Raw genomic sequence first — 55,795 nt, 5'->3', positions numbered from 1 at the left:
CACCTTGGTGACGACCGTGCCGCCGTTGACCGACGACCAGCCGACCGACATGACCGCGGCGCCTATCAGACCGCCGAACAGGGCGTGCGAGGAACTGGACGGCAGGCCGACCAGCCACGTCAGCAGATTCCACAGGATGGCGCCGACGAGCGCCGCGAAGATGACCTCCGTCCGCAGACCGTCCTCGTTGATGATCCCGCCGGAGATCGTCTTGGCGACCTCCACGGACAGGAACGCACCGACGAGATTGAGAACGGCGGACATGGCCACCGCGGTCTTCGGTCTGAGTGCGCCGGTGGAGATGGTGGTTGCCATCGCGTTGGCGGTGTCATGGAAACCGTTCGTGAAGTCGAACACTAGAGCTGTCGCGATCACTATCGCGAGGAGCAGCGTGATGTGTTCCATTTACCCAGGCAATCGTTCGACGGCATTGGCAGGTGGACGGTAAGCAACGTTGGTGAACAGGAGATGAACTGGATGGGGCGTCACGGTGTCGCGGCAAAGCGCTCCCAAAGGCGCGTTCCGGCCGCCCCGTAGCCCCCTCGCGCCCCGACGTCACTGTCCGTGATTCCTCGGCTCGGCCCTGTGTACGCACGCCCCGGCGGGCCGACAGGATCGCCGCGTGAGCGATCACCAGCGGGACGCGATCGAACGGGCGTGGGCGGGAGTCGTCGCCACCGCCCACAGGACGGCGGCCGACGGGCTCGTCGTCGGCACGTCGGGCAACGTCTCGGCCAGGGTCGGCGACACGATCCTGGTCACCCTGGTCCCCGAGGTCCCGCCGATCCACTACGCCGCCGCCGTGCTCGGCGGGCCGGTGCGGGTCGCGGCCTACGCGCGTTACGGAACCGACGAGCTGGCCGTGAACATGCTCGACGCACTGCGCGACCGCACCGGCTGCCTGCTCCAGAACCACGGCACCGTCACCCACGGCACCACCCTGGACGAGGCGTACGACCGGACCGCCCAGCTCGAATGGCTCTGCCGGCTCCGGCTCGCCGCGAGTTCCGTGCCCGGACGCTCCCCGAACCTGCTCTCCCCGGCCCAGCTGGACGACGTACGGGAGGCATTGAAGGGGTACGGGCAACCGCGCTGACCCCGCTCCGCCGCCGGTGGGCGGCCCGTTCCGTTTCCACCCGCCCCCGCCGTACCGCGGGGCGGGACGTCCGGATCTCGCCCACGGGCCGTTCGGTCCCTGACGCGCCACTGTCCGGTCCGTTCCGCCCTCCCGCCGTCACCCGGACGGCCCCGTCCGGGTGGCAAGGGGGTGAGCCGCCCCACCAGACTGGAGCGGTGCGCCCGGCAACAGTCACGGCAGCAGCCGTCACCACGATCCTCGGCCTCGGTGCGGCGGCGGTCGCGGCCGGCCGGTACGCCGGCGACGCCGCTCTCAGGGCGCCGTCGGGACGGCCGCTCCCCGCGGACCGGGGGCTCACCGTGCACGCCACGGCAGCCGGCCGGGTCACCCTCACCCGCTCCCTCACCTCCCTGCGGCCCGGTACGTACGGACTGGTGGGCGACGGCCTGCACGCCGTCGTCGGCCCGGTGGTCGAGCACGCCCACCACGCCCCCGACACCGTCGTCCGCAGGCTGGAACGCGTCGACCGGGGCACCCTGGAGACCGGTGTCAAGGTCCGGATCACGCCCCAGCTGCACAGCGGGAACCCCTCCTCGGCGCTCGGCCTCGACCACGAGGAGGTCGAGATTCCCGGCGAACTCGGAACCCTGCCGGCCTGGTTCGTGCCCGGTCCCCGCGACACCTGGGTCATCACCGTGCACGGTCTCGGCACCACCCGGGAACACCCCATGAACCTGATGGGGTTCCTGTACGACCTGCGCCTGCCCGTCCTCGATCTGGCCTACCGCGGGGACCCCGGCGCCCCGCGCTCCCCGGACGGCCTCGCCCACCTCGGCGAGTCCGAATGGCGCGACCTGGACGCCGCGATCCGCTTCGCCGTCCGGTACGGGGCGGAGAAGGTCATCCTGCACGGCTGGTCCACCGGCGCCTCCATGGCGCTGCACGCGGCCGTCGGCTCCGCGCTCCGGGACCGGATCAGCGGCCTTGTGCTCGACTCCCCGGTACTGGACTGGGCGGCCACGCTCCGCGCCCTGGCCACCGCCCGGGGCGTCCCGGCCGCCCTGCTGCCGCTCGCCGTCCGCGCCGCCCAGGGACAGACCGGACTGCAGGGCGCCCGCCTCCTGGACGGCTCCCTCGCGTCGTCCCTGCGCGCCCCGACGCTGATCTTCCACGGACCGGACGACACCCTGGCCCCCTGGCAGCCGTCCCGCGACCTCGCCGCCCGCCGCCCGGAACTGATCGCCCTGCGCACCGTTCCGCAGGCTCCGCATGGGGCGATGTGGAACGCCGATCCGACCCACTACGAGGAGACCCTGCGCCGCTTCCTCACGCCCCTCATGTGAGCCGATGCGCGGGATGGGGCGATTGGTTCCCGACCCCGTCCCCCATGCCGTCCACCGCGAATTCGGGTTCCGTTTGGGCTTTCGGGCCGTCAGGGGCAAGACTGCTCTTCGTGACGTCCCGTACCCCGCGCGACTCCAGGCTCCGACTTGTCCGCCCACGACCCCTCGCCACCGCTCGCAAGGCCGTGACCACCCGGCGCACCAGGCCGGCGCCCCGCCCCCCGGAGGGCACCCCGCCCCGGTCCGAACTGGCCCGCCAGGCGAGGGCCGTTCTCGCCGACGCCGTGCGGATCGCCCGCTGGGCGGCCGACGGCGCGATCCCGGGCGCCCCGCCCCCGGTCGCCCAGGCACTCGAAGGGGCCGCGACGGCCTTGGAGCTCTCCCCGGCCCAGGTGCGCTCCGGCTGGGACCGGGCCCGCCTCGCCGGCCTCGTGGAACTCCACGGCGGCACCGCGCGCCCCGGGTGGCGGCTGCGCGCCTGGGACCGCGACGACTCCGCCGTACTGCGCGGCTGGGTGGCGCTGTTCGACGCCTGGTCCCTCGTCCACCCGGCCCCCGACGGCATCGAGGTCACCGCGGTCGCCGAGACCGTCGAGGCGGTGCCCCAGGTGCTCTCCCTCCTCCAGCTCTCGGCCGGCCCGGTCGCCGTGCCCGCCCTCCTGGACCTCCTCGAACAGCGTGTCGCGGAACTCCACGAGGAGCGCTGCGAGGTGCCGTACGGGCCGTCGCCCGAGCCGGCCGGACCGGGCCCCGCCGCACATCCGGCCGCCCTGGTCGCCCGGCTCCTGGACTGGGCCCTGGAAGGACTGGCCGCCGTCGGGGCGCTCACCCTCGGCGCCGGGCACGCCACCCTCACCCCGCTCGGCAACTGGGCGGTCTGGGTCAAGCTGGAGCAGATCTGCGTCGCAGCCCAGAGCCCCGCCGGAAACATCGAGCAGTCCGCCGCCGACATGCTGCACGGCTGCGCCCGGCTCACCCCCGGCCCGGCCCGCGACGAATACCGCGCCTGGCTCGCCGCCCGGCCCGTCGGCAGCGCCGTCGCCGAACTCCTCACCGTCGCCCGCGGCGAGGACGCCCTGCTGCGCGGGCTCGCCTTCGAGGCGCTCCGGGTCGTCGGCGCACCCGCCGAGCCAGAGGTCCGCTCGGTTCTCGCCGACTCCTCACTGCGCCCCTACGCGCTGCTGTGGCTCGCCGAGTTCGAGGGCGCCGACCCCGAAGACGCCCAGGACGCCCTCAGCCGCGAGGAGGCCACCTGGCTCTGGGTCGACACCGCGGCGGCGGTCGCCGACCACGGCGAGACCGGGCTGCTGGTGCGCCACCTCGACTCGGCTGTCCAGGGCACCGTGCCCGCGCTTCTCGACGAGGTACGGGCTGTCGGCCATCCGCGTACCGTGCAGGTGCTGGTGGCACTGGCCGCCGCCCATCCGGACCCGGCCCTGGCCAAGGCGGTGCGCCGGGCCGCGTTCCAGGTGCACACCGGCGGCGTGTGACGCGGACGGCCTCCCCGTCCGCCGGGGAGGCCGCTCCTCCGGAAGGAGACCCGGGGGAGGCGCCGCTCAACGGAGGAAGCCGCCCGGAGGGGACACCGCTCGACGGAGGGCGTCGGCCACCGGGCGGACCGCTCGGCGAGCGGACCGGCCACCGGGGGCACCGCTCACCGGAAGGTGTCGCACGCCTTCATGTCGCCGCTGCGGTAGCCCGTCGTGAACCACTCCTGCCGCTGCGCGGACGAGCCGTGCGTCCAGGATTCCGGAGTGACCCGCCCCTGGAACTTCTCCTGGATCCGGTCGTCACCGACCGCCGCCGCCGCGTCGAGCCCGTCCCGGATGTCCGTCTGCGTCAGCGACGTGATCAACGGCCGCCCGGTCCGCTTGTCCGGCGTGCTCGTCGCGTGGTGCGCCCAGACCCCCGCGTAGCAGTCCGCCTGCAGCTCAACCCGGACCGAGTTGCTGTCCGCGCCGGTGCGTCCGTCCTGCGTCCGGCCCAGAGTCCCGGCCAGGTTCTGCACATGGTGTCCGTACTCGTGGGCGACGACGTACGCCTGGGAGAACGGGCCGCCGCTGGAGCCGAACTTCGTCCGCAGCTCCTCGAAGAAGCCCAGGTCCAGATAGACCTTCTGGTCGGCCGGGCAGTAGAACGGCCCGACCGCCGAGGTCGCGGAGCCGCACGCGGTGTTCACCCGGTCGGTGAACAGTGTCGTCCGCGCCTTGCTGTACCGCTCGCCCTGCCTCTGGAACTCCTGGGTCCAGAAGTCCTGCAGGCTGTTGACCACCGCGACCGTCCGGCAGTCGTCCCTGGTGTTCGCGTCCTGCCCGGTCCGGCAGGACTGCTCCACCTGCGCCGGCGAGGACGCGGTCGCCGTCGTCCCCGAATCGCCGGACGACAGCCCGAGCTGATCGGGGCGGATGCCCAGGAACAGTCCCACCACCAGCACGATGAGGCCGACGACGCCGCCCCCCACGGTGGCTGCGCCTCCCGGGATGCGGCTGCCGCGCACGTCCTGGACTTCGGACGTGTCCAGATCGGCGTCGTCGTCGAACTGCATGTGATGCCACCCTCCGCTCCGGCCGTGGTACTCCGACCGCCTCCGCAGAGTATTGGGGAGACCACCCGTGAATGACCAACGGGACCGTCCGGCGCGCTGGGCGGCACGGGCCGGGACGCGGGAGGGGCGGCCCCGGCAGGCGCGGCAAACCAGTTGCGTACCGCCAGTAGAATGAGCCGCATGGCAATTCTCCTTGTGCATTAGCGGCGTCGAGTCGTGAGTCCGTAACCACCCGTCCGCCGCCCACCACCCGCCCTGGAGTCTTACCGTGATCACCGCTTCCGGCATCGAGCTGCGTGCCGGCGCCCGCATCCTCATTGAGTCCGCTTCCTTCCGCGTCGCCAAGGGCGACCGCATCGGCCTCGTCGGCCGCAACGGAGCGGGCAAGACCACTCTCACCAAGTGCCTCGCGGGCGAGGGCGCCCCGGTCGGCGGCACCATCACCCGCTCCGGAGAGGTCGGCTACCTCCCGCAGGACCCGCGCACCGGCGACCTCGACGTGCTCGCCCGCGACCGCATCCTCTCCGCCCGCGGCCTCGACCTGATCCTGCGCAGGATGCGGGAGAACGAGGACCGGATGGCGAACGGCAAGGGCGCCACCCGCGAGAAGGCGATGAAGAAGTACGAGCGCCTGGAGACGGAGTTCCTCACCAAGGGCGGTTACGCCGCCGAGGCCGAGGCCTCCACCATCGCCGCCGCGCTCAGCCTGCCCGACCGGGTGCTCGGGCAGCCGCTCCACACGCTCTCCGGCGGTCAGCGGCGCCGCGTGGAGCTGGCTCGCATCCTGTTCTCGGACGCCGACATCCTGCTGCTCGACGAGCCGACGAACCACCTCGACGCCGACTCGATCGTCTGGCTGCGCGACTACCTCAAGAACTACCGCGGCGGCTTCATCGTGATCTCCCACGACGTCGAGCTCGTCGAGACCGTCGTCAACAAGGTCTTCTACCTCGACGCCAACCGCTCGATGATCGACGTCTACAACATGGGCTGGAAGCTCTACCAGCAGCAGCGCGAGGCCGACGAGAAGCGCCGCAGGCGCGAGCGGCAGAACGCCGAGAAGAAGGCCGCGGCCCTCAACGCGCAGGCCGACAAGATGCGCGCCAAGGCGACCAAGACCGTGGCCGCGCAGAACATGGCCAAGCGCGCCGAGCGGCTGCTGTCCGGCCTGGACGCGGTACGGGTCGCCGACAAGGTCGCCAAGCTGCGCTTCCCCGAGCCCGCGCCGTGCGGCAAGACACCTCTGATGGCGGAGGGCCTGTCCAAGTCGTACGGCTCCCTGGAGATCTTCACCGATGTGAACCTCGCCATCGACAAGGGTTCCCGGGTTGTCATCCTCGGCCTCAACGGCGCGGGCAAGACCACGCTGCTGCGGCTCCTCGGCGGCGCCGAGAAGCCCGACACCGGCCAGGTCGTCGAGGGCCACGGACTCAAGCTCGGCTACTACGCCCAGGAGCACGAGACCCTCGACCCGGAGCGCACGGTCCTGGAGAACATGCGCTCGGCAGCCCCCGACCTCGATCTCGTCGAGGTCCGCAAGGTCCTGGGCTCCTTCCTCTTCTCCGGCGACGACGTCGACAAGCCCGCGGGCGTGCTCTCCGGTGGCGAGAAGACCCGTCTCGCGCTGGCCACGCTGGTGGTGTCCTCCGCCAACGTGCTGCTCCTGGACGAGCCGACGAACAACCTCGACCCGGCCAGCCGTGAGGAGATCCTCGGCGCGCTGCGCACGTACAAGGGCGCCGTCGTCCTCGTCACGCACGACGAGGGAGCGGTCGAGGCCCTCCAGCCGGAGCGCATCATCCTGCTGCCGGACGGGATCGAGGACCTGTGGGGAGCGGACTACCAGGACCTGGTCGCGCTGGCCTGATCCGCGGTGGGCCGCCGGTGCGGCCCCGCTCCACACCGTCTGGACCATTCGGCTCATGTGTGATCCGTCATCTGTGTGAGGACGTCTCGTACCGCGTCCGCGGCGGCTCGGCCGACTGCTGCGCGGTACACCCATTTGGGGGTACGACCCCCGTGTGGCCCTGACCTGGCTGTTCCGTTCCGGACCCGGCCCCGCCCGTCTCCACAGCCCTGCGGAATGCAGGATTCCGAACATGTCGGGCCCTTTCCCCGCGCGGAATCCGGTTGCGTGGACCTTGTCGAATGGGTGGCCAGGAAGCCCCCGAGGGGTGATCATGAGAGTCCAGAGCGCACTTCCCATGAGGAGGCACGGGTGGCCGAGACTCTGAAGAAGGGCAGCCGGGTGACCGGCGCCGCGCGTGACAAGCTCGCGGCAGACCTGAAGAAGAAGTACGACTCCGGTGCGAGCATCCGGGCGTTGGCCGAAGAGACCGGCCGCTCCTACGGATTCGTCCACCGGATGCTCAGTGAGTCCGGAGTCACGCTGCGTGGACGCGGCGGGGCGACACGAGGCAAGAAGGCCACCACGGCTTGAGGGCTTCGACGGATCGGGGCAGGTCGTCCGGACCCGCCCCGGGTTCACCGGCTTCGGCGGTGGCCACCCGGTCGATGGGGTTGTCGGTCGGGTGGTTACTGTTCAGTCACTTAGCTCGACATGCTGCTCGGCAAGTCGACTGACCGATCCGGAGGCCTCATGACCTCGCTCGACTCCGTGCTCGACAAGGACGGCGTACGACTCACCGTCGACGACGCGGTCGCCACGGTGACCCTCACCAATCCGGCCAAGCGCAACGCCCAGTCTCCCGCTCTGTGGCGGGCGTTGGCGCAGGCCGGGCGGGCGCTGCCCGGCTCGGTGCGGGTCGTCGTGCTCCGTGGAGAGGGTAAGTCGTTCTCCGCGGGTCTCGACCGCAAGGCGTTCACTCCCGAGGGATTCGAGGGCGAGCCGTCCTTCCTCGACATGGCGCGCGGTACGGACGCCGAGCTCGACGCGACCATCGCCAAGTACCAGGAAGCGTTCACCTGGTGGCGCCGCAACGACATCGTGTCGATCGCGGCGGTCCAGGGGCACGCCATCGGAGCCGGCTTCCAGCTCGCCCTCGCCTGCGATCTGCGGATCGTCGCGGAGGACGTGCAGTTCGCCATGCGCGAGACCAGTCTGGGCCTGGTGCCCGACCTCACCGGTACCCACCCCCTGGTGCATCTGGTGGGATACGCCCGGGCGCTGGAGATCTGTGCCACGGGCCGCTTCGTGCACGCCGAGGAGGCCGAACGCACCGGCCTGGTCAATCTGGTGGTCCCCCTCGGCGAGCTGGACGCCGCCGCCCGCGACCTGGCCGCCGCGCTGCTGGCCGCCCCGCGCGACGCGGTGGTGGAGACCAAGGCGCTCCTGGGCGGAGCCGTGTCCCGGGGTTACGAGGAGCAGCGCACCGCCGAACGCGCCGCACAGGGCCGCCGCCTGCGCGACCTGGCGGGCATCACCGACTGATCACCGCGGCCTGCCTGCCGTACCGTCGCGAGGGCCGGGCTCTCCGCCCGCCCGGCGGTACGGCAGGCCCGCCGTCCCCGACCGCCCGCGGACCATCAGGAGCCGGTACGAGCGGTTCTCCGCGCCGCGCGCACCGCCACCGTCGTGACCGGCCTCGTCACCGAGATCCGGACCGGCGCCGGCACCGCCACCCGCTCGGCGCTCCGGGCGCCGTCCGAGGGGCCGTCCCACGCAGGCGGCCGGCCAGGAGCGCCGCGCCGCCGAACGGCCGCCCTCCATCCGGTCGTCCCCGCACGGGCCCCGGCCGCCCTCATGGTCCCGGCCCCGCGCAGCCACGGCGCGCGACCGGGCAAACACCCCTAATGTGGGCAAAAGACGTCTCATCCGCCCCTGAAGGGAAGAGTGGCGATGACCGACATCAGCCAGCGGGCCCATCCCGAGAGCCCCGACAAGGAACCGAGCGCGTTCACCAGACGTGGCGGGGGAGCCCCCGCCACCCGCGGGCGCACGACCATCGCGGACGGTGTCGTCGAGAAGATCGCGGGCATGGCGGCGCGGGACGTGGTCGGCGTCCACGCCATGGGCGGCGGGCTCTCCCGCACGTTCGGGGCGGTGCGCGACCGGGTGCCCGGTGGCGGCAGGTCCGCCACCCGCGGTGTGAAGGCGGAGGTCGGTGAGTCGCAGACCGCGCTCGACCTGGAGATCGTCGTCGAATACGGCGTGGCGATCGTCGATGTCGCCCGCGACGTGCGGGAGAACGTCATCGCGGCGGTCGAGCGGATGACCGGCCTGGAGGTCGTCGAGGTCAACATCGCGGTGAGCGACGTGAAGCTGCCCGACGAGCCGGACGAGCAGCCCGAACCACGTCTCCAGTAGTGGTCCGAGACCCGGTGGACATCCGCGGCGTGGCCGGGACCACCCGGGGCGGCCGAGGGAGTTGAGGAGCGCGCGATGAGCACGGCGATGATCGGCATGGTGGCCGGCATGGCGCTCGGATTCGCCGGGTACTTCGGTGGATTCGGGGCGTTCTTGCTGGTGGCGGCCCTGGGAGCGGTCGGCTTCGTCGTCGGCCGGTTCCTGGAGGGCGATCTGGAACCCGGTGAATTCCTCCGCGGTCGCGAGCACGGCGGCCGACGGCGGTGACGGCGATGCCGGGGGCGGGCGCGCCGGTGGCCGCCGGTGAGCGCGGAGAGACCACGATCGCCGACCGGGTCGTGGCGAAGACCGCCGCGCAGGCCGCGAAGGAGGCCATCGCCGGACCACCGGGGGAAGGCGCCTCACCGCGCGCCACGGTCACGGTGCACAGGGGCGCCGCCCGGGTGCGGATCAGTCTGGAACTCGGCTACCCCACGGACATCGGCCGCCGGTGCGCCGCTGTGCGCGGGCGTGTAGTGGAGCGGGTGAGGGCGTTGACGGGGATGGAGGTGCCGGAGGCCGCCGTACGGGTCGAGCGCCTGCGCCCGGTGGTGGGCGGCACGGCCGGGGGAAACGGGACCGGGACCGGGCCCCGCGACCTGCGGTACGGCGCCGGGGGCCCGCTCGCCGACCGCACCGGCACCGAGGAAGACGTGCCCGGACCCGGCCGGGCCGCCTCGTCCGCCTCGTCCGCCCCGTACGATCCGGGGACCGCGCGGCGCGGGCGCCGCCCCCGGGCCGGCCGCTTCTGGTCCGCGCGGCGCGTCCCGGCGACGCTGCTCGCCCTGGTGGTGCTCGGCGCCGCGGGGCCGGCGCTCTACGACATGGCGGCGGTGCGGGCGGGCCGGCCGGCGATGCGATGGCGTCGCGTACTGGCCCGCGAACTCGTGGACCGGCCGCTGCACGACGCGTGGGTGCTGACCGGTGCGGCGGTCGCCGTGGCGATCGGCCTGTGGCTGCTGCTGCTCGCCCTCACCCCCGGACTGCGCGGCCTGTTGCCGATGCGCCCGGGACGCTCCGGCGTACGGGCCGGTCTCGACCGCTCGGCGGCGGCCCTGGTCCTGCGCGACCGGGCCGTCGAGGTGTCCGGGGTGCGCTCGGCGCGGGTCCGGGTGGGCCGCGGGAAGGTGCGCGTGCGCGCGTTCTCGCACTTCCGGGACCTTGAGGACGTACGGGCCGATCTGGACACCGTCCTCGACACCGGCATCAGGGAACTGGGGCTGGCCAGGACGCCGCGCGTGAGCCTGCGCGTCCGCCGCCCCGGGAGAAAGGGGTGAACCGGTTGCTCAGGACCGTCAACCGGGTACTGCTCGGTCTGGCCGGGCTGGTGCTGATCTGCGGCGGCGGCGCGGCGCTCGCCGCCGGGCTCGATCTGTCCGTACCGTCCTGGTGGCCGTGGAACGGCGGGAACGACGTGCTGCTCGGTGCGGCCGGCCGGGATCGCCTGCGCGACGTGGGGCGGTGGTGGCCGGCGGTGATCGCGACCCTCGCCGTCGTGGTCGTCCTCGCGCTGTGGTGGCTGCTGGCCCAGGCGCGCCGCACCCGCCTCGCCGAGGTGCTGGTGGACTGCGGCGAAGGCGAGGGGGCACTGGTGCGCGGCCGGGCCCTGGAGGAGGCGCTCGCCGACGAGGCGGCGGCCCTGGACGGGGTGGCCCGCGCCCACGTCGTGCTGACCGGCCGTCGCGAGGCGCCGCGCGCCGCGGTGCGGCTCGTGATGGAACCGCACGCGGCACCGGACGAGGCTCTCGACCGGCTCGCCGAGAAGACACTGGCCCGTGCGCGGGACTCGGCGGGGCTGGCCGCCCTGCCGGCCGAGGTACGGCTCGGGGCGGTCGGGCACCCCGCGGAAAGGGTGGGCTGACGACCGCCGGGGCCGCGGGGCACCGGGACTCCCGGCCGGGCGGGCCGGTCGGCATCCGTGCCGGTGGCCGCCGCCGACCGGTGCGGCCTCGGGTCGGTCCGAGGTCGCCGTGGACCGGCTGCGCCACATCCGTCAGAACCCGTGCCGGAAGCCGCCGTCGACCGGAAGCATCACTCCCGTCAGATAGGACGCCGCGGGAGAGAGCAGGAACGCCGCGGTCCGGCCGAACTCCTCCGGGGTTCCGTACCGGCGCAGCGGGATGAGCACCGAGCCGGCGGCGCGGGCTGCCTCCGCGTCCCCGGACAGGGCGTCGAGTTCACGGACCCGGTCGGTGTCGATCCGGCCCGGCAGCACACCCACCACCCGGATTCCCCGGGGGCCGAGTTCGTCGGCGAGGGACTTGGCGAAACCGGCCAGGCCGGGGCGCAGCCCATTGGAGATCGTCAGCCCGGCGATCGGCTCGTGCACCGAACCGGAGAGCACGAACCCGATGACACCGCCCTCGCCGAGGGAGGCCGCCGCGGCCCTGGCGAGACGGACCGCGCCCAGGAACACCGACTCGAAGGCCGACTGCCACTGCTCGTCGGTGTTGTCGGCGACGAAGCCGGGCGGCGGACCACCCACGCTGATGAGGACGCCGTCCAAGCGCCCGAACCGTTCCCGCGCGGCGTCCATCAGGCGCTGCGCAGCGGCGGGATCGGCATTGTCGGCGGTGAGCCCGACCGCGCCCGGCCCCAGTTCCGCGGCGGCTGCCTCGACACGCCTTTCGTCCCGGCCGGTGATGACCACCCGGGCGCCGTCCTCGGCCAGGGCTCGCGCCGCGGCGTTGCCCAGCCCCCGGCTCGCTCCGGTGACGAGGTACACCCGGTCCTTCAATCCAAGATCCATGGCCCTATCCTGCCGGGTCGGGCTCCATGGCGTCCGTCGCCATCGTGTCCTCGCCGGCCAGTGCCATGGCGGTGCCCACCAGCCCGATGTGACTGAACGCCTGGGGGAAGTTGCCGGTCTGCCGGTGCGCGATGGTGTCGTACTCCTCGGCGAGCAGCCCCACGTCGTTGCGGAGGTTCAGCAGACGCTCGAAGAGGTCCTTGGCCTCGTCGGCCCGTCCGGTCATCGTCAGCGCGTCGGCCAGCCAGAACGAGCACGCCAGGAACGCCCCCTCGCGGCCGGGCAGCCCGTCGATCGAGGATCCGTCCGTGCTGTAGCGGCGCACCAGGCAGTCGCTGCCCAGCTCACGCCGTACCGCGTCGACCGTGCCGATCACCCGGGGGTCGTCCGGCAGCAGGAAACCGGTCCGGGGGATCAGCAGGGTCGCGGCGTCCAGGTTCCGGGAGCCGTAGGACTGGGTGAAGGTGTTGCGCACCGGATCGAAGCCCTTCTCGCACACCTCCCGGTGCACGGCGTCCCGCATCGCCCGCCACCGGTTCGCGTCCCCGGCCAGTGCCGGGTTCTTCTCCAGGGTGCGCACGGCGCGGTCGGCGGCGACCCACGCCATCACCTTGGAGTGCACGAAGTGGCGGCGCTGGCCGCGGATCTCCCACAGACCCTCATCGGGCTCGCGCCAGGTGGACTCCAGGAAGCCGAGCAGGCTCAGCTGGAGGTTCCAGGCATGCGGCTTGTCGTCCATACCCGCCTCGCGGGCGAGCCGCAGGGAGTCGATGACCTCGCCGTACACGTCGAGCTGGCGCTGCCGGACGGCGGCGTTGCCGATCCGCACCGGGGTGGAGTTCTCGTACCCGCGCAGCCATGGCAGCTCCGCCTCGGGCAGTCGGCGTTCGCCCGACAGTCCGTACATGATCTGGAGGTCGGCCGGATCCCCGGCGACGGCCCGCAGCAGCCAGTCCCGCCAGGCCGCGGCCTCCTCCAGGTAGCCGGCCGAGATGAGGGCGCCGAGGGTCAGCGTCGAGTCCCGCAGCCAACAGAAGCGGTAGTCCCAGTTCCGTACGCCGCCGATCTCCTCGGGCAGCGAGGTGGTGGGGGCCGCCACGATGCCGCCCGTCGGACCGTAGGTGAGTGCCTTCAGCGTGATCAGCGAGCGGATCACCGCCTCCCGGTACGGGCCGCGGTACCGGCAGGTCGCCGACCACTCGGTCCAGTCGGCGAGGGTGTTCGTCAACGCCTCGAACGGGTCGACGAGGCCGGGGCGGGGGGAGTGCGAGGGGTGCCAGGTCAGGACGAACGCGACCCGCTCGCCCGCGGCGACGGTGAACGACGAGCAGGTGGAGAACTGCTGGCCCCAGGTCTTGACCGGCGGCTCACTGCGCAGCCAGACCGAGTCGGGGCCGGCGACGGCCACCCGTTGCCCGTCCGCACGGCGCATCCACGGCACGACCGAGCCGAAGTCGAAGCGCAGCCGGATCACCGAACTCATCTCGACTTTGCCGCTGACGCCCTCGATGATCCGCATGACCTCGGGTTCCTGGTCGCGCTGCGGCATGAAGTCGATGACCTTGACCGTGCCGGTGCGGGTCTCCCAGGAGGTCTCCAGGACGAGCGATTCACCTGCGTAGCGGCGCCGGGTGCAGGTGTCGGCCCCTCTCGGCGCGATCCGCCAGTGGCCGTTCTCCTCGTCGCCGAGCAGGGCCGCGAAACAGGCGCCCGAATCGAAGCGGGGCAGACAGAGCCAGTCGACGGAGCCGTTCCTGCCGACCAGGGCGGCCGTCTGCAGATCGCCGATCAGGGCATAGTCCTCGATGCGTGGGGTCACGTTCTGGCGTGTTCCCGGACATGGGCCCCGTTAAGCAGTTCCGTCCCAGGAGCGGCGCCGCGGGCCCGCGCGCGGGCGTTCCGGCATACCCGGACGGTCCGTGTCCAGCGGCCGGGCCCCCGGAGGACCCGCGTTCCGGTGGTCGGGCAGTCGGGCGTCCGGCCGGGTACCGGGTCAGGCCGTGGCGGGTTCCGGCTGCTCCGGTTCCGACGCCGAGGGCTCCTCGGCGGCCTTGGCCGCGGCAAGGACCCGGTCGAGCTTCTCCCGGCGGGCGAGGATCACGAAACCGACCGGGACGGCCGCGGCGAACAGCCACCACTGCACGGCGTACGCCATGTGCGGGCCGATCGAGCCGTCGTCGGGGGCCTCGATCAGTTCGGGGGAGCCGCCGGACGGCTCGGGCGAGATCTGCTCGATGTAGCCGCCGAGCACCGGCCGGGACAGCCTCTTGGCCTCCTGGGCACTGTTGATCAGCATGACCTGGCGGTCGGGCAGGTCCGAGATGTCTTTGATGCCGCTGCTGCTGGTCGTCTCGTCGGCCTTGAGCCGTCCGGTGACGGCCACCTCCCCCTTGGGCGGGGGCGGAACGTCGGGGTAGGCGCTCTGGCTGGCGGCCGCGGGGACCCAGCCCCGGTTGACCAGGATCGTTCCGCCGCCCTTGAGGTCGAACGGGGTCAGCACATGCACGCCGACCCGGTCCTCGGTGGAGGTCCTGCGGCGCACGACCACCTCGTGCGCGGTGTCGTACGTGCCGGTGGCCGTCACCGTGCGCCAGTAGTCGGAGCGCGGGACCGTGTGCCCCGGCGAGGTGAGCGAGGCGACCGGGACGGGGGCCGCCTTCAGGTTGCGGGAGACCAGGGAGTTCTGCGCGACCCTGTGCTCGTGCCGGTGCAGCTGCCAGAAACCCAGCTCGGTCATCGTGGGGATCAGCACGAGGACGAGGAGGGCCAGGAGCAGCCACTGCCGGGTCAACAGGAAGCGGTACACCCCACGACCGTACAACTGCGTCATGGGGTGCATCGCGCAGGGGTGGGGGAAGGAGAACGGACGGAACGGGAGGGGAGGGACGGACAGAACGGGAGAGGAGGAGCGGACTGCCGGTGATCAGACCCTGTCGATGATGCCGACCCTCCCCTCGGCGCGGGAGCAGTGGCCGCCGCAGTACCAGTGCCCGTCGACCTCGACGCCCTGGCCGATGATCTGGACCCGGCAGTGTTCACAGATGGGCGCCATGCGGTGAATGGCGCATGCGAAGCAGTCGAAGACGTGCACCGCGCCCTGCGCGTGCACCTCGAACGACATGCCGTACTCGTTTCCGCAGACCTCACAACGTGCCATGCGCCACAGGGTCGGACGCGGGGGCGGCGGCGGGCGAGCGGCGGGCGGGCGAGTCGCCCCCGGTTCACTCCGATGACGGCGCGTCCGTCCGCGGCGGCGCCGGGACCACGTCGCGCAGCAGATGGGTGAACGCGCTCTCGTCCAGGATCGGCGTGCCGAACGACTTGGCCTTCACCGTCTTCGACGTCGCCGAGTCCGGATCGTTGGTCACGAGCAGACTCGTCAGGCGGGACACGCTCGTCGCCACGTGCAGCCCGGCCTCCACGGCACGGTCTTCCAGCAGTTCCCGGTCTATCGACGTGTCCCCGGAGAACGCCACTCGCATGCCCTGCATGAGCGGCTTGTCGTTTTCGTAGCGCCCGGGGTTGGGGTACGGGCATGCCGGGCGCTTGCGCGAGGGGCGCCAACTGCTGCGCCCGTACGAGGGCTGGTAGCCGATCCGCGGTGTGACCGGGGAGTCCGACCACTCGGTCAGCGGGCGGCACTCCAGCAACGGCAGCCGCACCCCGTCGCGCGCCGCCGCGTGCAGACTCGGCCGGAACGCCTCGGCCAGCACCCGGGCGTCGTCCAGCGCGTGGTGGGCGCGCTGCTGCACGACTCCGAAGTGCGCGGCCAGGGACTCCAGCTTGTGGTTGGGCAGCGGCAGCCGCAGTTCCTTGGCGAGCGCGATGGTGCACAAGCGCTGCTCGACGGGGGCGGTGACCGAGGCGCGCGCGTACTCCCGGGCCAGCATCGACCAGTCGAAGGCCGCGTTGTGCGCGACCAGCACCCGGCCCGTGAGCCGTTCGGAGAGCTCGGCGGCGATGTCCGGGAAGAGCGGGGCGCCTTCGAGGACATCACTGGTCAGTCCGTGGATCCAGACGGGGCCGGGATCGCGCTGCGGATTGACCAGGGTGTACCAGTGGTCCACGACGTCGCCCCGCGCGTCCAGCCGGTAGACGGCGGCGGAGACTATCCGGTCGTCCCGGGCGAGTCCGGTGGTCTCCACGTCGACGACCGCGTACCCCCCGGGGTACGCGGTCGGCCACGGTGCTGCGGTCTGGCGGTCGTCGAGCATGGTCACAGAGAATACGGGCCGCGACTGACAGTCTCCTATTCCGGCCGTGCCCCGCCGACGGGGTCCGGGCCGCCCACCGGGCCCGCGTTCAGGCATTCCTCCGTCGTCCGCACACCGGTTCCGGTGCGCGGGGCAGGGCCCCGCCCGCCAGGGAACCGCGCGGTCTTCCGCGGCGGCGGGCCGAGAAGATGCGCGATCGGGGCCGCGCGGGGTGAGACCATCCCCCGATGACGGATACCCAGGCGCATGACGAACCGCACGGCAACGGACTCGGTGCGCGGCTGAACTGGCTGCGAGCCGCCGTCCTCGGCGCCAACGACGGCGTCGTCTCCACGGCGGGACTGGTCGTCGGCGTGGCCGGTGCCACCGGTGACCGGGGCACCCTGCTCACCGCGGGACTGGCCGGACTGCTGGCCGGTTCCATGTCCATGGCGGCGGGCGAGTACGTATCGGTTTCCACCCAGCGTGACTCGGAACGGGCCGCGCTGGCCACGGAGAAGGTCGAGCTCGCGCAGGCCCCCGAGGCGGAACTGGTCGAACTCACGGGCCTGTTGGAGGAGAAGGGACTGAGCCATGAGGTCGCCCGCGAAGCCGCCCTCCAGCTCACCGCCCGCGACGCGCTGCGCGCCCACGCGGAGGTGGAGCTCGGCATCAACCCGGACGAGCTGACGAACCCCTGGCATGCGGCGGGCGCAAGCTTCCTGGCCTTCACGGTGGGCGCGCTGCTGCCGCTGCTGGCGATCGTGCTGCCGCCGGCCTCGGTGCGGCTGCTCGTGACCGTGCTCTCGGTGCTGGCGGCGCTGGCGCTGACGGGCTGGTGGAGCGCCCGCCTGGGCGACGCGGCGCCATGGCCGGCGGTGGTGCGGAACATGGGCGGGGGAGCACTGGCGATGGCGGTCACCTACGCGGCGGGGAACCTGCTGGGCACGGTGGGGGTGTAGGCAGCAGTGTGCCGGCTGAGGCCGGCGGGGGAGGGGCCTCGGCTGGCGCCGGTCTCAGGGACGCCGGACGATGCGCTCGGGCGGGAAGAGTTCGGTGCCGGTGGCCCGGGTGTCGTACGAGAGGGTGATGGTCAGCTCGTTCCGATCATTCAGCGGGGACAGGTCGACGGGGTGGGGCAGTGCCGTCAGATCGAGGGAGGTGAGACCGGTCAGCTCGCGGAGGGGGCCCAGGCCCCCGGGAATGTCGCAGTGGAGCAGCCGCAGCGCGCGCAGCCCGGTGAGCGGTGGCAGCAGACGGAGGTCGAGCGGTGACAGCCGATTCAGCATGAGCGATTCCAGGCCGGCGAGTGGTCGTGCGCCGACGAGTTGGAGCAGATGCGCGTTGTCCCAGAAGGAGAGCGTGCGCAGGGCCGTCCAGTGCTCCAGCCCCTCCAGGCTCATGGGTCGGTTCTGGCTGCGAAGCGTCAGGTTGGTGATCCGCTCGCCGACGGGGAGTTCGCCGACGCACTCGATGAGGGAGGACTGCCCCAGGGTGAGTCTGCGGAGATCGGGCATGTCGCCCAGGGGGCCGGGGTCCAGGTCCGGACGCAGTTCGACCAGCGAGAGCCATTCCAGACCAGGGCGGGCCAGTGGGCCGAGGTCCCTGATCGACCGGCAGGCGGTGAGCCCCACCTCGCGCAGCCGGGGCATGGCGGCGATCTGCCCCAGATCACCGAGGGCCTGGTTGTTGAGCACGAAGAGCCGCTCCACATCCGTCCGGGAGGTGACGGCCGGGAAGCGTCCGTGATCACCCTGCACATGAGCCCAGCGCACCACCGGGATGTGAGGCAGCGCGGCCAACTGGGCCTCGGTCCGCACGTAGACGTACGAGCCGGCGTCCCAGGGCCGGTTCGCCAGGATCTCGCGCGCGTAGGTCTCCGCGTCAAAGGAACTCCACGCTGTGGAGAGGGCATTGGCCACCGACCACCGGTGGTCCGAGCTGAAGCGTGAAACAACCTCGTAGGCCGCGTCGCCCTTGATCTCCGCCGCCGTCCGCACGATCGCGGCCGCTTCGCGCTCGTTCACCCCGTCCGGTCCCGGCAGCAGTCCCAGCACCAGCTCGCCGACCTTTGCGAGCGCCTCGGCGTCCTCGGCCGTGGCCGGCGGCAGCAGATCCGAGGTCCGGCGTTCCACCTCCTCCCGGACCCCCGGGTCCACCTCCGGGGCGTGCTCCAGGCTCGCCGCCGCCAGCAGCACCAGCCGGTGTCCGAGGTCGAGGTCCTGGTCCGCGCGGCGGAGCAACCCGCGCAGAAGCCCGGTCCGTTCGTCCAGCCGGGCGTGCCCCACCGCCATCTGCACCACGTCGTCCCAGCCGTCGTCGTGCGCGTTGCGCACCAGCACCCCGAAGTCCCGCGCCTCCACCGCGGCCTTCGCGCCCAGGTAGTCCAGGAACGTCCGGTGCACGAAGTCCACGGCGCCCGGAGCCGGTTCGCGCAGCAGACCGCTGCGGATCAGCAGGTGCGAGAACACCTGCTCCGCCGTGCCCCGCACCTGCGGCATGGCCCGCAGCCAGTCCCCGATCAACGCCACCGCCTGCGCGCGGTCCGCCTCCACCTGGCCGTTGCGGATCAGCCAGTACGCCAGCCGCTGCAACAGCGCCGTCTGCTCCTCACGGGTCAGGTCGACGCCCTCCACGCCCACGATCTCCCGCTCGGTGTCCCGACGGATCAGCAGCATGTCCAGCGCGGCGTCGTACAACTCCTTGCGGGCGCGCGGCAGATGCATCCGACGGTCCCGGTTGAGGGCGCACAGCAACGCGCACATCAGCGGGTTCGTCGCCAGCCGGCCCAGGTCCCGGCGCGCCCCGACCGCCCGGCGCAGCGCGTCCTCGTACGTGTCGAGACCCGCCCGCTCCTCCTGGGAGCGGCACTCCGTCCTCGCGGCGTCGTGCCAGTGCCCGATGAAGGCGCGGATGTCCTCCCGTTCCATCGGCTGCAAGGAGTACGCGGCGAAGTCCTGCCGCTCCAGCCAGCCGTCCGGAACGGCGGACGGCCGGGTCGTCACCACGTAGCGGGCCCGCGGGTAGGCCGCGATCAGGTCCTTGAGCCAGCGTTCGGTCCGGTTGCGCAGCCGCATCGGCACCTCGTCCACCCCGTCCACCAGGACCAGCGCCCGGCCCTCGGCCAGCAGCCGGTCCGCCCAGCCCGCAGGCGCCGCGCCGTGCAGCGGGACGCCGGTCGCGCGCAGGAAGTCGTCCGGCACGGGCAGGGACTCGTACGAGGTGAAGGCGCGCAGCCGCAGGACGAAGGGCACACAGCGGTTCCAGTCCGCGAGCCCGCCGGTGAAGGTGCGTCGCGCCGCGTTGAGTGCCAGCCACTGCACCAGCGTGCTCTTCCCGGAACCCGCGGGTCCGCGCAGCAGAAGCCGGTCGGTGTCCGCGAGCGCCTGCTCGGCCCTGACCGTCACCCGGTCCGGGGCGGACAGCTCCCACCACTCGGGGCCGGAGAGCTCGTGGGAGCTCACCGCCAGGGCGATGTACGCCGTCTCCAGCGGCCACTCGCCCGCCGTCCGTCCCAGCGTCAGCCCGAACAGCCCCATCCGGCTGTGCGTGGCGGCCACGAAGTCCGCGTACCGCCGCTCGAAGTCCAGCGCCGCCGCGTCCGGGCGCGGGCCCGTCCGGGAACGGACGTCCTCGATCAACTCCCTTGTCCGCGCGGTCGAACGGACCTGCTCCACCGCCGCCCGCGCCGCGAACGAGGGCTCGGCGGTCAGTTGTTCCACGACGTGCTCGCAGCACCGGCCGAGCAGTTCCTCGTACAGGCCCGCCGCGCGCTCCGCGAGACCCGCGGCGGGCACCGGCAGTTCGGCGCGCAGCCGCGCCGGGTCCAGGTCCAGGGCGAACAACCGGTCCGCCGTCAGCTCGCCCGCCGCCTCGAACGTGTCCCGTACCGCGTCCACGGCGGCCAGCCGCTCGTGCTCGGGGAGGTCCGCGTACGACTCCGTCAGGCGGCTCCCGAGCACCTTCGCCAGCCGGTCCGGTTTCGCCGGGCGGGGGAGGGGGCGCACCGGATCCGGGACCAGGCCCGCACCGCGTCCTGGACGTACCAGTGACCTGGCGACCGCGCCGGCCACCGTCGTGGCCAGCCTGAGCAACGCGATGTCGAGACCGTGCACGGCAGTTCCTCCCCCGGATGGTGCCAGTCACAGGGATCGTACGACGCCCGCGTCGGCGGAAGTGACCAGACATTTGGCGGAAGTCACCAAATGCTGTTGACATCACGTCTCGCATACTTGTTGGTAACAACATCTGGCCCTGGGCGATCTGCGGCTCTACGGTGCTCGCATGCCGCCGAACCCGCCCGATGTCGTTCTCTGGTCCATCCCGGCCTTCGTCCTGCTCACCGTTCTGGAGATGGCCCTCCACCGCTTCCATCCCGACGAGGACGCCGCCGGGTACGAGACGAAGGACGCGGCCACCAGCGTCACCATGGGACTGGGCAGTCTCTTCTTCGACCTGCTGTGGAAAGTGCCCATCGTGGCGATCTACACCGTGGTCTACGAGCTGACGCCGCTGCGGGTCCCCGTGCTGTGGTGGACCGTCCTGCTGATGCTGCTCTCCCAGGACTTCCTCTACTACTGGTCCCACCGGGGCCACCACGTCATCCGGATCCTGTGGGCCTGTCACGTCGTCCACCATTCCAGCCGGAAGTTCAACCTCACCACCGCCCTGCGCCAGCCCTGGACCTCGTGGAGCGTCTGGCCGTTCTACCTGCCCCTGGTGGCCTGCGGCGTCCACCCGGCCGCGCTCGCGTTCTGCTCGTCGGCGAACCTCGTCTACCAGTTCTGGGTGCACACCGAACGCGTCGACCGGCTTCCCCGGCCGTTCGAGTACGTGCTGAACACGCCCTCCCACCACCGGGTGCACCACGCCTCGCAGGGCGGCTACCTGGACCGCAACTTCGGCGGCATCCTGATCGTCTGGGACCGGCTCTTCGGGACCTTCACCCCCGAGACGGAGCGGCCCGTGTTCGGCCTCACCAAGAACATCGACACGTACAACCCGCTGCGGGTCGCCACCCACGAGTACCTCGCCATCGCCCGTGACGTGCGGGCGGCGGACAGCTGGGGCGAACGCGCCGGGCGGATCTTCCGCGGGCCGGGCTGGCAGCCGGCGGCGACCGCACCGGCCTCCCGTGGCCCCGGAGCCCGCACCACCGAGACGGCGCCCGCAGCCTCCGGGTCCGGCACCACCCAGCCGCCGACAACCCCCACGACCCTTCGCACCGAGGAGCGCGCCGGATGAACGCCCCCACCGGAACGGACCGCCGGGAACGGCTCACCCGCGCGCTGCTCGCCGCCTTCCTGGTGGCCTGCGCCGTCGACCTCGTCGCCGTGCTCGGCGACGTCCGGATCGCCGCCCTTGTCGCCAAGCCCCTGCTGATGCCGCTGCTGGCCGGGTACGCCGCGGCCCGGGGCGGCCCCCGACTGCTCGTCGCCGCACTGCTGTTCGGGTGGGGCGGCGACGTGTTCCTGATGCTGGACGGCGATCTCGCCTTCCTCCTCGGGATGGGCTCCTTCGCCGTCGGACACGTCTGCTACCTGTGGCTGTTCGGCCGCGCCCGGAGCTCGTTGGCCGCCGCGGTGGCGTACGCCGTCGTCCTGGCCGCTGCCATCGCGCTGCTCTGGCCCGGGCTCCCCGCCGAGCTGCGGATCCCGATGGTCGGCTACAGCCTGCTGCTCACGGCGACGGCGTACCGCGCCGGCGTCCTCGGCCGGTACGCGGCCGTCGGCGGGGCGCTCTTCCTGCTCTCCGACGCGCTCATCGCCGTCGGGGTCGCCGACTGGCCGGCACTGCCCGCCCACGGCTTCTGGATCATGCTCACGTACATCGCCGCGCAGTTCCTGCTCACCGCCGGGGCGCTCGCGCCCGGGACGCATCCGTGGCCGCGCGCTCCGTGGGTCCGCGCGTCGGCGGGCGCTCCGGAACCGGAGACCCCGAGGCCGTGAACCCCGTCGCCGGACCGGCCGGGCGGCGGCGGAACCGCTGTGCCACTGGTCGGGAAGAGAGGAGAGGGGCGGCGACCGGTGCCGGCCGCCGCCCCGCGTCCTGCCAAATCCGTTACCAGCGGACCGCGTTCAGCGCGTTCACCATTCCGGCCCCGTAGAAGCCGTTGTAGTTCTTGCCGCCCTCGCAGACGGCGTCGATCACGCCGTCACCGTTGATGTCGTACGGCTCCCCGCACGCGGTGGCGTCGGCCTCGGCCGTCAGGAGCGCCTTCACCACGGCCGGCGAGGCGTACGGGTGCTTCGACTTGATCAGGGCCGCGACGCCCGCGACGTGCGGGGACGCCATGGACGTACCGGCCTTGTAGCCGTACTTGCCGCCCGGCAGGGTGGACAGGATCAGACCGCTCGTGGCGGGCGGCTCGGGGGTCTGGTAGATCGTCGAGTCACCGCCCGGGGCCGCGACGTCGATCATGCCCAGGCCGTAGTTCGAGTACGAGGACTTCAGCCCCTTGGCGCCGGTCGCCGAGACCGTCACGACACCGGGCAGCGTCGCCGGGAGGTCGAGGCATTCGCGCGGGTCGATCGTCCGCTCGATCGCCGTGCTGTCGTTCGGGCTGGTCTTGTCCAGGATCGCGTGCGAGGCCAGGTCGAAGGCGCTGTTCCCGGCCGAGGCCACGTTGACCGTGCCCTTGCGCTCCGCGTAGCGGGTGGCGCGGCCCACGGCCTCGGCCAGCGCGGCCTGGTCCGGGTCGTCCTTGCAGTTGAACATCCACGGGTCGGTGTAATAGCTGTTGTTGGTGACGTCGACGCCGTGCTCCGCGGCCCAGATGAAGCCGCAGACGACGGCCTCGGTGTAGAAGGAGCCGTCCGGGGTGGAAACCTTGATGCCGGAGACCTTCACACCGGGCGCGACGCCCGTGATCCCGATGCCGTTCTTCGCGGCGGCGATGGTGCCCGCCACGTGCGTGCCGTGATCGCTCTCGTCGGCCTTCGGACGCCAGGCGCCGTCCGAGGTGTCCGGCGCACCGGACACGCAGTTGACCGAGGCCCGGCGGTCGAAGTTCGGCGCCAGGTCGGGGTGGGTGTCATCGACACCCGTGTCGATGACCGCGACGGTGACCTTGCTGCTGCCCAGCGAGATGCGGTGCGCCTGGTCCGCCTTGATGGCGGGCAGGTCCCACTGCAGCGGCTCCATCGGGTCCTGCCCGGCGGTCGCCTCCGTCGCCGCGGCCTCGGCCTGCGCGGCGGTGAGCGGCTGCTCGACCTCGATCTCCGTGACGGCCTGCGGAACGATGGGGTTGGTGCGGGTCGCACCCACCGAGTCGACCGCCTTGACCCGGCGCATCGACTGCGCGAAGTCCGGGTTCTGCGAGTGGACGACGATCACGCCGATCTGCTCGTAGGAGGCGACCACCGTGCCACCGGCCGCGGTTATCGCCTTCGTCACCTGCTTGACGGTGCCGTGGTTGGCCCGTGTGTTGACCACGTACGAGAGCTTCGGGCCGTCCGTCGACACCTTCGCCGAGGGCTGCGCCCCCGTCGGGGTGGCGGAGGCGGCACCCGCCGGCAGGAAGCCGAGCGAAGCAGTGAGTGCCAGTCCGACGGAGATCGACAGGGTGCGCGTCCGTCTGGAACCCAGCTGAGCCATGGGGTCTCCACATCATTCGTGCCGAGCGACCGGCCGTTGGATGTGCCGGTCGCGTACATGACCAGTGAAGTTATCCCTGATCACCCCCCTGATCAATGAGTTCGCGGTAATGGAATTTCCTCCGGACGGACGCGCGTGGAGGTGAACGCGGACTTTCGGGGGCGTTCGAGGGGTGCGCACCGGCGGATGGGGGCGCGGACCGGCGGATCGGGGAGTGCGAACGGGCGGTGAACCACCGCGGCACGTCGTCCGTGTCGTAGGCAGGGGAACCCGCCGCTGCCTCGGGGAGAGCGCACCGCGCCTCTGCGACCGGGCGGGGCTCCCAGGCGACAACCCACCGTTCCCGTCATCGCACCCGTGCCGCGAGGAGATTCCGTGACCACCGATGCAGCACCACCGCCCGAAAGCGTTGCGGACACCCGCCCCGCCGAACCGGCGACCGAAGCGTTCGTCGCGGCGCAGGAGAGCGCGGAGTTCGGCGAACTGCGCCGCGCCCACCGCTCGTTCGCCTTCCCGCTGACCGTCGCCTTCGTCCTCTGGTACCTCCTGTACGTGCTGCTGTCCAACTACGCGGGCGGCTTCATGGGCACCAAGGTGTACGGCACCATCAACGTGGCCTTCGTGTTCGGCCTCGCCCAGTTCGTCAGCACGTTCCTCATCGCCTGGCTCTACTCGCGCCACGCCGCCGCCAAGCTCGACCCGAAGGCCGAGGCCATCAAGTACCGTCTGGAGGCCGGCGCATGACCGCCCCTCACCCCTCTTTCTCCGTCCTCCACCTGGCCGCCGCCTCCTCGACCGCCGAGCACCGGCCGCTGATCATCACGTTGTTCGCGGCGTTCGTCGCCGCGACCCTCGGCATCACCATCTGGGCCGGACGGCAGACCAGGAGCGCCTCCGACTTCTACGCCGGCGGCAGGCAGTTCACCGCGTTCCAGAACGGGCTCGCGGTGTCCGGCGACTACATGTCCGCGGCCTCGTTCCTCGGGATCGCCGGCGCCATCGCCCTCTTCGGCTACGACGGTTTCCTGTACTCCATCGGCTTCCTCGTCGCCTGGCTGGTGGCGCTGCTGCTGGTCGCCGAACCGCTGCGCAATTCCGGCCGTTACACGATGGGCGACGTCCTCGCCTACCGGATGCGGCAGCGCCCGGTCCGCACCGCGGCCGGCGTCTCCACCATCGTCGTCTCGATCTTCTACCTGCTGGCGCAGATGGCGGGCGCGGGCGTCCTGGTCGCCCTGCTGCTCGGTATCACCAGCGACGCGGGCAAGATCCTCATCGTCGCGCTGGTCGGCGTCCTGATGATCGTGTACGTCAGCATCGGCGGCATGAAGGGCACCACCTGGGTCCAGATGGTCAAGGCCGTGCTGCTCATCGCCGGTGCGCTGCTGATGACCTTCCTGGTGCTGCTGAAGTTCGACTTCAACGTCTCGGACCTGCTGGGCACGGCCGCGGCGAAGAGCGGCCACGGAACGGCCTTCCTGGAGCCCGGGCTCAAGTACGGGACCACCGGCACCTCGAAGCTGGACTTCATCTCCCTCGGCATCGCGCTGGTCCTCGGCACCGCCGGTCTGCCGCACATCCTGATCCGCTTCTACACGGTGCCGACCGCCAAGGCCGCCCGTAAGTCGGTCAACTGGGCCATCGGCATCATCGGCGCCTTCTACCTGATGACGATCGCGCTCGGCTTCGGCGCCGCGGCGCTGATCGGCCCGGACGAGATCAGTGCGAAGAACCCGGCCGGCAACGCCGCCGCCCCGCAACTCGCCGAATACCTGGGAGGGGTGGGCACCACCGGCGGCGCCGTGCTGCTGGCGGTGATCTCGGCCGTCGCCTTCGCCACCATCCTCGCCGTCGTCGCGGGCCTCACCCTCGCCTCCTCGTCCTCCTTCGCGCACGACATCTACGCCAACGTCATCCGCAAGGGGAAGGCCACCGAGAAGGAGGAGATGCGGGCCGCCCGCTGGGCCACCGTCCTCATCGGCGCGGTCGCGATCGCCCTGGGCGTCTTCGCCCGCGACATGAACGTCGCCGGGCTGGTCGCGCTCGCCTTCGCCGTCGCCGCCTCCGCGAACCTGCCGACCATCCTCTACAGCCTCTTCTGGAAGCGGTTCACCACCCGGGGCGCGCTCTGGTCGATCTACGGCGGTCTGGCCACCTCGGTGATCCTGGTGCTGTTCTCACCGGTCGTCTCCGGCAACGAGAAGACGTCCATGTTCAAGGGGGTCGACTTCGCCTGGTTCCCGTTGGAGAACCCGGGGCTGATCTCCATCCCGCTGGGCTTCCTGCTCGGCTGGATCGGCTCCCTCCTCTCGAAGGAGGAGCCGGACAAGGGCAAGTACGCCGAACTGGAGGTCAAGTCCCTCACCGGCGTCGGAGCCCACTGAGCGGGCCGGGACACCGCCCCGGGCCCTGCCGCGGCACCCCGCGGTACGGCCCGGGACGCTCCCCGCGCCCTGCGAACCCCTCCGATGTCACAGGTCTCGCGTAGGCTGACAAGAACCGGCCTCTCGCAGGAGCCGATCGGCGGACCCGCTCCGGACACCCCGCCATGGGCTCCGCCCGGCGCCCGGCCGGAGCGGAAGCAGGGAAACGGAAACACACGGGCACGGAAACCGGAAGAACGATCCCGGAAACGCAAGCCGGGAAGACGATCGCGGAGGGGGCCGCATGCTCATCGACACGTACGGCAGGGTCGCCACCGATCTGCGCGTGTCGCTGACCGACCGGTGCAATCTGCGCTGCACCTACTGCATGCCGGAAGAGGGCCTGCAGTGGCTGGCCAAGCCCGACCTGCTCAGCGACGACGAGATCGTGCGACTCGTCCGCATCGCCGTCGGCCGCCTCGGCATCACCGAAGTCCGCTTCACCGGTGGCGAGCCGCTGCTGCGCCCCGGGCTCGTCTCCATCATCGAGCGCTGCGCGTCCCTCGGCCCGCGCCCCGAGCTCTCGCTCACCACCAACGGCATCGGCCTGAAGCGTACGGCCGGCGCGCTCGCGGCGGCCGGTCTGGACCGGGTCAACGTCTCGCTGGACACCCTGCGCCCCGATGTCTTCAAGGCGCTCACCCGCCGCGACCGCCACCACGACGTACTGGCCGGTCTCGAAGCCGCGCGCGACGCCGGTCTCGCACCCGTCAAGATCAACACCGTCCTGATGCCGGGGCTCAACGACGACGAGGCCCCCGACCTGCTCGCCTGGGCCATCGAGCACGGATACGAGCTCCGCTTCATCGAGCAGATGCCGCTCGACGCCCAGCACGGCTGGAAGCGCGAAGGCATGATCACGGCGGGCGACATACTCCGGTCGTTGCGCACCCGTTTCACCCTCACGGAGGAGGGCTCGGGCGAGCGTGGATCCGCCCCCGCCGAACGCTGGCTCGTCGACGGCGGGCCCCACCGCGTCGGCGTCGTCGCCTCCGTCACCCGCCCCTTCTGCCGGGCCTGCGACCGGACCAGGCTCACCGCCGACGGGCAGGTGCGCACCTGCCTCTTCGCCCGCGAGGAGACCGATCTGCGCGGCGCCCTGCGGTCGGACGCGCCGGACGAGGAGATCGCCCGGATCTGGGTGCGGGCGATGTGGGGCAAGAAGGCCGGATCCGGCCTCGACGACCCGTCCTTCCTGCAGCCGGACCGGCCGATGTCGGCGATCGGCGGCTGACGGCGGACGTCCGGCCTTCCGTCCGGCGAACGGCCGGCCCCGGCCGCTGAGTCGGGCGGGCGACGGAGGCGAGGCGGGACGACGGGACGAGCGGGGCGGGCGACCCGTCCGGACGGGCCTCAGCGCCCGGCTGCTCCGGACTCCCAGTCGGCCAGCGTCACGACGTCCTTGAGGAAGCCCCGGACACCCAGGAACGACGAGAGGTGCTCGCGGTGTTCCTCGCAGGCCAGCCACGTCTTGCGGCGCTCCGGGGTGTGCACCTTGGGATTGTTCCAGGCCAGCACCCAGACGGCGGCGGTCCGGCAGCCCTTGGCGGAGCAGATGGGTGCGGCGGCGTTCTCGGCCGCGGGATCGGGGGAGTTCACGGACTCAACCCTAAGGGCTGTCCCGTACCCCCCTGGATCAGCCCGGGGCGCGGGTGCCGGGGCGGTCAGGGGGGGCCGACGGGTCGGGGCGCCGCCCGCGGGCACGTGTCCCGACACAGCGAACAAAAACGACGCCGAGCAGCCACGGGGGGAGCTGCCCGGCGTCGGTCTGTCGCTCCGACGGGGGATGCGGAGCGCGTACGCAGTATGTCACGCGGACAGGGGGGTGGTGCACCGTAACCCGAGGATTGATCCGGTGTTCTCGCGAATTCCGGTCCCAGGAGGCTGTCACGCGACCGATATCGCACCCCGGACGTCACCACGGTTCTCGTGGCTCACACGGCTTCCGTGCCACGCTTTCCGTCGGTTTGCCCGCGCCCCGTTCCCTCGGCGGCGGGGGCGGGTTCCGCCGCCGAGGACTTGGGTCCGGCATCGAGCGCGGGGCGTACCGGGGTGGGGACGAACGTCGAGGGGAGCCCGGGGGTGGATTCCCGGCCCGCGTTGGCGATGACCACCGCCACGTAGGGGAGCACGGCTCCCACGACCAGCGCCACGATCGCCACATACCGCTCGATGTTCCACAGCCCCGCGGCCAGGACCACCGAGACCGTCCGCACGGACATCGAGACCACATAGCGCCGCTGCCTGCCGCGCACGTCGTCCGCGAGTCCCTGCCTGGCTCCCGTGATCCGGAAGACCTCCACGGTGTTCTGCTTCGGCATCACGTCTCCACCACCCTTCCCCGGCGCCCGACGGCCGGGGAGACCTCGTTCCGGTACCGGACACCCCGGGCCGGAGGTGTCCCGGACCGGACGCGTCCCGCCCGCACCCACGGTACGCCCGGCGTCCGGCGGCTTCGAGACCGGGGCGGGTCGCATCCGTACGATCCCCCGGTCGGCTCTACCCCCACGGCCCACGGCCCGCGCAGACCGAACGGTCCGGTCGTCCCTGCCGCGAGCGGCCACACGTCCCGGCCGGTCCGCGCGTACGGAGCGGCCACGTCACGCGTACGGACGCGTCCGGCGTGCGACGGACGAGCGCCGCGCCGAGACTGGACCAGGTGCGACAGCGTGTCGCACCTGGTCGCGGGAGGAGGCGACATGGGCTGGCTGTGGGCAATCATCGTGGGACTGGTGCTCGGCCTGATCGCGAAGGCGGTCCTGCCCGGCAAACAGAACATCCCTCTGTGGCTGACGGCGCTCCTGGGCCTGATCGGCGGCACCCTGGGCAATGCCGCCGCCTCCGGGCTCGGAGTCCGCGACACCAAGGGCATCGACTGGACGCGCCATCTGCTCCAGCTGATCGCCGCCGTGATCATCGTCGGCATCGGCAGCGCGGTGTGGAACGCGGTCCGCGGCAACGGGCGCAGACCCGCGGGCCGCGACCACGAAGTCTGACCCCCGGAAAACGGCGCACCGGGGCACGAAACACCGCGGCCGGGCACCCGTCACGGCTGCCCGGCCGCGGTGCCGGTGCTCATGGTTCCCGGCCGCCCGAGGGAATCCCCGAGCGGCCGGGAACCGGCAAGGCCGGGATCAGCCGGTGACCTCGACGGCGGCGAGGTTCTTCTTGCCCCGGCGCAGCACCAGCCAGCGTCCGTGCAGCAGGCACTCACGCTCCGGGGCGCTCTCGCCGTCCGTGACCTTGACGTTGTTCACGTACGCGCCGCCCTCCTTCACCGTGCGGCGGGCACCCGACTTGCTCGGTGCCAGACCGACCTCCACCAGGAGGTCCACCAGCGGGCCGAGTTCGGCGACCCGGGCGTGCGGGACCTCGGACAGCGCGGCACTCAGCGTCGCCTCGTCCAGCTCGCTCAGTTCGCCCTGTCCGAAGAGGGCCTTCGACGCGGCGACCACCGCGGCGCACTGGTCGGCGCCGTGCACCAGCGTCGTCAGCTCCTCGGCCAGCGCGCGCTGCGCCGTACGGGCCTGCGGGCGCTCCTCGGTGACCTTCTCCAGCTCCTCCAGCTCCGCCGGGGTGCGGAAGCTGAGGACGCGCATGTACCGGGAGACGTCCCGGTCGTCCACGTTCAGCCAGAACTGGTAGAAGGCGTACGGCGTCGTCAGCGTCGGGTCGAGCCAGACGGCCCCGCCCTCGGTCTTGCCGAACTTGGTCCCGTCCGCCTTCGTCATCAGCGGCGTCGCCAGCGCGTGCACCTCGGCACCCGGCTCCAGGCGGTGGATCAGGTCGAGACCCGCGGTGAGGTTGCCCCACTGGTCGCTGCCGCCCTGCTGGAGGGTGCAGCCGTAGCGCCGGTACAGCTCCAGGAAGTCCATGCTCTGGAGCAGCTGGTAGCTGAACTCGGTGTAGCTGATGCCCTCGTCGGACTCCAGGCGGCGGGCGATGGCGTCCTTGGTCAGCATCTTGTTGACCCGGAAGTGCTTGCCGACATCGCGCAGGAACTCGATCGCGGACATGCCCGCGGTCCAGTCCAGGTTGTTCACCATGATCGCGGCGTTGTCGCCCTCGAAGGACAGGAACGGCTCGATCTGCCTGCGCAGCCCCGACACCCATTCGGCGATGGTCTCCGGGGGGTTCAGCGTGCGCTCGGCGGTCGGCCTCGGGTCGCCGATCTGGCCGGTGGCCCCGCCGACCAGGGCGATCGGCCGCAGCCCCGCCTGCTGGAGCCGGCGCATCGTGAGCACCTGCACCAGGTGGCCGACATGCAGACTCGCCGCGGTGGGGTCGTAGCCGCAATAGAACGTGACGGGGCCGTCCGCGAGAGCCTTGCGCAGTGCGTCTTCATCGGTGGACTGGGCGAACAGCCCGCGCCACTTCAGCTCGTCGACGATGTCCGTCACGGTACTTTCTCTCCTCGCATGTGCATCGGAAGGGCGTCCGTACGCCGCAGGGCGCCGGACGGCACCGGCCAGTCTAGTGCCGTGACCGGGAAGGACCGCCGGGAAGCCCTCGCCGTCCGGTGCGTGCCCTCGTAAGGCGGAGTACCACCCGTGTACCGGACGCACACGGGTGATGCGCCGACGCGGCGAGGGAGGGGGCTTTCCCGCTCGAACGATGCCGGGAACGCCGAGCACCCGGGCGAGCGCCGGACGTCGCGATCCGGTGACCCTTCCCGGCCGCGGCACCAGCCGGGCGCGGCTCAGACGCCGGGGCTCACGGAACTCATGTTGAAGTCCGGGATCCGCAGTGCCGGAGCGGCGGCCCGGGTGAACCAGTCGCTCCACTCGCGTGGCAGCGTCCTCTCCGTACGGCCCGCCTCCGCGGCCCGCGACAGCAGGTCCACCGGCGACTCGTTGAACCGGAAGTTGTTCACCTCGCCGACGACCTCGCCGTTCTCGACGAGATACACCCCGTCGCGGGTCAGCCCGGTCAGCAGCAGCGTCGCCGGATCGACCTCCCTGATGTACCACAGGCAGGTCAGCAGCAGTGCGCGGCCGGTCGTCGCGGCCACCATCTCCTCCAGGGACTGTTCCCCGCCGCCGTCGAGCAGCAGGTTGTCGATCGTCGGCGCGAGCGGCAGCCCGGTCAGCCCCGCCGTGTGCCGGGTGGTCGTCAGATGCTCCAGCCTGCCGTCCCGGATCCATTCGGTCGGCGCCAGTGGCAGGCCGTTGTCGAAGACGGACGCGCTGTCCCCGGACGCGTGGGCGATCACGAACGGCGCCGACTCGAGGCCCGGCGCGTGCGGATCGCTGCGCAGCGACAGCGGCAGCTCGGTCAGGGTCTCGCCGAGCCGTGTCCCGCCGCCCGGCCTGGAGAACACCGTGCGGCCCTCCGCGGCGTCGCGCGCCGACGACGACCAGAGCTGGTAGACCAGCAGATCGGCCACGGCGGACGGCGGCAGCAGCGTCTCGTACCGCCCGGCCGGCAGCTCGACGCGGCGTTCGGCCCAGCGCAGCCGCCCGGCCAGCTCCGCGTCCAGCGCGATCGGGTCGACGTCCTTGAAGTCGCGGGTGGAACGGCCCGCCCAGGTCGACCGGGTCCGGTCGGGGGACTTGGCGTTGAGCTCCATCGTCCCGTTCGGCTGGTCGTGGCGCAGCCGCAGGCCCGTCGACGTGCCGAGGTACGTCGAGGTCATCTGGTGGTGGGCGAAGCCGTACAGCTCCCGGCCGCCCGACCGGGCGCGGGCGAACGCGTCGCCCAGCGCCGGGGCGAACTCCGCGAACACGTCCGACCCCGTCTCGGCCGGCCCGTCCGTGAAACCGGGGGACGGCGGTACCCCGTCGACCAGCGGCTGCGCGTCCTCCGCCGGACCGGCCCCGCGCGCGGCGGCCTCGGCCGCCCGCACCAGCGGCTCCAGCTCGTCGGCGGTGACCGCGGACCGCGACACCACCCCGGACGCGGTCCCCTGCGCACCATCGACGGTCGCGATGACGGTGAGGGTCCGCCCCCGTGTCACCCCGTTCGTGGTCAGCGCGTTGCCGGCCCAGCGCAGATTGGCGGACGACTCCTCGTCGGCGATGACGACACAGCCGTCGGTGGTGGACAGTTCGAGCGCCCGCTCGACGATCTCGTGCGGCTTCGTCACGCGGCTCATCGCCCCGCCTCCTGCGTCGTGTTGAGACTGTGCCCGCCCGGGGGACGCCCCCCGGACCCGCGGCCGGTTCCGTGGTGACCGCTCATCGCCCGGCCTCCTGGGTCGTGTTGAGGATGCTCACACCCCGGAAGAGGGCGGAGGGGCAGCCGTGCGAGACGGCCGCGACCTGGCCCGGCTGGGCCTTGCCGCAGTTGAAGGCGCCGCCCAGGACGTACGTCTGCGGGCCGCCGACCTTCTCCATCGAGCCCCAGAAGTCCGTCGTCGTCGCCTGGTAGGCGACATCGCGCAGCTGACCGGCCAGCCGTCCGTTCTCGATGCGGAAGAACCGCTGACCCGTGAACTGGAAGTTGTAGCGCTGCATGTCGATCGACCAGGACCGGTCGCCGACCACGTAGATGCCGCGTTCCACCCCGCCGATCAGGTCCTCCGTGGACAGCCCGCCCGGATCCGGCCGCAGCGACACGTTCGCCATCCGCTGCACGGGCACATGGGCGGACGAGTCCGCGAACGCGCAGCCGTTGGAGCGGCCCAGCCCCGTCAGCTTCGCCATCCTCCGGTCGAGCTGGTACCCGACCAGGGACCCGTCCCTGATGAGGTCCCAGGACTGCGCCTCGACCCCCTCGTCGTCGTACCCGATGGTGGCGAGCCCGTGCTCGGCCGTCCGGTCTCCGGTCACGTTCATCACGGGGGAGCCGTAGGCCAGCGTGCCCAACTGGTCGAAGGTGGCGAACGACGTCCCCGCGTACGCCGCCTCGTACCCCAGCGCCCGGTCCAGCTCGGTGGCGTGGCCGATCGACTCGTGGATGGTCAGCCACAGGTTCGACGGATCGACGACCAGGTCGTACGTCCCCGCCTCGACGCTCGGCGCGCGCATCTTCTCCGCCAGCAGCCCGGGGATCTCCGCCAACTCCCGGTCCCAGTCCCAGCCGGTTCCGGTCAGGTACTCCCAGCCGCGGCCCACCGGCGGGGCGAGCGTCCGCATCGAGTCGAACTCGCCGGTGGTCCCGTCCACGGCGACCGCGGTGACCTCCGGGTGCAGCCGCACCCGCTGCTGGGTGGTGACGGTGCCCGCCGTGTCCGCGTAGAACTTGTTCTCGTGAACGGTCGTCAGCGCGGCGTCCACATGCGCGACCCCGTCCGCCCGCAGCAGCCGTCCGCTCCACTCGGCGAGCAGTCCCGTCTTCTCCTCGTCCGGCACGGAGAACGGGTCGATCTCGTACGACGAGACCCAGGTCCGCTCGCCGTGCACCGGCTCGTCGGCCAGCTCCACCCGCTCGTCCGACCCGGCCGCCGCGATCACCTTCGCCGACAGTTTCGCCAGGGCGACGGCCTGCGAGGCCACCTTCGCCGCGGCGTCCATCGTCAGGTCCACGCCCGACGCGAAACCCCATGCCCCGCCGTGCACCACCCGCACCGCGTACCCGAGATCGGTGGTGTCCGAGCTTCCGGAGAGCCGGGCGTCCCGCAGCCGCCAGGAGGCGCTGCGCACCCGCTCGAAGCGGAAGTCCGCGTGCGTGGCCCCGAGCGCCCGGGCCCGGGCGAGCGCCGCGTCGGCCAGGGAGCGCAGCGGCAGGGCCAGGAATGACTGATCTACTTCGTGGGCCACGAAGGGCTCCCCTTCCTCTGGTGGGTCCTGGCAGTGAATCATGGCGCGCTCCGCCGACGGACGCATACGGGTTCGGGGCGGCCTCCGGGACTCCCGTACAGCGGCGCGCGGACCGTGAGCCCCGGGGCCGTCGCGGCGCGTACGGCCGGCGGGTGCCGGTGCTTTCCGCGCCGGTCCCGGAATTGACGGAACGAAGGACTCCGGGTCCGAGGGCAACTGTAGGAACCCCACAGTGCCCGGTGGAAGGCGCTGTCAGGGGCCGATTCCCCGCGGGGCGGGTGGTACCGATAGGTTTCCGAGGTACCAGACCGCTATCGAAAGGGTGATCCGTTGAGCCGCTCGGTTCTCGTCACCGGAGGAAACCGGGGCATCGGCCTCGCCATCGCCCGCGCTTTCGCCGCCAACGGCGACAAGGTCGCGATCACCTTCCGCTCCGGCGAGCCCCCCCAGGAACTCACCGAGGCGGGCTGCCTCGCGGTCCGTTGCGACATCACGGACGCCGAACAGGTGGAGCAGGCCTACAAGGAGATCGAGGACAAGCACGGCCCCGTCGAGGTGCTGGTCGCCAACGCCGGCATCACCAAGGACCAGCTGCTGATGCGGATGTCCGAGGACGACTTCACGTCCGTGGTCGACACCAACCTCACCGGCACGTTCCGGGTCGTCAAGCGTGCCAACCGCGGCATGCTGCGGGCCAAGAAGGGCCGCGTCGTCCTCATCTCCTCCGTCGTCGGGCTGCTCGGCTCGGCGGGGCAGGCGAACTACGCCGCCTCCAAGGCGGGACTGGTCGGCTTCGCCCGGTCGCTGGCCCGTGAACTCGGCTCGCGCAACATCACCTTCAACGTCGTCGCACCCGGTTTCGTCGACACCGACATGACCCAGGTGCTCACCGAGGAGCAGCGCAAGGGCATCGTGTCCCAGGTGCCGCTCGGCCGCTACGCGCAGCCCGAGGAGATCGCCGCCGCGGTCCGGTTCCTCGCCTCCGACGACGCGTCGTACATCACTGGAGCCGTCATCCCCGTTGACGGCGGATTGGGCATGGGTCACTGATCACCATGAGCGGAATCCTCGACGGCAAGCGCATCCTCGTCACCGGTGTGCTGATGGAGTCGTCCATCGCGTTCCACGCCGCCAAGGTGGCCCAGGAACAGGGCGCCGAAGTCATCCTGACCGCCTTCCCCCGGCCCACGCTGACCGAGCGCATCGCCAAGAAGCTGCCGAAGCCGGCCAAGGTCATCGAGCTGGACGTGACCAACACCGAGCACCTGGACCGGCTCGCGGACCTGGTCCGTGACGAGCTCGGTTCGCTCGACGGCGTCGTCCACTCCATCGGCTTCGCGCCGCAGGACGCGCTCGGCGGCAACTTCCTGAACACCCCGTTCGAGTCCGTCGCCACCGCGATGCACGTCTCGGCGTTCTCGCTGAAGTCGCTCGCCATGGCCTGCAAGCCGCTGATGAACGAGGGCGGCTCGATCGTCGGCCTCACCTTCGACGCGCAGTTCGCCTGGCCGCAGTACGACTGGATGGGCCCGGCCAAGGCCGCGCTGGAGGCCACCTCCCGCTACCTCGCCCGCGACCTGGGCAAGGACAACATCCGCTGCAACCTGGTCTCGGCCGGACCGCTCAGCTCCATGGCCGCGAAGTCCATCCCGGGCTTCTCCGATCTGGCCAAGGTGTGGGACAGCCGTTCCCCGCTGAACTGGGACATGGCGGACCCGGAGCCGGCCGGCCGCGGCATCGTCGCCCTGCTCTCGGACTTCTTCCCGAAGACCACGGGCGAGATCGTCCACATCGACGGTGGCGTGCACATGATGGGCGCCTGACCTCGCACGAGACCCACGCGTAGGCCCCCGCCGGTACCGGCGGGGGCCGGGCGAGGAGCTGTGACACGGCCGCGTACCGCTTCGAACAGGCGGTACGCGGCCGTCGTGCGTCACGGCCCGGCCCCGGCCGCCCCGTACGGGCGGGGGCCTGCGCGCTCAAGTCGAAAAGGCGGTCGGCCCACCGCAGAATGATGGAGGAAACGGAGGAACCGAACTTTCGGTCGGGCTGTGGGAGGAGACTCGCCGTGCGTTCCACACCTCGCCGAAACCGGAACCTGTCGACGGTCTCTCTGGCCATGGCCGGTCTCGCCGCCGGAATCATCGTTCCCCTGGGCATCTCCGCGGGGCTGTCCGCGGTGGGACGGGCCGGGGGCGGGGCGGCCGCCCCCTCCTCTCCCGCCCCGGAGCCCTCCGGGGCGGATTGCCGTACGTCGGTGCGGGGATCGCACGTCGTCGCCTACTGCCACAACCCGTACCCCTCCACCGACCGCGTCCAGCTGCACACCGAATGCCGCCGCTGGTGGGACGTGGACGCGGACACCGCCCCCGTCGACGTCGGACCGGGACGCACCGTGCGGATCGACGACCGCTGCTGGAAGGAGGTCGCGTCCGTCTGGGTCACCCACCGGGCGCCGACGGCCCCCAGATGATCCGCCCGGCGGGGTGCCGCGGCCCGCGTCCGCCCGAGCGGATCACACGCGGTCCAGCTGGCAGTTCAGTGAGTGGCTCGCGGCCTCGGCCGCCGCCCTCTCCGCGTCCCCCGCCCGGATCGCCTCGACCAGCCGGCCGTGGTCCATGTAGTCCTCCGGCCGCAGCTCCTGGCCGACATTGCTCCTGAGGCGGTCCCGCACCAGGCTGCCCAGGTCGGCGTAGAGGCTGGTCAGCACCTCATTGTGCGAGGCCGCGACCACGGCCAGATGCAGCGTCGCGTCCGCCTCCACGAACGCCTCGGCGTCACCGTCGACCCAGGTCTCCTCGCGCCGCGCCATGAGCGTGTCCAACTGCTTCAGGTCCCGCTCGGTGCGCCGGGAGGCGGCCAGCCGGGCCGCCGACGACTCCAGGGTGGACCGCAACTCGGCGATGTGCCGAGGATCGGCGCCGGCGAAACGACGGTGCATCACCCCGGCCAGTTCGCTGGTGGCGACGACATAGGTGCCCGAGCCCTGACGGATGTCGAGCAGCCCGTTGTGCGCGAGCGCGCGCACGGCCTCGCGGACCGTGTTGCGCGCCACTCCCAGCCGCTCCACCAGTTCGGGCTCGGTGGGAATGCGTGAACCCACGGGCCACTCGCCCGAGGTGATCTGATTCCTCAACTGGGCAATCACCTGATCGGCGAGTGCCGAACGTCGCGGAGACGTCAGCGCCATGGTGCTCCTTGCTCGGGTCGGTCGGGTTCTCGGGGGTGGTTCCGGGGGAGCGGGTCACGGGGCGGCCGGGTCCGCCCGGGGCATCCCGGAGCGGGTGCGAGGAACGGGCGCCCCACGGCCCCCATCGCCCGACCCCTGCCCGTACGCGCGAGACACGGTCCCGTGCGCCGCGCGAGGAGCAGTCTGTACAACGCGCGCGGCGTACGGGACGGGCGTGACGCATGAGGCTCCCGGATGTCCCCGGCCGTTCCCCGACGTTCTCAGAGGATTGGACAAGTAATCATCCCATGATTCTATGATGAGCTCATGTCCGACGACCAGACCCAGCCGCAGAACCGGAACCGAACCCGGACCCTGAGCCACGCCGATGCCCCGGACAGCCCGACCGGAGCCCCGGCCCCGCACGTCTCGCGGACCGCACCGGCCACGGCGGCCCCCCGCTGGCTGCTCCCGCTGGTCACCGTCGGGCTCGTCCTCACCGCGCTCAACCTCCGCCCCGCCATCACCAGCCTCGGCGCCCTGCTCGAAGAGGTCCGCGAGGGGCTGCACATGAGCGGCAGCGTCGCCGGTGTCCTCACCTCCGTGCCGCCGCTCTGCTTCGCGGTCTTCGGCATCACGGCCCCCCGCCTCGCCCGTCGCTTCGGGCCGGCCGCCGTCGTCTGCGTCGGCATGATGGCCATCGCGGCGGGGCTGGCGATCCGGCCCCTGGTCGGCAACACGGCGGCCTTCCTCGCCGCCAGCGCGCTCGCCCTCATGGGCATCGCCGTCAGCAACGTCCTGATGCCGGTGATCGTCAGGCGCTGGTTCCCGCACCGCGTCGGCACCGTGACCGGGCTCTATTCGATGGCCCTGGCCCTCGGCACCTCGCTGACCGCCGCCATCACCGTGCCCGTGACCAGTGCGCTGGGCGGAAGCTGGCGCATGGGCCTCGGCGTCTGGGCCGTCCTGGCCGCCGTGGCGATCCTGCCCTGGCTCCCGCTGGTGCGGGACCGGAGCGGCGCCCAGGAGCGGTCCGCGGTCCAGCACCGGGACACCCCGGAGATCAAGATCACCCGCAGCCGTACCGCCTGGGCGCTCGCCTGCTTCTTCGGCCTCCAGGCCACCGCCGCGTACATCACCATGGGGTGGATGCCCCAGATCTTCCGCGACGCGGGGGTCTCGGCCGGCACCGCCGGCCTGCTGCTCGCCGTCACGATGGCCCTGGGCGTGCCGCTGGCCTTCGTCATCCCCGGGGTCGCCTCCCGGTTGAGGAACCAGGGCCCGATCGTCTTCTTCCTCGGTTTCTGCGGCCTCATCGGTTATGCGGGCCTCCACTTCGCACCGGCCGCCGGGGCCTGGGCCTGGGCGCTGCTCCTCGGCATCTCCAACTGCGCCTTCCCGCTGGCCCTGACCATGATCGGGATGCGGTCGCGCAGCGGGGCCGGAGTGGTCCGCCTCTCCGCGTTCGCGCAGTCCGTCGGCTACCTCATCTCGATCCCCGGCCCGCTGCTCATCGGCGTCCTCTACCAGCACAGCGGCGGCTGGGGCCTGCCGCTCGCGCTGATGGCCGGCCTCATGGTGCCGCAGATGGTGGCCGGTTTCCTGGCGGGGCGGGACCGGACGATCGAGGACGAGTGCTGAGATGCGAGACTGACCCCATGTCTCCTGTGCTCGACCCGAATCCTCAGAACGGCCAGAAGAAGCTCCTCCTCGTGCTCGGGGCGATGCTTCTCATCACCGTGGTCGTCGCGGTGATCGCCTCGATCGCGTCACCCTGACCCGGCCGGGGCCCGAGCGGCCCCGCCCCGGCCCGGCCGCTCGGCCCCACTCGGTACGACCGGGTGAGGGTGGGGCCAGCACCACCATCCCCTAGGGGGCCGGGCTCAGGGAGAAGTGGGTGGGTCACCGGATGGGGCCGACGCCCCCGCGTCCGTAGGTTCGTGGGTGTCGGACACCAGCGATCCACGGAGGCGGAGCATGGCGGCTCCCGTACCCACCCTGCCCTCAGGCCCGTCCACGGGCGGAGTCGGCGTGCGGCTGCCGTGGTGGGCCGTCGCGCTGCCCGCGGTCGCGTTCGCCGTGCTCCTGTTGATGATCGTGGGGCCCGATGAGGCGCGCGCGGCGACGGCCGACCCCGCGCTCGGCAGGCTCTTCGCGCGCGTCCTCTCCCTGCTGACCGGCTGACGCCGTCCACGGCCGACGAGGGCCTCGTGAACCCCTGCGCCGGGTGGCATGTTTCATGCGAAGCTGAGGGGTATGAGCGTCGATACACCTCGCAGGATCGTCCTTCTCAGGCACGCCAAGGCGGAATGGTCGCAGGAATCCGACCACGAGCGGCCGCTCGCGGAGCGTGGCCGCAGGGACGCCCCCGTCGTGGGCCGCAAACTCGTCGACTCCGGGATCACCCTCGATCTGGCCCTCTGCTCGACCGCCGCCAGGACGCGCGAGACGTGGAAGCTCGCGGTGCACGAGATGCCGCGGCGCCCGCGGACCGTGTACGAGGAGCGGCTGTACGAGGCGTCTCCCGGCGAACTGATCGCCCTGATCAACGAGACGCCCGACGACGTGCGCGATCTGCTGGTCGTCGGTCACAACCCCGGTATGCACGCGGTCGCGGACGCCCTCTCGGACTCGGCCGAGGGGGACGCCCTGGCCAGGATGCACCGCGGCGGCTTCCCGACCGCGGCCTTCGCCGTCGTCGCGTTCTCCGGCACCTGGAAGGGCGTGGAGCACGGCGTGGGCAGGCTGGTCGAGTACTGGACCCCCAACGACTGACACCGCATCACGCGAGGGAACAGGGCCCCGGCACGGAAGGTCACCGCCTCCGCGCCGGGGCCCTGCCCGTGACCGCCCTTCCGACGCCCTCGGCATCCCCGAGGTGCCCCGGGCGTCCGGCGCGACGAGCGATCAACCGGACCAGGGCGAACGCCGAACGCCGAGGAGGCGACGACGGATGCCGAGCGGGACGAGGCCGGACGCGACAAGCGAAGCGTGACGGCCTGAAGAAACGGGCCGAAATGAAACAGGGCGAACGCGAACGCGTCAGTCCACGAGGCCGTCGGCGGCCTCGACCTCCTCGCGGGTGATGCCGAGCAGGTACAGCACAGTGTCCAGGAACGGCACGTTCACCGCGGTGTGGGCGGCCTCGCGGACCACCGGCTTGGCGTTGAAGGCCACCCCGAGACCGGCCGTGTTCAGCATGTCCAGGTCATTGGCGCCATCACCGATCGCGACGGTCTGCGCCAGCGGTACCCCGGCCTGGGCGGCGAAACTGCGCAGCAGACGGGCCTTGCCGGCCCGGTCGACCACGTCGCCGACGACCCGTCCGGTGAACTTGCCGTCGACCACCTCCAGCGTGTTGGCGGAGGCGAAGTCGAGTCCGAGCCGTTCCTTCAGATCGTCGGTGACCTGCGTGAACCCGCCCGACACCACGCCCACCTGGTAGCCGAGCCGCTTCAACGTACGGATCAGGGTCCGTGCCCCCGGCGTCAGCCGCACCTCGGCCCGCACCTTGTCCACCACGGAGGCGTCGAGCCCCGCCAGCAGCGCCACCCGCGCGTGCAGCGACTGCTCGAAGTCGAGCTCGCCGTGCATCGCCCGCTCGGTCACCTCGGCGACCTTGTCCTCACAGCCGGCGTGGGCGGCGAACAGCTCGATGACCTCGTCCTGGATGAGCGTCGAGTCGACGTCCATGACGACCAGCCGCTGTGCCCTGCGGCTCAGCCCGGCCGACACCACCGCGACATCGACGCCGATCTCGGCGGACTGCGTCGCCAGGGCCGTCCGCAGTTCTTCGGTGCCCGTTCCGGAAACCGCGAACTCGACGGCCGTGACCGGGTACTTCGCGAGCCGGAAGATCCGGTCGATGTTGCCGCCCGTCGAGGTGATCCTGGCCGCTATGGCGGCGGTCGACTGCGCGGTCAGCGGGTGCCCGAGCACCGTCACATGGGAGCGCCCGAAGCCGCGCGGACGGTTGTCGCCCGTACCGGAGATGATCTCGGCCTGGAGCTTCAGCGACTCCGCCCAGCTGTGCACGGTCGCCCGCAGATCACCCTCGGTGGCGCCGCCCGCGTTCGGCGTGGTGATCAGCGCACACAGGACTATGCGGCCGCGGGTGACGACCTGCTCGATGTCGACGACGTCGACCGAGTAGGCCGCGAGAGTGTCGAAGAGGCCGGCGGTGATCCCGGGGCGGTCCTTCCCGAAGATCTTCACGAGAAGGGTGGGGGTGTCGGCGCCCTGACGGGACTCGACGGGCGCGGGAGACGGCGAGGACTGAGGTGGCTGCGATGCGCTCATGGTGCTTCCACCGTATCCGTCCGCCTCCTCGCCCCGGAGGTCCGTCCCGAGGGCCGGACAGCGGGCCTCCGCCGTATTCCGTGGCCCCCGTACGCCCGGAGCGCGCCCGCGACGCGGCGCATAAGCGGCCGCTTCGTCCCCCAGGACCGGAGGCGTCCGGGCCTGCCGCCGACCGGCCCCGCCCCCTCACGTTCACGCGGACTTCGCCGGCGTTCACGCAGATTTCGCCCACGTTCGGGCGGACTCGGGAGGGCTTGCCGCCCCCGGGCCGTTCGTCCCGACCCGGGGGCGCGGGCCCGCGCCCGGCAGAGCCCTCGTCCCGCCCGACTTCCGTATCCGGGATCCCGCCTGGAATAGTTCCCCACGATGTTCAGCATCCCTAGACCCCCTGTGACGGGGGTCACTCGGGGGACAACAAGTGGGGCGCGGAGTGCCGGAACTCGTACTTGAATTGAATGGCAGGACCTGGACGCTCGATCCGTCGAGGTCGTACACCGTGGGGCGCGATCCGCAGGGGGACCTGACGATCGAGGACGCCAGGGTGTCGTGGCGGCACGCCACGATCAGCTGGGGAGGCCGTGGCTGGGGCATCGAGGACCACGGCAGCACGAACGGCACCTACGTCCAGGGCCGTCGCATCCAGCAGATGGAGATCGGCCCCGGCGTCGCCGTACACCTGGGCAACGCCCAGGACGGGCCGCGGCTGAGCTTTGCCGCCGCCGGCACGGATCCCGCCGCGGGCGCCGGTGCGTACGGCGGGCAGGGCCCGGGCGCTCAGCAGCCCCAGCAGGTGCCCGCTCAGCAACCCCAGCAGGGGGGCGCGGGCTGGCAGGGCGGCCAGGCGCCGGCCCAGCAGCACGGCGGCTGGCAGCAGGACCCCCAGGGCCACCAGGCCCAGCAGTCCGTGCAGCCCCAGGTCCCGCACCAGCAGGGCACGGCGAACCCGCCCGGTCCGCAGGGCACGGGCCCCACGCCCGGCGCGGCCGGGCCCGGCGGTGTCGCGGGGGCCCCGTCGGTGCGCGGTGACCGCAGCCCGACCACCTTCCACCAGCTGGCCCTCGGCCGCGTCATGCGCATCGGCCGTGCGCTGGAGAACGACCTGGTCGTCTCCGACCTCCAGGTCTCGCGGCACCACGCCGAGTTCCACGCCACGCCCGACGGGCGTTTCGAGATCCGCGATCTCGGGTCCCACAACGGCACCTACGTCAACGGCCAGCCGCTTCCCAAGTCCGGCTCCGCGTTCATCGGCCCGAACGACATCGTCGGCGTCGGCCACTCGACGTTCCGCCTGGTCGGCGACCGGCTGGAAGAGTTCGTCGACACCGGTGAGGTCTCGTTCTCCGCCCGCCACCTCACGGTGACGGTCGACGGCGGGAAGCAGATCCTCAAGGACGTCTCGTTCGGCGCACCGGAGAAGTCGCTCATCGCGGTCATCGGCCCGTCCGGTTCCGGCAAGTCCACCCTGCTCAAGGCGCTCACCGGTTACCGGCCCGCCAACGAGGGCGACGTCCTCTACGACAACCGGGACCTGTACAAGCAGTTCGCCGAGCTGCGCCAGCGCATCGGTCTGGTCCCGCAGGACGACATCCTGCACAAGGAACTCACGGTCACCAAGGCCCTCAAGTACGCGGCCAAGCTCCGTTTCCCCGCGGACACCACCGAGGCCGAGCGCGAGGCCCGCATCCACGAGGTCCTCGCCGAGCTCAAGCTCGACATCCACAAGGACAAGAAGGTCACCTCGCTCTCCGGTGGCCAGCGCAAGCGCGTCTCGGTGGCGCTGGAGCTGCTCACCAAGCCGTCGCTGATCTTCCTGGACGAGCCGACCTCCGGCCTCGACCCGGGCATGGACCGTGATGTCATGCAGCTGCTGCGCGGACTGGCCGACGACGGCCGCACGGTCCTCGTCGTCACCCACTCCGTGGCCGAGCTCGCGCTCTGCGACAAGCTGCTGGTCATGGCGCCGGGCGGTTCCGTCGCCTACTTCGGTCCGCCGGAGGAGGCGCTCAACTTCTTCGGCTACACCACCTGGGCGGACGTCTTCTCCGCGTTCGAGAACTACCGCGAGTACGACTGGGCGGGCCGCTGGCGCGGGTCGCAGCACTACCAGATGTACGCCGCGGACGTCGACGCCGTCGCCGCCCAGCCCGTACCCATGACGTCCCCGCAGCAGATACGCCCGCCGAAGCCGCAGAGCTGGTCGGCGCAGCTGTGGACGCTGATCCGCCGCTACCTCTCGGTGATCGCGTCCGACAAGGGCTTCATGGGCCTGATGGTGGTCCTGCCCGCCGTGCTCGGCCTCGTCAGCGTGGTCATCCCGGCCAAGTTCGGCCTGGCCGCGCCGGAGCCGCCCTCCCGGTTCAACGGAGCCGCCGGAACGATCATGCTGATCCTCGCGGTAGGCATGTGCTTCTCCGGCGCGGCCAACTCCGTACGAGAGCTGATCAAGGAACGCGTCATCTACGAACGGGAACGGGCCACCGGCCTCTCCCGCTCCGCCTATCTGATGTCCAAGGTGATCGTCCTCGGACTGATCACGGCCGTCCAGGGCGTCATCATCTGCGGCATCGGCTTCGCCACCCGCAAGCTGCCCGACGAGGGCCTGATCATGCCGCCCGCCGTCGAACTCTGCGTGACCATCATCGTGCTCGGCTTCACCTCGATGATGTTCGGTCTGGTGATCTCCTCGCTGGTGAAGACCTCCGAGAAGACCATGCCGCTGCTGGTCATGTTCGCGATCGTCCAGGTCGTCTTCACCGGCATCCTCTTCCAGGTGTTCGGATCGCCCGGCCTGGAGCAGTTCGCCTGGCTGATGCCGTCCCGCTGGGCCATCGCCGCCGCGGGCGCCACCCTCGATCTCTCGCATCTCATGGCGCCGTGGGACCCGAAGAACCCGACCGACCTGGACCCGCTGTGGGAGCACTCGGCCGGCCAGTGGGCGCTCGACGTCTCGGTGCTGCTGTTCCTCGGCATCGTCTGCGGCTTCGCGGTCGCACGACTGCTGCGCCGCCACGAGCCGGAGGTCATGCGCAAGTAGTGCCCCTCCCGCGGGCCGCGCGAGCGGTCGCGGGCACCGGAACGCACGACGCCGGAGGGCGGCACCCCGCACAGGGGTGCCGCCCTCCGGCGTGTCGCGTGGTCGGTCCGAAGGTGCGGGCCGTATCTGCCGAGCCGGTCAGTACGCGCTGTTGACGTTGTCGATCGAGCCGTAGCGGTGTGCGGCGTAGTTGGCCGCGGCCGTGAGGTTGGCGACCGGGTCGTAGATGTTCTTCGAGGTGCCGGGCACGTGGTACGCGTCGAACGTCGGCTGGATGACCTGGAGCAGGCCGCGGGACGGGACGCCGTTGCGGGCGTTGATGTCCCAGTTGTTGACCGCGTACGGGTTGCCGGAGGACTCCCGGATGATGTTCTTGTGCAGACCGTGGTAGCTGCCGGGGATGCCGTGCGTCTGCATGACGTCCAGGGCCTCCCGGATCCAGCCGTCCAGGTTGTTCGGGTAGACCTGGGTCCGGGCCTGCGAGCGGCTGGCGACATCCTTGACCTCGGTCCGCGACCGGGCCTCGGCGGTGGCCTTCGCCTTGGCGGCGGCCTGGGCCTTCTTCTTGACGGCGGCTTCCTTGGCCCGGACCAGGTCGGCGGCCTTCACCAGCTTCTCGGCGGTGGAGTGCTGCACGATGACGCTGTTCTGCAGCGCCTTGGCGGCCGGGTTGCCGGCGACCGAGCCCAGCACCACGGGGGCGGCGGACACGGGGGCCTCGGCCTCGGACCTGGACTCGGCGTTGGCGGGGGCCAGCGAGAGCGAGACCGACGCGGCGGCGATGGCGGCGACACCTGCGAGAGAGAACTTCTGGGCCTTGTTCAGACGACTACGACGGGCGGGGACGCTGGACACGGTCATACAGAGATACCTCTTCGAATCGCGGGAGTCCTCACGGAGGACCAGGACGGGAAGCGCTGTGTGCGCACCTCCGTCGGGGACGAGAGCAATTCTTAGCGCCAGCAAAATTTGGTGGCAAAGGTGTGACGTACGACCCCGGATAGTGGACCGCGGCGGCCTGCGGCAGTGGTGGCCCGCGGTCCTGCTCATTGATGCGGCGCTTATGCGGCTACTAGCCGGCTTCGTAAGTGATATGGGTCCTATGCCCGGTCTCACATCGGGCGCCCAGCAAACTAACGAACAGTTGCTCAAGCAATTCGGAGCGTGAGGGGTGCAGTGCGGACCCTCGGGAGGCGCTCGTGCCGGCCCGACGGCGCGGCACGCGTCCCCGCCGGGCGCGCGCAGAACCGGCCTAGTCCCCGGGGCCCAGACTGCGGCCGTCCACAGGCCGATACGGCGTACGCATCCCGCTTGTACGGTGAGGCCATGAGCCATCGCCCACCGTCGGGCCTCGCAGCGGTGAGTGCCGCACTGCTCGCCATGAGCCGGCCACTCGAAGTGCGCGACGTCCTGAAGACGATCGTCGCCTCGGCCCGCGAGCTGCTGGACGCCGAGTACGCCGCCCTGGGGGTCCCCGACGACCACGGAGGGTTCGCCCAGTTCGTCGTCGACGGCGTCAGCGACGAGCAGTGGAGGGCCATCGGCCCCCTGCCCCGGCAGCACGGCGTCCTCGCCGCGATGCTCCACGACGCGAGGCCCGAGCGCCTCGCCGACGTCCGCAAGGACCCCCGCTTCGGCGGCTGGCCCGCGGCCCACCCCGATATGTCCGACTTTCTGGGCCTGCCCATCCGCGACGGCGACGAGACCATCGGCGCCCTCTTCCTCGCCAACAAACGCTGCCCGAAACCTGAGGGCAGCTGCGGTTTCACCGCGGCGGACGAGGAACTGCTGTCGATCCTCGCCCAGCACGCGGCGATCGCCCTCACCAACGCCCGGCTGTACGAACGCAGCCGTGAGCTGACCATCGCCGAGGAGCGCTCCCGGCTGGCCCACGAACTGCACGACGCCGTCAGCCAGAAGCTGTTCTCGCTGCGGCTGACGGCCCAGGCGGCCACCGCCCTCATCGACCGCGACCCGGGCCGCGCCAAGGGCGAGCTCCACCAGGTCGCCGCGCTCGCCGCCGAGGCCGTGGACGAACTGCGCGCCGCCGTCGTCGAACTGCGCCCGGCCGCCCTCGACGAGGACGGCCTCGTCGCCACGCTGCGCACCCAGATCCAGGTCCTGGACCGGGCCCACACCGCCCGGGTCACCTTCGAGAGCCAGGGCGTCCGGGCCCTGCCCGCGGCCCAGGAGGAGGCCCTGCTCCGGGTCTCCCAGGAAGCCCTGCACAACGCCCTGCGCCACTCGGGCGCCGCCCACGTCGATGTCACCCTGACCCGGCACGGCGACGGCACACGGCTGCGGATCACCGACGACGGCGGCGGCTTCGACCCCGCGGCGACCAGGCAGGCGGGCCGCCACCTGGGCCTGGTCTCGATGGGGGACCGTGCGAGCGGGGTCGGCGGAAGGCTCACCGTTGAATCGGAGCCCGGCAAGGGCACCACGATCGAGATGGAGATACCCGGTGGCTGACAAGATCATCAGGGTGCTGCTGGTCGACGACCACCAGGTGGTCCGCCGCGGCCTGCGTACGTTCCTGGAGATCCAGGGCGACATAGAAGTGGTCGGTGAGGCCGCCGACGGCGCCGAGGGGGTGGCCAGGGCCGAGGAACTCCGTCCCGACGTCGTCCTGATGGACGTCAAGATGCCCGGCACCGACGGGATCGAGGCCCTGCGCAGGCTCCGTGAGCTGGACAACCCGGCCAAGGTCCTCGTCGTCACCAGCTTCACCGAGCAGCGCACCGTGGTGCCGGCCCTCCGGGCCGGGGCCTCCGGCTATGTGTACAAGGACGTCGACCCGGACGCACTGGCCGGGGCCATCCGCTCGGTGCACGCGGGCCACGTGCTGCTCCAGCCGGAGGTCGCGGGGGCCCTGCTCGCCCAGGACGACGGGGGCGGCGGCACGGGACGGGGGAGCACCCTCACCGAACGGGAACGGGAAGTGCTGGGACTGATCGCCGACGGCCGTTCCAACCGCGAGATCGCACGGGCTCTCGTGCTCTCCGAGAAGACCGTCAAGACACATGTGTCGAACATATTGATGAAGCTCGACCTCTCGGACCGGACCCAGGCGGCCCTCTGGGCCGTACGGCACGGTGCGGCCGGCTGAGCGGAGCACCGCCGCGACCGGAAACCGCCCCACGGCGGCGCCGCCCGCCCGGCGAGAGGCCCGGCCCCGCCCTCCCACGCCCCGGCGCCGTGCCTCCTACGGGGCGCCCCGGATCCACCGCTCCCGCTCGCGCTCCTCCACACAGGCGTTGTACGCGGCGACCTGCGCCCGCCGGGCCACCCGCTCGACCGGCCGCAGCGCCTCCGCCCGGGCCGCGATCTGCGAGGAGCTCACCGCCCCGCCGTGCTCGTTCCCGTACGCCACCGAGATCAGCAGCCCGACCCGCTGCGCCAGCTCCAGCACCCGCACCGCCCGCGGCGGATAGCCCGGGGCCAGCACCTCGCGGCTCCGTTCCACCCGTGCCCGGTACGCGTCCACCGCCGCCTCCGCCATCGGTCCGGAACCGGCCACGTCCAGCCGCGACAGCAGCGCCGTGGCGTCCCGCAGCGCCTCGGCGAGCTCCCGCTCCGCCTCACCCAGCGACGGCACATCGGCGGGCGGTGCCTCCCGCACCGGCAGGCACCGCCACACCACCTCGATGTGCAGATCCCCCTCCGGCCCCCGTTCGCTCACCTCGGGAACCAGCCCGTACAGGGCGCCGAAGGCGATCACCGCCTCCTGCGCATCCAGCGCCCGCGCGTTGAACTCCGGCGGCCCGCTCAGCCCCAGCGGATGCCCGGGGACCGGCAGCGCGACCCGGAAACCGCTCACCCCCAGAGCGCGCAGCCGCCCGAGCGCCAGCGTGAGCGCCACCGGCTCCTCCTCGCCCGGCAGCCCGTCCACACGGTGCACGGCGTCCTCCCCGACGATGGCGAGTGCCGCTTCGTCGGGTGATACGAGTCCCGCGAGCAGCGCGTTTCCCCAAGCGGCCAGCAACCCTGAGCGTGGTTCCGAGAGCATGGGGACAGCCTAGGGAACCGGCCGCTGTCCCGGGGCCACTCGGGCCCAGCGCCGGGCACTCTCCCGCAGTGGCGTAGATTTCCCTGGGAGCTGTGCCCACAGGCACGCGACGATCTCGACACTGCATGGGGAGACAACGCGCCATGAGCGATGTACTGGAGCTGGTGGACGTATCCGTGGTCCGCGACGGACGCGCTCTGGTGGACGACGTCTCCTGGCAGGTCAAGGAGGGGGAGCGCTGGGTCATCCTCGGCCCGAACGGCGCCGGCAAGACCACCCTCCTCAATATCGCGTCCAGCTACCTCTTCCCGAGCACCGGCACCGTCAACATCCTCGGCGAACAACTCGGCGGCGTCGGCACCGACGTCTTCGAACTCCGTCCCCGCATCGGCATGGCGGGCATGGCCATGGCCGAGAAGCTGCCCAAGCGCCAGACCGTCCTGCAGACCGTGCTCACCGCCGCCTACGGCATGACCGCCACCTGGCACGAGAGCTACGAAGCCGTCGACGAGGAGCGCGCCCGCGCCTTCCTCGACCGCCTCGGCATGAACGAGTACCTCGACCGCAAGTTCGGCACCCTGTCCGAGGGCGAGCGCAAGCGGACGCTGATCGCCCGCGCCATGATGACCGACCCCGAACTGCTGCTCCTGGACGAGCCCGCGGCGGGACTCGACCTCGGCGGCCGCGAGGACCTGGTCCGTCGCCTCGGCCGACTGGCCCGTGACCCCTACGCCCCCTCCATGATCATGGTCACCCACCATGTGGAGGAGATCGCCCCCGGCTTCACCCACGTCCTGATGATCCGTCAGGGCAAGGTGCTCGCCGCGGGTCCGATGGAGACCGAGCTCACCTCGCGCAACCTCTCCCTCTGCTTCGGCCTGCCGCTCGTCGTCGAGCACACCGGCGACCGCTACACGGCCCACGGGCTTCCGCTGTCCTGAGCCGCGCCTCCGCGAGCCGGAGGAACGCCGGCCACGGTCGGCCACCGGGGCCGCGAGGGTCCGACGGTCGAAGGGGGAGGCCCCGTCCGGCCGGGGCCGTCCGCCCCCGGACCCGCCGATCCGCCACAGACCCGTTTCCCGGCCGGCCCGCTGTGCGGCGGCCCCGCTCCGTCCGGCCGCCTTTTCGGCCGGGCCGCCCCGGCCGCATCCGCCGCCGACTCCCGGTGGCCATCGCTCGGAGACGGCCGTCTCCCACCGGGTGGCCGACGGCCAGAGGGTGCATGGGGCGCGGGCCGGCCGAGGCTGTCCGCTTGCACCCTGTCCGCGAGGGCGTCCGCGGTCCTACCATGACCACGTGGACATCGACGCATGGGTGTGGTGGCTGATCGGCGCGGCGGGCTTGGGCATCCCGCTCGTCCTGACGGCGATGCCCGAATTCGGCATGTTCGCCGTCGGAGCGGTCGTCGCCGCGGTCGTCGCCGCCCTCGGCGGTGGCGTCGTGGTCCAGGTGCTGGTGTTCCTCGCGGTCTCCGTGGCGCTCATCGCCGTGGTCCGCCCGATCGCCAGCAGACATCGCGCCGACCGACCCCAACTCGCCACGGGAGTCGATGGCCTGAAGGGCCGTCAGGCGATTGTCCTGGAACGGGTCGACGGCAACGGCGGCCGGATCAAGCTGGCCGGGGAGATCTGGTCCGCCCGGGCTCTCGACGGCGGCCAGAGCTACGAACCTGGCCAACAGGTCGATGTCGTCGACATCGACGGAGCCACAGCAGTCGTCATGTGACCGAATCACCCCCACGGCAGCGCACGTTCTGTCAGACTCGAAATCGATCATCATGAGATCGGGGGCGCGCACGTCCGAGGCCTCCCGCGATCTCGACCTCGATCACCGCGATCCGTCGGCAACCGAAGGGCAATGAGGAACACGATGCAACCGGTCATCATCGTCTTGATCATTCTGGTGGTGCTCGTCTTCATCGCCCTGATCAAGACGATCCAGGTCATTCCGCAGGCCAGCGCCGCCATCGTGGAACGCTTCGGCCGCTACACCCGCACGCTCAACGCGGGCCTGAACATCGTCGTTCCGTTCATCGACACCATCAGGAACCGCATCGACCTGCGTGAACAGGTTGTTCCGTTCCCGCCCCAGCCGGTGATCACCCAGGACAACCTGGTCGTCAACATCGACACGGTCATCTACTACCAGGTGACCGACGCCAGGGCCGCCACCTACGAGGTCGCCAGCTACATCCAGGCGATCGAGCAGCTCACCGTCACCACCCTCCGCAACATCATCGGTGGCATGGACCTGGAGCGGACCCTGACCTCCCGCGAGGAGATCAACGCAGCCCTCCGCGGCGTGCTCGACGAGGCGACCGGCAAGTGGGGCATCCGCGTCAACCGCGTCGAGCTCAAGGCGATCGAGCCGCCCACCTCCATCCAGGACTCGATGGAGAAGCAGATGCGCGCGGACCGTGACAAGCGCGCCGCGATCCTCCAGGCCGAAGGAACCCGCCAGTCCGCGATCCTCACCGCCGAGGGTGAGAAGCAGTCCGCGATCCTGCGCGCCGAGGGTGAGGCCAAGGCGTCCGCCCTGCGCGCCGAGGGTGAGGCCCAGGCCATCCGTACCGTCTTCGAGTCCATCCACGCGGGCGACCCGGACCAGAAGCTCCTCTCGTACCAGTACCTCCAGATGCTCCCGAAGATCGCCGAGGGCGACGCCAACAAGCTCTGGATCGTGCCCAGCGAGATCGGCGACGCCCTGAAGGGTCTCAGCGGGGCCTTCGGCAACCTCGGCAACGGCGCTCCCGGATTCGACACCAGCGGCAAGGAGCGTCGGGAACAGCCCCCCGTCGAGTGATGAGTACATGCCCTCGTGCATGATCGGTGCACGACGCATCGACCATGCACGGGGGGAGCCGACATGACCATCTGGGAGATGCTCGCCGTCTTCGTGGCGGGCATCGGCGCGGGCACGATCAACACGATCGTCGGGTCGGGGACGCTGATCACCTTCCCGGTACTGCTCGCCACCGGCCTGCCCCCGGTCACCGCAACCGTCTCCAACGCGCTCGGCCTGATCCCCGGCTCGGTCAGCGGGGCCATCGGCTACCGCGCGGAGCTCGCGGGGCAGAGCCGGCGTGTCCTCAAGCTCGCCGTCGGGGCGCTGGTCGGCGGGTTCACCGGTGCCACACTCCTGCTGGCCCTGCCGTCCACGGCCTTCGAGACGATCGTTCCGATCCTGGTGACCCTGGCCCTGGTCCTGGTCATCCTGCAACCGCGCATCAGCCGGGCCGTGCAGCGACGGCGCGAGCGCGACGGCGGCCCCGTCCGTGCCGACGGAGGACCGCTCCTCTTCACCGGGCTGATGCTCGCCAGCGTCTACGGCGGCTACTTCACGGCCGCCCAGGGGATCATCTACCTCTCCCTGATGGGGATGCTGCTCGATGACACCATGCAGCGGCTCAACGCCGTCAAGAACGTCCTGGCGGCCGTCGTCAACAGCGTCGCCGCGCTCTTCTTCCTCTTCGTCGCGGATTTCGACTGGACGGCCGTCGTGCTGATCGCGGTCGGCTCGGCACTGGGCGGCCAGATCGGCGCCACGATAGGCCGCCGCCTCAGCCCCACCGTGCTGCGCGCCCTCATCGTCGTGGTCGGCACGGTCGCCATCGTCCAGCTGCTGCTCCGCTGACGTGCCGGATGTCCGCCCTCGCCGGGCAAGGCCCGCCCCGCGGGGGGACGGGCTTCCGGCAGGCTCTTCATGCCTGTTCCATGCCTATGCGACGGCGTGATCCAGCCATTCTGGCAGCGTGGACCGGGCGTCGGTTCCCAGCGCCAGCAGCATCGCCTCGGCGGGGGAGGGGACGAACGGCCGGCGCAGCAGCGGCATCCCTGCCTGCTCCGGCGTCCGTGCCGCCTTGCGGTGGTTGTCCTCGGCACAGGACGCCACCGTGTTCAGCCAGGTGTCCTGGCCGCCCTGGGCCCGCGGGACCACGTGGTCGACCGTGCTCGCCCGCCGCCCGCAGTACGCGCACCGGTGCTGGTCCCGTATCAGCACCCCCCTTCTGGACCACGGGGCCTGTCTTCGGAACGGCACCCGTACGTACCGGCAGAGCCTGATCACCCTGGGTACGGGGATGTCCAGGGCGGCGCCGCGCATGCGGAGTTCCGGGTGGGACTGTTCGACGACGGCCTTGTCCTGCAGTACCAGCACCACCGCACGGTTCAGCGACACCGTCGACAGCGGCTCGAAGCTCGCGTTCAGTACCAGTGTGTCCCGCATCTCGCCCACCTCCCGTGTGCTGCCCGCCCCCTGGCAGGCCCGGATCAACTCTGGCCGGGGTGGCTGTGAGGGACAACGCAATAAAAAACTGCCCTGTCCTGGTCACCTCAGGACCAGGGCAGGGCGAACAACGGGGGAACTCTCGGTTCCGGCGGCCGATCGGGGCGATCGCAGGGGGCTACCGCGCCGGAGCCTCGTACTCACCGATCAGCTGGGCACGGCCCAGCGTGTGGAAGCGCAGGTTGAACCCGACGACCGCAGGCGACACGTCGCCGTCGATCCCGAGCTTCTCGCTGTCGACCGCGTACACGGTGAAGACATAGCGGTGGCTCTCCCCGGCGGGAGGCGCGGCACCGCCGAAGTCCTTCGTCCCGTAGTCGTTGCGGGCGTGCACCGCACCGGCCGGCAGCCCGGCGAACTTCCCGCTGCCCGCCCCGGCCGGAAGCTCGGTGACCGAGGCCGGGATGTCGAAGAGCACCCAGTGCCAGAACCCGCTGCCCGTAGGGGCGTCGGGGTCGAAGCAGGTCACGGCGAAACTCTTGGTCTCCGCAGGGAAGCCCTCCCACCGCAGCTGCGGCGAAGTGTTCCCGGCCGCCAGCACCTGATTGTCCGCCAGCACGGCCCCGGGGGCGAGATCGTCGCTCACCACCGTGAACGACGGCACCTCGGGGTGGAAGTCGTGCGGCAGCGGCGCCCTCTTCTGCTCGGTCACGTCAGCACCTCTCCTGATCGCCCTGCCGCCGTCGGCAGGTCTTCCCCCGACCCTAAGGGCTGTCCCCTCGTACTCCGGTGGGCGCGGCGACGGCTGCGGGACCTCGCCGCATTGTCGTAACGCCCGCGTACACCCGGTACGCGGGCGCCCCGCGCCGTGCGAGGCACCACATCCGGCGCAGCGGGCGCCACTCCGCCGCGGATGACGGGACGGCCCTTGATGCCGTGGCCGGCGATGCCCGTCCTGCGGGGCAACCGTTGCCGGCCCGTGCGACGGGGCGAACGCTGCCTGATGCGGCACTAGAACCAGTTGTGCCGGCTGCCGACCTCGGCGAGCCACTGGTCGAGGTACGCCGCCCAGTCCGTCGTGCGGAAATCATGCAGCCCGACCTTGAAGGAGCGGTATGTGTCGCTGCCCTCGCTGAAGAGACCCGACTTCTTGTCCATCTCCAGGACGACGTCCATCTCGCGGTCGTCCGCGACGAACGACAACTCCACCTGGTTCAGCCCGCGATACCGCGACGGCGGGTAGAACTCGATCTCCTGGTAGAAGGGCAGCCGCTGACGCGTTCCCCGAATGTGACCGCGCTCCATGTCCGCACTGCGGAAACGGAAGCCGAGCTGCCCGAAGGCGTCGAGAATCGCCTCCTGAGCCGGCAGCGGATGCACGTTGATCGGGTCCAGATCACCCGAGTCCACCGCCCGCGCGATCTCCAGTTCCGTGGTCACGCCGATGTGCATGCCGTGCAGGTGCTGACCGGCGAACATCGTGATCGGCGTCTCCCACGGTATTTCGAGGCCGAACGGCACGACGTGCACCGCACCGGCCTGCACCTGGAACGCGCCACCGAGCCGCAGTCCGGTGAACCCGATGTCCTGCTTGATCTCTGTGTCCTGCCCCTCGGCCTCGACCCGGGCCTGCAGCCCCACGGAGAGTCCCTCGATCTGCTGATCCACGCTCCCGCCCTGGATCCGCACTTCGCCCCGGACGACCCCACCCGGTACGACGTCGAGTTCGCTGAGCTCGGTCTCCACCGAAGCACCACCGGCACCCAGGCTCGCGAGCAGCCGCTTGAAGCCCATGTTCTCTCCTCCTCGATCCTGTCCCCTCAGCGCCGCCCCGTGAGCCGTGGTGGATCAGCGCGCGGCGTCGGATGCGGTGCATCGCAAGGCCGAGGGGCGCCCGCATACAGGACGTGTGCGGGCGTTCCGGCAACGCGGCGAGGTGCCGCGGCCTTCATCGGGCGCCCGCCAGAGATGACGGGACAGCCTTAGATACGCGGCAAGACCGTGGCCGGTTCCCGGTACCCTCGAACGCCATGACCGAGGGTCCGGAACGCACACCGCTCACACGCGACTTCTTCGACCGCCCCGTGCTGGACGTGGCCCCCGACCTCCTGGGCCGGATCCTGGTCCGCACCACACCGGACGGCCCCATCGAGCTCCGCCTCACCGAGGTGGAGGCGTACGCCGGCGAGGTCGACCCCGGATCACATGCCTTCAGAGGCCGCACCGCGCGCAACGAGGTGATGTACGGCCCGCCCGGCCACGCGTACGTCTACTTCACGTACGGCATGTGGCACTGCCTCAATCTGGTGTGCGGCCCGGAAGGCATGGCCAGCGGGGTCCTGCTCCGGGCGGGCGAGATCCAGGTGGGCGCCGAACTCACCCGTGGGCGCCGAACCTCGGCCCGCAACGACAGGGAACTGGCCAAAGGCCCCGCCCGGCTGGCCACCGCCCTCGACATCGACCGCGCGCTCAACGGCACCGACGCCATCGCTCACCCCGGCAACGCGCTGCACCTGCTGCACGGCGCCCCACCGCCCCGCGGCCAGGTGCGCAACGGTCCACGCACCGGTGTCGGCGGCGACGGAGCCACTCACCCGTGGCGCTTCTGGATCGACGGCGACCCCACGGTGAGCCCCTACAGGGCCCATGTGCCACGCCGCCGCGCAACTTGACTCGGCCATGCGGACCACCTAATGTGTTCCGAGCCGTTTGAAACGAGCACTGTTCGACGCGGTCCACCGGATCTGCTGAAGCATCTCGAAGCGGCACACCACTACCTACGACACACACCCCAGGGTGTCTTTTCGTCGTGCCGTAATTCGGATCGAATTGGCTTGATTATGAGCCGTTCAGAGAATCGGTTAACGTAGTGGCCACGCCGAAAGGCGAAGGCCTTCCAACGGCCACCGGAATTGGAATTCGGACCGGAAACGGAACGGAAAAAGAATCTGGTACGGTTGGGCTCGATGGAAAGGGAAACGCGAAAGCGTGGATCTGGAAGTCGAGTGAAAATTCTTCTGCTTCGCAGGAGGCCCGTTTCGACCGGGAATCGGACGCGAAAGAGTCTGATAGAGTCGGAAACGCAAGACCGAAGGGAAAAAGCCCGGAGGAAAGCCTGGACCGGATG

At 71.4% G+C, this 55,795-nt stretch carries 54 protein-coding genes (1 of these 54 cut by a window edge); 33 read left to right on the top strand and 21 right to left on the bottom strand.

All coding sequences use genetic code 11. The features are described from left to right. Positions 1-405, bottom strand: partial view of an anion permease gene (locus tag ACIHCL_RS00270; protein WP_399855059.1) — the 5' portion only. Its footprint begins 882 nt before the window's first position; only the first 405 of its 1,287 coding nucleotides appear in the window; its start codon is at positions 403-405; its stop codon lies beyond the left edge, outside the window. A gap of 217 nt (positions 406-622) precedes the next feature. On the opposite strand from ACIHCL_RS00270, the gene ACIHCL_RS00265 reads away from it, so the two are divergent. The 3 genes from ACIHCL_RS00265 (at position 623) to ACIHCL_RS00255 (ending at position 3,911) form a co-directional block, all read left to right on the top strand. Further along, positions 623-1,096 carry a class II aldolase/adducin family protein gene (locus ACIHCL_RS00265; RefSeq protein ID WP_399855057.1) on the top strand — a complete coding sequence of 158 codons (474 nt, stop codon included), beginning with the start codon at positions 623-625 and terminating at the stop codon, positions 1,094-1,096. Positions 1,097-1,293: 197 nt separating this feature from the next. Beyond that, on the top strand, positions 1,294-2,421 hold the full coding sequence (locus ACIHCL_RS00260) for an alpha/beta hydrolase (RefSeq protein WP_399855053.1): 1,128 nt from the start codon (positions 1,294-1,296) through the stop codon (positions 2,419-2,421). A 185-nt stretch (positions 2,422-2,606) separates the two neighbouring features. Beyond that, positions 2,607-3,911, top strand: coding sequence for a hypothetical protein (locus ACIHCL_RS00255; RefSeq protein WP_399857048.1), 1,305 nt, complete (start codon positions 2,607-2,609; stop codon positions 3,909-3,911). Between the two features lie 164 nt (positions 3,912-4,075). Here ACIHCL_RS00255 and ACIHCL_RS00250 read toward each other — a convergent pair whose 3' ends face one another. Then, the gene (locus ACIHCL_RS00250) at positions 4,076-4,966 is read right to left on the bottom strand and encodes a neutral zinc metallopeptidase (protein WP_399855049.1); all 891 of its coding nucleotides are present in this window, start codon (positions 4,964-4,966) and stop codon (positions 4,076-4,078) included. Positions 4,967-5,234: 268 nt separating this feature from the next. On the opposite strand from ACIHCL_RS00250, the gene abc-f reads away from it, so the two are divergent. The 7 genes from abc-f to amaP all read left to right on the top strand — a co-directional run bounded on the left by abc-f (position 5,235) and on the right by amaP (position 11,133). Further along, positions 5,235-6,833, top strand: a complete 1,599-nt coding sequence (gene abc-f, locus ACIHCL_RS00245) for a ribosomal protection-like ABC-F family protein (RefSeq protein ID WP_399855045.1) — start codon at positions 5,235-5,237, stop codon at positions 6,831-6,833. A gap of 351 nt (positions 6,834-7,184) precedes the next feature. Then, positions 7,185-7,406, top strand: coding sequence for a helix-turn-helix domain-containing protein (locus ACIHCL_RS00240; protein WP_010987827.1), 222 nt, complete (start codon positions 7,185-7,187; stop codon positions 7,404-7,406). 159 nt (positions 7,407-7,565) lie between these two features. Beyond that, positions 7,566-8,357, top strand: a complete 792-nt coding sequence (locus ACIHCL_RS00235) for an enoyl-CoA hydratase/isomerase family protein (protein WP_399855041.1) — start codon at positions 7,566-7,568, stop codon at positions 8,355-8,357. Between the two features lie 408 nt (positions 8,358-8,765). Further along, on the top strand, positions 8,766-9,233 hold the full coding sequence (locus ACIHCL_RS00230) for an Asp23/Gls24 family envelope stress response protein (protein WP_399855038.1): 468 nt from the start codon (positions 8,766-8,768) through the stop codon (positions 9,231-9,233). A gap of 75 nt (positions 9,234-9,308) precedes the next feature. Then, positions 9,309-9,500 (top strand): hypothetical protein, encoded by a 192-nt coding sequence (locus tag ACIHCL_RS00225; RefSeq protein WP_399855035.1) that lies wholly within the window; start codon positions 9,309-9,311, stop codon positions 9,498-9,500. Between the two features lie 275 nt (positions 9,501-9,775). Further along, a complete protein-coding gene (locus ACIHCL_RS00220; RefSeq protein WP_399857047.1) occupies positions 9,776-10,549 on the top strand; it encodes a DUF6286 domain-containing protein in 774 nt (257 codons plus the stop codon). Further along, positions 10,546-11,133: an alkaline shock response membrane anchor protein AmaP gene (gene amaP / locus ACIHCL_RS00215; protein WP_399855032.1), complete on the top strand. Its 588-nt coding sequence runs from the start codon at positions 10,546-10,548 to the stop codon at positions 11,131-11,133. Before ACIHCL_RS00220 ends, amaP begins: the two co-directional genes overlap by 4 nt. A 132-nt stretch (positions 11,134-11,265) precedes the next feature. Here the strand turns inward: amaP and ACIHCL_RS00210 are convergent, their stop codons facing one another. The 5 genes from ACIHCL_RS00210 to ACIHCL_RS00190 form a co-directional block, all read right to left on the bottom strand. Then, on the bottom strand, positions 11,266-12,021 hold the full coding sequence (locus tag ACIHCL_RS00210; RefSeq protein ID WP_399855030.1) for an SDR family oxidoreductase: 756 nt from the start codon (positions 12,019-12,021) through the stop codon (positions 11,266-11,268). A 4-nt stretch (positions 12,022-12,025) separates the two neighbouring features. Beyond that, positions 12,026-13,840 (bottom strand): glycoside hydrolase family 15 protein, encoded by a 1,815-nt coding sequence (locus ACIHCL_RS00205; RefSeq protein WP_399855028.1) that lies wholly within the window; start codon positions 13,838-13,840, stop codon positions 12,026-12,028. A gap of 174 nt (positions 13,841-14,014) precedes the next feature. After that, on the bottom strand, positions 14,015-14,827 hold the full coding sequence (locus ACIHCL_RS00200; RefSeq protein ID WP_399857045.1) for an SURF1 family protein: 813 nt from the start codon (positions 14,825-14,827) through the stop codon (positions 14,015-14,017). A gap of 117 nt (positions 14,828-14,944) precedes the next feature. Then, complete coding sequence (locus ACIHCL_RS00195) at positions 14,945-15,178, bottom strand: hypothetical protein (RefSeq protein ID WP_399855026.1); 234 nt, start codon at positions 15,176-15,178, stop codon at positions 14,945-14,947. Between the two features lie 64 nt (positions 15,179-15,242). After that, positions 15,243-16,241 (bottom strand): DEDDh family exonuclease, encoded by a 999-nt coding sequence (locus ACIHCL_RS00190; protein WP_399855023.1) that lies wholly within the window; start codon positions 16,239-16,241, stop codon positions 15,243-15,245. Between the two features lie 221 nt (positions 16,242-16,462). Here ACIHCL_RS00190 and ACIHCL_RS00185 point away from each other — a divergent pair, with 221 nt between their 5' ends. Beyond that, positions 16,463-17,176 (top strand): VIT family protein, encoded by a 714-nt coding sequence (locus ACIHCL_RS00185; RefSeq protein ID WP_399855021.1) that lies wholly within the window; start codon positions 16,463-16,465, stop codon positions 17,174-17,176. Positions 17,177-17,230: 54 nt separating this feature from the next. Here the strand turns inward: ACIHCL_RS00185 and ACIHCL_RS00180 are convergent, their stop codons facing one another. After that, positions 17,231-20,329: an NACHT domain-containing protein gene (locus ACIHCL_RS00180; protein ID WP_399855018.1), complete on the bottom strand. Its 3,099-nt coding sequence runs from the start codon at positions 20,327-20,329 to the stop codon at positions 17,231-17,233. 169 nt (positions 20,330-20,498) lie between these two features. Here ACIHCL_RS00180 and ACIHCL_RS00175 point away from each other — a divergent pair, with 169 nt between their 5' ends. Next, a complete protein-coding gene (locus ACIHCL_RS00175) occupies positions 20,499-21,458 on the top strand; it encodes a sterol desaturase family protein (RefSeq protein WP_399855016.1) in 960 nt (319 codons plus the stop codon). Continuing rightward, on the top strand, positions 21,455-22,162 hold the full coding sequence (locus ACIHCL_RS00170; RefSeq protein WP_399855013.1) for a lysoplasmalogenase: 708 nt from the start codon (positions 21,455-21,457) through the stop codon (positions 22,160-22,162). Before ACIHCL_RS00175 ends, ACIHCL_RS00170 begins: the two co-directional genes overlap by 4 nt. Positions 22,163-22,274: 112 nt before the next feature. Here the strand turns inward: ACIHCL_RS00170 and ACIHCL_RS00165 are convergent, their stop codons facing one another. Then, entirely contained in the window at positions 22,275-23,810 is a 1,536-nt protein-coding gene (locus ACIHCL_RS00165) for a S8 family peptidase (protein WP_399855011.1), read from the bottom strand. Positions 23,811-24,185: 375 nt separating this feature from the next. Between ACIHCL_RS00165 and ACIHCL_RS00160 the strand changes: the two genes are divergently transcribed. From ACIHCL_RS00160 to moaA, 3 genes are all read left to right on the top strand, one after another. Next, positions 24,186-24,554: a DUF485 domain-containing protein gene (locus ACIHCL_RS00160; RefSeq protein ID WP_399855008.1), complete on the top strand. Its 369-nt coding sequence runs from the start codon at positions 24,186-24,188 to the stop codon at positions 24,552-24,554. Further along, positions 24,551-26,194: a cation acetate symporter gene (locus tag ACIHCL_RS00155; RefSeq protein ID WP_399855006.1), complete on the top strand. Its 1,644-nt coding sequence runs from the start codon at positions 24,551-24,553 to the stop codon at positions 26,192-26,194. The genes ACIHCL_RS00160 and ACIHCL_RS00155 overlap by 4 nt, the downstream gene beginning before the upstream one ends. 283 nt (positions 26,195-26,477) lie before the next feature. Further along, entirely contained in the window at positions 26,478-27,467 is a 990-nt protein-coding gene (gene moaA / locus ACIHCL_RS00150; protein ID WP_399855003.1) for a GTP 3',8-cyclase MoaA, read from the top strand. 119 nt (positions 27,468-27,586) lie between these two features. Here moaA and ACIHCL_RS00145 read toward each other — a convergent pair whose 3' ends face one another. Together ACIHCL_RS00145 and ACIHCL_RS00140 are read right to left on the bottom strand one after the other, a co-directional pair. Then, the gene (locus tag ACIHCL_RS00145; protein WP_399855000.1) at positions 27,587-27,832 is read right to left on the bottom strand and encodes a hypothetical protein; all 246 of its coding nucleotides are present in this window, start codon (positions 27,830-27,832) and stop codon (positions 27,587-27,589) included. 335 nt (positions 27,833-28,167) lie between these two features. Next, a complete protein-coding gene (locus ACIHCL_RS00140) occupies positions 28,168-28,554 on the bottom strand; it encodes a DUF3099 domain-containing protein (protein ID WP_399854998.1) in 387 nt (128 codons plus the stop codon). Between the two features lie 378 nt (positions 28,555-28,932). Between ACIHCL_RS00140 and ACIHCL_RS00135 the strand changes: the two genes are divergently transcribed. Beyond that, a complete protein-coding gene (locus ACIHCL_RS00135; RefSeq protein ID WP_399857044.1) occupies positions 28,933-29,229 on the top strand; it encodes a GlsB/YeaQ/YmgE family stress response membrane protein in 297 nt (98 codons plus the stop codon). A 138-nt stretch (positions 29,230-29,367) separates the two neighbouring features. Here ACIHCL_RS00135 and tyrS read toward each other — a convergent pair whose 3' ends face one another. The 3 genes from tyrS to ACIHCL_RS00120 form a co-directional block, all read right to left on the bottom strand. Further along, positions 29,368-30,633 carry a tyrosine--tRNA ligase gene (gene tyrS / locus ACIHCL_RS00130; protein ID WP_399854995.1) on the bottom strand — a complete coding sequence of 422 codons (1,266 nt, stop codon included), beginning with the start codon at positions 30,631-30,633 and terminating at the stop codon, positions 29,368-29,370. A gap of 299 nt (positions 30,634-30,932) precedes the next feature. Further along, positions 30,933-32,327 carry a metallopeptidase TldD-related protein gene (locus ACIHCL_RS00125; protein ID WP_399854993.1) on the bottom strand — a complete coding sequence of 465 codons (1,395 nt, stop codon included), beginning with the start codon at positions 32,325-32,327 and terminating at the stop codon, positions 30,933-30,935. Positions 32,328-32,409: 82 nt separating this feature from the next. Beyond that, entirely contained in the window at positions 32,410-33,933 is a 1,524-nt protein-coding gene (locus ACIHCL_RS00120; protein WP_399854990.1) for a TldD/PmbA family protein, read from the bottom strand. A gap of 330 nt (positions 33,934-34,263) precedes the next feature. On the opposite strand from ACIHCL_RS00120, the gene fabG reads away from it, so the two are divergent. The 3 genes from fabG to ACIHCL_RS00105 all read left to right on the top strand — a co-directional run bounded on the left by fabG (position 34,264) and on the right by ACIHCL_RS00105 (position 36,406). After that, complete coding sequence (fabG, locus tag ACIHCL_RS00115; protein ID WP_399854988.1) at positions 34,264-34,983, top strand: 3-oxoacyl-[acyl-carrier-protein] reductase; 720 nt, start codon at positions 34,264-34,266, stop codon at positions 34,981-34,983. A 5-nt stretch (positions 34,984-34,988) separates the two neighbouring features. Further along, complete coding sequence (gene fabI / locus ACIHCL_RS00110; RefSeq protein ID WP_399854986.1) at positions 34,989-35,756, top strand: enoyl-ACP reductase FabI; 768 nt, start codon at positions 34,989-34,991, stop codon at positions 35,754-35,756. A 245-nt stretch (positions 35,757-36,001) separates the two neighbouring features. Then, positions 36,002-36,406, top strand: coding sequence for a hypothetical protein (locus ACIHCL_RS00105; protein WP_399854983.1), 405 nt, complete (start codon positions 36,002-36,004; stop codon positions 36,404-36,406). Positions 36,407-36,448: 42 nt separating this feature from the next. Here ACIHCL_RS00105 and ACIHCL_RS00100 read toward each other — a convergent pair whose 3' ends face one another. Next, on the bottom strand, positions 36,449-37,123 hold the full coding sequence (locus ACIHCL_RS00100) for a FadR/GntR family transcriptional regulator (protein ID WP_399854980.1): 675 nt from the start codon (positions 37,121-37,123) through the stop codon (positions 36,449-36,451). Positions 37,124-37,429: 306 nt separating this feature from the next. Here ACIHCL_RS00100 and ACIHCL_RS00095 point away from each other — a divergent pair, with 306 nt between their 5' ends. The 4 genes from ACIHCL_RS00095 (at position 37,430) to ACIHCL_RS00080 (ending at position 39,877) form a co-directional block, all read left to right on the top strand. Continuing rightward, positions 37,430-38,743, top strand: a complete 1,314-nt coding sequence (locus tag ACIHCL_RS00095) for a CynX/NimT family MFS transporter (protein WP_399854977.1) — start codon at positions 37,430-37,432, stop codon at positions 38,741-38,743. A gap of 26 nt (positions 38,744-38,769) precedes the next feature. Beyond that, positions 38,770-38,880 (top strand): SGM_5486 family transporter-associated protein, encoded by a 111-nt coding sequence (locus ACIHCL_RS00090; protein WP_399857042.1) that lies wholly within the window; start codon positions 38,770-38,772, stop codon positions 38,878-38,880. A 199-nt stretch (positions 38,881-39,079) separates the two neighbouring features. Then, entirely contained in the window at positions 39,080-39,286 is a 207-nt protein-coding gene (locus ACIHCL_RS00085) for a hypothetical protein (protein WP_399854974.1), read from the top strand. 72 nt (positions 39,287-39,358) lie between these two features. Continuing rightward, positions 39,359-39,877 (top strand): SixA phosphatase family protein, encoded by a 519-nt coding sequence (locus ACIHCL_RS00080; protein ID WP_399854971.1) that lies wholly within the window; start codon positions 39,359-39,361, stop codon positions 39,875-39,877. A 267-nt stretch (positions 39,878-40,144) separates the two neighbouring features. On the opposite strand, the gene serB is transcribed toward ACIHCL_RS00080, so the two are convergent. Further along, entirely contained in the window at positions 40,145-41,401 is a 1,257-nt protein-coding gene (gene serB / locus ACIHCL_RS00075) for a phosphoserine phosphatase SerB (protein ID WP_399854969.1), read from the bottom strand. A gap of 418 nt (positions 41,402-41,819) precedes the next feature. Here serB and ACIHCL_RS00070 point away from each other — a divergent pair, with 418 nt between their 5' ends. Then, the gene (locus ACIHCL_RS00070; RefSeq protein WP_399854966.1) at positions 41,820-44,435 is read left to right on the top strand and encodes an FHA domain-containing protein; all 2,616 of its coding nucleotides are present in this window, start codon (positions 41,820-41,822) and stop codon (positions 44,433-44,435) included. Between the two features lie 138 nt (positions 44,436-44,573). Here the strand turns inward: ACIHCL_RS00070 and ACIHCL_RS00065 are convergent, their stop codons facing one another. Beyond that, positions 44,574-45,296: a transglycosylase SLT domain-containing protein gene (locus ACIHCL_RS00065; protein WP_399854963.1), complete on the bottom strand. Its 723-nt coding sequence runs from the start codon at positions 45,294-45,296 to the stop codon at positions 44,574-44,576. Between the two features lie 465 nt (positions 45,297-45,761). Here ACIHCL_RS00065 and ACIHCL_RS00060 point away from each other — a divergent pair, with 465 nt between their 5' ends. After that, positions 45,762-46,907, top strand: a complete 1,146-nt coding sequence (locus tag ACIHCL_RS00060; RefSeq protein WP_399854960.1) for a GAF domain-containing sensor histidine kinase — start codon at positions 45,762-45,764, stop codon at positions 46,905-46,907. Continuing rightward, on the top strand, positions 46,900-47,544 hold the full coding sequence (locus tag ACIHCL_RS00055) for a response regulator (protein ID WP_399854957.1): 645 nt from the start codon (positions 46,900-46,902) through the stop codon (positions 47,542-47,544). The genes ACIHCL_RS00060 and ACIHCL_RS00055 overlap by 8 nt, the downstream gene beginning before the upstream one ends. Positions 47,545-47,640: 96 nt before the next feature. On the opposite strand, the gene ACIHCL_RS00050 is transcribed toward ACIHCL_RS00055, so the two are convergent. Further along, positions 47,641-48,444 (bottom strand): hypothetical protein, encoded by an 804-nt coding sequence (locus ACIHCL_RS00050; RefSeq protein WP_399854955.1) that lies wholly within the window; start codon positions 48,442-48,444, stop codon positions 47,641-47,643. Between the two features lie 143 nt (positions 48,445-48,587). On the opposite strand from ACIHCL_RS00050, the gene ACIHCL_RS00045 reads away from it, so the two are divergent. The 4 genes from ACIHCL_RS00045 to ACIHCL_RS00030 all read left to right on the top strand — a co-directional run bounded on the left by ACIHCL_RS00045 (position 48,588) and on the right by ACIHCL_RS00030 (position 52,077). Then, positions 48,588-49,385, top strand: a complete 798-nt coding sequence (locus ACIHCL_RS00045; protein WP_399854953.1) for an ABC transporter ATP-binding protein — start codon at positions 48,588-48,590, stop codon at positions 49,383-49,385. A gap of 355 nt (positions 49,386-49,740) precedes the next feature. Next, positions 49,741-50,169 (top strand): NfeD family protein, encoded by a 429-nt coding sequence (locus tag ACIHCL_RS00040; RefSeq protein ID WP_399854950.1) that lies wholly within the window; start codon positions 49,741-49,743, stop codon positions 50,167-50,169. A gap of 144 nt (positions 50,170-50,313) precedes the next feature. Then, positions 50,314-51,246 carry an SPFH domain-containing protein gene (locus tag ACIHCL_RS00035; protein ID WP_399854947.1) on the top strand — a complete coding sequence of 311 codons (933 nt, stop codon included), beginning with the start codon at positions 50,314-50,316 and terminating at the stop codon, positions 51,244-51,246. A 63-nt stretch (positions 51,247-51,309) separates the two neighbouring features. Next, positions 51,310-52,077 (top strand): sulfite exporter TauE/SafE family protein, encoded by a 768-nt coding sequence (locus tag ACIHCL_RS00030; protein ID WP_399854944.1) that lies wholly within the window; start codon positions 51,310-51,312, stop codon positions 52,075-52,077. Between the two features lie 84 nt (positions 52,078-52,161). Here ACIHCL_RS00030 and ACIHCL_RS00025 read toward each other — a convergent pair whose 3' ends face one another. The 3 genes from ACIHCL_RS00025 to ACIHCL_RS00015 form a co-directional block, all read right to left on the bottom strand. Next, the gene (locus ACIHCL_RS00025; protein ID WP_399854941.1) at positions 52,162-52,668 is read right to left on the bottom strand and encodes an HNH endonuclease; all 507 of its coding nucleotides are present in this window, start codon (positions 52,666-52,668) and stop codon (positions 52,162-52,164) included. 178 nt (positions 52,669-52,846) lie between these two features. Next, on the bottom strand, positions 52,847-53,380 hold the full coding sequence (locus ACIHCL_RS00020) for a YbhB/YbcL family Raf kinase inhibitor-like protein (protein ID WP_399854938.1): 534 nt from the start codon (positions 53,378-53,380) through the stop codon (positions 52,847-52,849). A 299-nt stretch (positions 53,381-53,679) separates the two neighbouring features. Next, complete coding sequence (locus ACIHCL_RS00015; protein ID WP_399854936.1) at positions 53,680-54,462, bottom strand: sporulation protein; 783 nt, start codon at positions 54,460-54,462, stop codon at positions 53,680-53,682. A 236-nt stretch (positions 54,463-54,698) separates the two neighbouring features. Here ACIHCL_RS00015 and ACIHCL_RS00010 point away from each other — a divergent pair, with 236 nt between their 5' ends. Next, positions 54,699-55,340, top strand: a complete 642-nt coding sequence (locus tag ACIHCL_RS00010; protein ID WP_399854933.1) for a DNA-3-methyladenine glycosylase — start codon at positions 54,699-54,701, stop codon at positions 55,338-55,340. Between the two features lie 197 nt (positions 55,341-55,537). Then, a partial coding sequence (locus ACIHCL_RS00005; RefSeq protein ID WP_399854930.1) for a hypothetical protein occupies positions 55,538-55,795 on the top strand: 258 nt, incomplete at its 3' end.

This window comes from Streptomyces sp. NPDC052042 (assembly GCF_044548345.1).
Lineage (GTDB): Bacteria > Actinomycetota > Actinomycetes > Streptomycetales > Streptomycetaceae > Streptomyces.
Note: the sequence above shows the minus strand (reverse complement) of the source record. Positions and strands in the feature narration are given on the sequence as shown.

What these genes read in the sequence shown, in the direction of transcription:
- moaA (WP_399855003.1), top strand. Translation starts at nt 26,478, where the DNA reads ATGCTCATCGACACGTACGGCAGGGTCGCCACCGATCTGCGCGTGTCG.
- ACIHCL_RS00085 (WP_399854974.1), top strand. Translation starts at nt 39,080, where the DNA reads ATGGCGGCTCCCGTACCCACCCTGCCCTCAGGCCCGTCCACGGGCGGA.
- ACIHCL_RS00220 (WP_399857047.1), top strand. Translation starts at nt 9,776, where the DNA reads ATGGAGGTGCCGGAGGCCGCCGTACGGGTCGAGCGCCTGCGCCCGGTG.
- ACIHCL_RS00030 (WP_399854944.1), top strand. Translation starts at nt 51,310, where the DNA reads ATGACCATCTGGGAGATGCTCGCCGTCTTCGTGGCGGGCATCGGCGCG.
- ACIHCL_RS00080 (WP_399854971.1), top strand. Translation starts at nt 39,359, where the DNA reads ATGAGCGTCGATACACCTCGCAGGATCGTCCTTCTCAGGCACGCCAAG.
- ACIHCL_RS00045 (WP_399854953.1), top strand. Translation starts at nt 48,588, where the DNA reads ATGAGCGATGTACTGGAGCTGGTGGACGTATCCGTGGTCCGCGACGGA.
- ACIHCL_RS00165 (WP_399855011.1), bottom strand. Translation starts at nt 23,810, where the DNA reads ATGGCTCAGCTGGGTTCCAGACGGACGCGCACCCTGTCGATCTCCGTC.
- ACIHCL_RS00195 (WP_399855026.1), bottom strand. Translation starts at nt 15,178, where the DNA reads ATGGCACGTTGTGAGGTCTGCGGAAACGAGTACGGCATGTCGTTCGAG.
- ACIHCL_RS00235 (WP_399855041.1), top strand. Translation starts at nt 7,566, where the DNA reads ATGACCTCGCTCGACTCCGTGCTCGACAAGGACGGCGTACGACTCACC.
- ACIHCL_RS00185 (WP_399855021.1), top strand. Translation starts at nt 16,463, where the DNA reads ATGACGGATACCCAGGCGCATGACGAACCGCACGGCAACGGACTCGGT.
- ACIHCL_RS00225 (WP_399855035.1), top strand. Translation starts at nt 9,309, where the DNA reads ATGAGCACGGCGATGATCGGCATGGTGGCCGGCATGGCGCTCGGATTC.
- ACIHCL_RS00025 (WP_399854941.1), bottom strand. Translation starts at nt 52,668, where the DNA reads ATGCGGGACACACTGGTACTGAACGCGAGCTTCGAGCCGCTGTCGACG.
- ACIHCL_RS00175 (WP_399855016.1), top strand. Translation starts at nt 20,499, where the DNA reads ATGCCGCCGAACCCGCCCGATGTCGTTCTCTGGTCCATCCCGGCCTTC.
- fabI (WP_399854986.1), top strand. Translation starts at nt 34,989, where the DNA reads ATGAGCGGAATCCTCGACGGCAAGCGCATCCTCGTCACCGGTGTGCTG.
- ACIHCL_RS00125 (WP_399854993.1), bottom strand. Translation starts at nt 32,327, where the DNA reads ATGAGCCGCGTGACGAAGCCGCACGAGATCGTCGAGCGGGCGCTCGAA.
- ACIHCL_RS00015 (WP_399854936.1), bottom strand. Translation starts at nt 54,462, where the DNA reads ATGGGCTTCAAGCGGCTGCTCGCGAGCCTGGGTGCCGGTGGTGCTTCG.
- ACIHCL_RS00035 (WP_399854947.1), top strand. Translation starts at nt 50,314, where the DNA reads ATGCAACCGGTCATCATCGTCTTGATCATTCTGGTGGTGCTCGTCTTC.
- ACIHCL_RS00250 (WP_399855049.1), bottom strand. Translation starts at nt 4,966, where the DNA reads ATGCAGTTCGACGACGACGCCGATCTGGACACGTCCGAAGTCCAGGAC.
- ACIHCL_RS00140 (WP_399854998.1), bottom strand. Translation starts at nt 28,554, where the DNA reads ATGCCGAAGCAGAACACCGTGGAGGTCTTCCGGATCACGGGAGCCAGG.
- ACIHCL_RS00095 (WP_399854977.1), top strand. Translation starts at nt 37,430, where the DNA reads ATGTCCGACGACCAGACCCAGCCGCAGAACCGGAACCGAACCCGGACC.
- ACIHCL_RS00065 (WP_399854963.1), bottom strand. Translation starts at nt 45,296, where the DNA reads ATGACCGTGTCCAGCGTCCCCGCCCGTCGTAGTCGTCTGAACAAGGCC.
- ACIHCL_RS00100 (WP_399854980.1), bottom strand. Translation starts at nt 37,123, where the DNA reads ATGGCGCTGACGTCTCCGCGACGTTCGGCACTCGCCGATCAGGTGATT.
- ACIHCL_RS00010 (WP_399854933.1), top strand. Translation starts at nt 54,699, where the DNA reads ATGACCGAGGGTCCGGAACGCACACCGCTCACACGCGACTTCTTCGAC.
- ACIHCL_RS00155 (WP_399855006.1), top strand. Translation starts at nt 24,551, where the DNA reads ATGACCGCCCCTCACCCCTCTTTCTCCGTCCTCCACCTGGCCGCCGCC.
- serB (WP_399854969.1), bottom strand. Translation starts at nt 41,401, where the DNA reads ATGAGCGCATCGCAGCCACCTCAGTCCTCGCCGTCTCCCGCGCCCGTC.
- ACIHCL_RS00135 (WP_399857044.1), top strand. Translation starts at nt 28,933, where the DNA reads ATGGGCTGGCTGTGGGCAATCATCGTGGGACTGGTGCTCGGCCTGATC.
- ACIHCL_RS00230 (WP_399855038.1), top strand. Translation starts at nt 8,766, where the DNA reads ATGACCGACATCAGCCAGCGGGCCCATCCCGAGAGCCCCGACAAGGAA.
- ACIHCL_RS00060 (WP_399854960.1), top strand. Translation starts at nt 45,762, where the DNA reads ATGAGCCATCGCCCACCGTCGGGCCTCGCAGCGGTGAGTGCCGCACTG.
- ACIHCL_RS00050 (WP_399854955.1), bottom strand. Translation starts at nt 48,444, where the DNA reads ATGCTCTCGGAACCACGCTCAGGGTTGCTGGCCGCTTGGGGAAACGCG.
- ACIHCL_RS00210 (WP_399855030.1), bottom strand. Translation starts at nt 12,021, where the DNA reads ATGGATCTTGGATTGAAGGACCGGGTGTACCTCGTCACCGGAGCGAGC.
- ACIHCL_RS00170 (WP_399855013.1), top strand. Translation starts at nt 21,455, where the DNA reads ATGAACGCCCCCACCGGAACGGACCGCCGGGAACGGCTCACCCGCGCG.